The organism is Vibrio sinus (assembly GCF_023634645.1).
Lineage (GTDB): Bacteria > Pseudomonadota > Gammaproteobacteria > Enterobacterales > Vibrionaceae > Vibrio > Vibrio sinus.
Window position 1 is genome coordinate 1 of record NZ_JAMKMR010000015.1, and the last position, 57,671, is coordinate 57,671.

The 57,671-nt window shown below is 44.1% G+C and carries 56 protein-coding genes and 3 tRNA genes (1 of these 59 running past the window's edge); 20 read left to right on the top strand and 39 right to left on the bottom strand.

Features of this window, described 5'->3' with window-relative positions:
- Positions 1-32 precede the first annotated feature (32 nt).
- Entirely contained in the window at positions 33-728 is a 696-nt protein-coding gene (locus M9194_RS15120) for a tellurite resistance TerB family protein (protein WP_250613523.1), read from the bottom strand.
- 119 nt (positions 729-847) lie between these two features.
- Between M9194_RS15120 and M9194_RS15125 the strand changes: the two genes are divergently transcribed.
- Positions 848-1,249, top strand: coding sequence for a putative signal transducing protein (locus M9194_RS15125; protein WP_250613524.1), 402 nt, complete (start codon positions 848-850; stop codon positions 1,247-1,249).
- Between the two features lie 48 nt (positions 1,250-1,297).
- On the opposite strand, the gene M9194_RS15130 is transcribed toward M9194_RS15125, so the two are convergent.
- The 4 genes from M9194_RS15130 to M9194_RS15145 all read right to left on the bottom strand — a co-directional run bounded on the left by M9194_RS15130 (position 1,298) and on the right by M9194_RS15145 (position 4,550).
- Positions 1,298-3,019, bottom strand: a complete 1,722-nt coding sequence (locus M9194_RS15130) for a proline--tRNA ligase (RefSeq protein ID WP_250613525.1) — start codon at positions 3,017-3,019, stop codon at positions 1,298-1,300.
- Positions 3,020-3,106: 87 nt separating this feature from the next.
- On the bottom strand, positions 3,107-3,802 hold the full coding sequence (gene tsaA, locus M9194_RS15135) for a tRNA (N6-threonylcarbamoyladenosine(37)-N6)-methyltransferase TrmO (RefSeq protein ID WP_250613526.1): 696 nt from the start codon (positions 3,800-3,802) through the stop codon (positions 3,107-3,109).
- A 3-nt stretch (positions 3,803-3,805) separates the two neighbouring features.
- Complete coding sequence (locus tag M9194_RS15140) at positions 3,806-4,249, bottom strand: YaiI/YqxD family protein (RefSeq protein ID WP_250613605.1); 444 nt, start codon at positions 4,247-4,249, stop codon at positions 3,806-3,808.
- A 4-nt stretch (positions 4,250-4,253) separates the two neighbouring features.
- Positions 4,254-4,550, bottom strand: coding sequence for a hypothetical protein (locus tag M9194_RS15145; protein WP_250613527.1), 297 nt, complete (start codon positions 4,548-4,550; stop codon positions 4,254-4,256).
- Positions 4,551-5,155: 605 nt separating this feature from the next.
- Between M9194_RS15145 and M9194_RS15150 the strand changes: the two genes are divergently transcribed.
- Positions 5,156-5,662: a GNAT family N-acetyltransferase gene (locus tag M9194_RS15150; protein ID WP_250613528.1), complete on the top strand. Its 507-nt coding sequence runs from the start codon at positions 5,156-5,158 to the stop codon at positions 5,660-5,662.
- Here M9194_RS15150 and M9194_RS15155 read toward each other — a convergent pair.
- Positions 5,622-5,921, bottom strand: a complete 300-nt coding sequence (locus tag M9194_RS15155; RefSeq protein ID WP_250613529.1) for a DUF3301 domain-containing protein — start codon at positions 5,919-5,921, stop codon at positions 5,622-5,624. The genes M9194_RS15150 and M9194_RS15155 overlap by 41 nt on opposite strands.
- 9 nt (positions 5,922-5,930) lie before the next feature.
- Entirely contained in the window at positions 5,931-6,971 is a 1,041-nt protein-coding gene (locus tag M9194_RS15160) for a DUF3549 family protein (protein ID WP_250613530.1), read from the bottom strand.
- A gap of 76 nt (positions 6,972-7,047) precedes the next feature.
- Here M9194_RS15160 and M9194_RS15165 point away from each other — a divergent pair, with 76 nt between their 5' ends.
- On the top strand, positions 7,048-7,368 hold the full coding sequence (locus tag M9194_RS15165; protein ID WP_250613531.1) for a YqcC family protein: 321 nt from the start codon (positions 7,048-7,050) through the stop codon (positions 7,366-7,368).
- Positions 7,362-8,081 (top strand): tRNA pseudouridine(65) synthase TruC, encoded by a 720-nt coding sequence (gene truC / locus M9194_RS15170; protein ID WP_250613532.1) that lies wholly within the window; start codon positions 7,362-7,364, stop codon positions 8,079-8,081. Before M9194_RS15165 ends, truC begins: the two co-directional genes overlap by 7 nt.
- Before the next feature lie 45 nt (positions 8,082-8,126).
- Here the strand turns inward: truC and dxs are convergent, their stop codons facing one another.
- The 3 genes from dxs to xseB are packed head-to-tail and all read right to left on the bottom strand — an operon-like array spanning position 8,127 to position 11,178.
- Complete coding sequence (gene dxs / locus M9194_RS15175; RefSeq protein ID WP_250613533.1) at positions 8,127-10,010, bottom strand: 1-deoxy-D-xylulose-5-phosphate synthase; 1,884 nt, start codon at positions 10,008-10,010, stop codon at positions 8,127-8,129.
- A gap of 22 nt (positions 10,011-10,032) precedes the next feature.
- Positions 10,033-10,917: a (2E,6E)-farnesyl diphosphate synthase gene (gene ispA, locus M9194_RS15180; protein WP_250613534.1), complete on the bottom strand. Its 885-nt coding sequence runs from the start codon at positions 10,915-10,917 to the stop codon at positions 10,033-10,035.
- A 24-nt stretch (positions 10,918-10,941) separates the two neighbouring features.
- A complete protein-coding gene (gene xseB, locus M9194_RS15185) occupies positions 10,942-11,178 on the bottom strand; it encodes an exodeoxyribonuclease VII small subunit (RefSeq protein WP_250613535.1) in 237 nt (78 codons plus the stop codon).
- Positions 11,179-11,561: 383 nt separating this feature from the next.
- Between xseB and pomA the strand changes: the two genes are divergently transcribed.
- The 7 genes from pomA to rlmM all read left to right on the top strand — a co-directional run bounded on the left by pomA (position 11,562) and on the right by rlmM (position 18,260).
- Positions 11,562-12,326 carry a flagellar motor protein PomA gene (pomA, locus tag M9194_RS15190; protein ID WP_250613536.1) on the top strand — a complete coding sequence of 255 codons (765 nt, stop codon included), beginning with the start codon at positions 11,562-11,564 and terminating at the stop codon, positions 12,324-12,326.
- Between the two features lie 8 nt (positions 12,327-12,334).
- A complete protein-coding gene (locus tag M9194_RS15195) occupies positions 12,335-13,294 on the top strand; it encodes a flagellar motor protein MotB (RefSeq protein ID WP_250613537.1) in 960 nt (319 codons plus the stop codon).
- Between the two features lie 139 nt (positions 13,295-13,433).
- The gene (gene thiI / locus M9194_RS15200) at positions 13,434-14,882 is read left to right on the top strand and encodes a tRNA uracil 4-sulfurtransferase ThiI (RefSeq protein ID WP_250613538.1); all 1,449 of its coding nucleotides are present in this window, start codon (positions 13,434-13,436) and stop codon (positions 14,880-14,882) included.
- A gap of 377 nt (positions 14,883-15,259) precedes the next feature.
- The gene (locus M9194_RS15205) at positions 15,260-16,168 is read left to right on the top strand and encodes a transcriptional regulator GcvA (protein ID WP_250613539.1); all 909 of its coding nucleotides are present in this window, start codon (positions 15,260-15,262) and stop codon (positions 16,166-16,168) included.
- The gene (locus M9194_RS15210; RefSeq protein WP_250613540.1) at positions 16,161-16,784 is read left to right on the top strand and encodes an alpha/beta family hydrolase; all 624 of its coding nucleotides are present in this window, start codon (positions 16,161-16,163) and stop codon (positions 16,782-16,784) included. The genes M9194_RS15205 and M9194_RS15210 overlap by 8 nt, the downstream gene beginning before the upstream one ends.
- Positions 16,774-17,172 (top strand): DUF423 domain-containing protein, encoded by a 399-nt coding sequence (locus tag M9194_RS15215; RefSeq protein ID WP_250613541.1) that lies wholly within the window; start codon positions 16,774-16,776, stop codon positions 17,170-17,172. The genes M9194_RS15210 and M9194_RS15215 overlap by 11 nt, the downstream gene beginning before the upstream one ends.
- On the top strand, positions 17,169-18,260 hold the full coding sequence (rlmM, locus tag M9194_RS15220; protein ID WP_250613542.1) for a 23S rRNA (cytidine(2498)-2'-O)-methyltransferase RlmM: 1,092 nt from the start codon (positions 17,169-17,171) through the stop codon (positions 18,258-18,260). Before M9194_RS15215 ends, rlmM begins: the two co-directional genes overlap by 4 nt.
- 56 nt (positions 18,261-18,316) lie before the next feature.
- Here the strand turns inward: rlmM and xni are convergent, their stop codons facing one another.
- The 5 genes from xni to queF all read right to left on the bottom strand — a co-directional run bounded on the left by xni (position 18,317) and on the right by queF (position 25,344).
- Positions 18,317-19,087: a flap endonuclease Xni gene (xni, locus tag M9194_RS15225; RefSeq protein WP_250613543.1), complete on the bottom strand. Its 771-nt coding sequence runs from the start codon at positions 19,085-19,087 to the stop codon at positions 18,317-18,319.
- Positions 19,088-19,144: 57 nt separating this feature from the next.
- On the bottom strand, positions 19,145-20,521 hold the full coding sequence (ppnN, locus tag M9194_RS15230) for a nucleotide 5'-monophosphate nucleosidase PpnN (protein ID WP_250613544.1): 1,377 nt from the start codon (positions 20,519-20,521) through the stop codon (positions 19,145-19,147).
- A gap of 192 nt (positions 20,522-20,713) precedes the next feature.
- Positions 20,714-22,012 carry a GGDEF domain-containing protein gene (locus M9194_RS15235; protein WP_348772057.1) on the bottom strand — a complete coding sequence of 433 codons (1,299 nt, stop codon included), beginning with the start codon at positions 22,010-22,012 and terminating at the stop codon, positions 20,714-20,716.
- 193 nt (positions 22,013-22,205) lie between these two features.
- Complete coding sequence (locus M9194_RS15240; protein WP_250613546.1) at positions 22,206-24,485, bottom strand: tetratricopeptide repeat protein; 2,280 nt, start codon at positions 24,483-24,485, stop codon at positions 22,206-22,208.
- A gap of 13 nt (positions 24,486-24,498) precedes the next feature.
- Positions 24,499-25,344 (bottom strand): NADPH-dependent 7-cyano-7-deazaguanine reductase QueF, encoded by an 846-nt coding sequence (queF, locus tag M9194_RS15245; RefSeq protein ID WP_250613547.1) that lies wholly within the window; start codon positions 25,342-25,344, stop codon positions 24,499-24,501.
- Positions 25,345-25,472: 128 nt separating this feature from the next.
- Between queF and syd the strand changes: the two genes are divergently transcribed.
- Both syd and M9194_RS15255 read left to right on the top strand, forming a co-directional pair.
- Positions 25,473-26,018, top strand: coding sequence for a SecY-interacting protein (gene syd / locus M9194_RS15250; protein ID WP_250613548.1), 546 nt, complete (start codon positions 25,473-25,475; stop codon positions 26,016-26,018).
- Positions 26,019-26,020: 2 nt separating this feature from the next.
- Positions 26,021-26,797 carry a Zn-ribbon-containing protein gene (locus M9194_RS15255; RefSeq protein ID WP_250613549.1) on the top strand — a complete coding sequence of 259 codons (777 nt, stop codon included), beginning with the start codon at positions 26,021-26,023 and terminating at the stop codon, positions 26,795-26,797.
- An 84-nt stretch (positions 26,798-26,881) separates the two neighbouring features.
- On the opposite strand, the gene metQ is transcribed toward M9194_RS15255, so the two are convergent.
- The 9 genes from metQ to M9194_RS15300 form a co-directional block, all read right to left on the bottom strand.
- Positions 26,882-27,688 (bottom strand): methionine ABC transporter substrate-binding lipoprotein MetQ, encoded by an 807-nt coding sequence (metQ, locus tag M9194_RS15260; RefSeq protein WP_250613550.1) that lies wholly within the window; start codon positions 27,686-27,688, stop codon positions 26,882-26,884.
- A gap of 35 nt (positions 27,689-27,723) precedes the next feature.
- On the bottom strand, positions 27,724-28,401 hold the full coding sequence (locus M9194_RS15265) for a methionine ABC transporter permease (RefSeq protein ID WP_250613551.1): 678 nt from the start codon (positions 28,399-28,401) through the stop codon (positions 27,724-27,726).
- The gene (metN, locus tag M9194_RS15270) at positions 28,391-29,425 is read right to left on the bottom strand and encodes a methionine ABC transporter ATP-binding protein MetN (protein WP_250613552.1); all 1,035 of its coding nucleotides are present in this window, start codon (positions 29,423-29,425) and stop codon (positions 28,391-28,393) included. Before metN ends, M9194_RS15265 begins: the two co-directional genes overlap by 11 nt.
- A gap of 139 nt (positions 29,426-29,564) precedes the next feature.
- Positions 29,565-30,062, bottom strand: a complete 498-nt coding sequence (locus tag M9194_RS15275; RefSeq protein WP_250613606.1) for a GNAT family N-acetyltransferase — start codon at positions 30,060-30,062, stop codon at positions 29,565-29,567.
- A 96-nt stretch (positions 30,063-30,158) separates the two neighbouring features.
- Positions 30,159-30,650 (bottom strand): lipopolysaccharide transport periplasmic protein LptA, encoded by a 492-nt coding sequence (gene lptA, locus M9194_RS15280; RefSeq protein ID WP_250613553.1) that lies wholly within the window; start codon positions 30,648-30,650, stop codon positions 30,159-30,161.
- 91 nt (positions 30,651-30,741) lie between these two features.
- The gene (locus tag M9194_RS15285; protein ID WP_250613554.1) at positions 30,742-32,163 is read right to left on the bottom strand and encodes a TolC family protein; all 1,422 of its coding nucleotides are present in this window, start codon (positions 32,161-32,163) and stop codon (positions 30,742-30,744) included.
- A gap of 3 nt (positions 32,164-32,166) precedes the next feature.
- Positions 32,167-34,122, bottom strand: a complete 1,956-nt coding sequence (locus M9194_RS15290) for a MacB family efflux pump subunit (protein ID WP_250613555.1) — start codon at positions 34,120-34,122, stop codon at positions 32,167-32,169.
- 9 nt (positions 34,123-34,131) lie between these two features.
- Complete coding sequence (locus M9194_RS15295; RefSeq protein ID WP_250613556.1) at positions 34,132-35,322, bottom strand: efflux RND transporter periplasmic adaptor subunit; 1,191 nt, start codon at positions 35,320-35,322, stop codon at positions 34,132-34,134.
- 355 nt (positions 35,323-35,677) lie between these two features.
- Positions 35,678-36,415: a substrate-binding periplasmic protein gene (locus tag M9194_RS15300; RefSeq protein WP_250613557.1), complete on the bottom strand. Its 738-nt coding sequence runs from the start codon at positions 36,413-36,415 to the stop codon at positions 35,678-35,680.
- A gap of 239 nt (positions 36,416-36,654) precedes the next feature.
- Between M9194_RS15300 and gmhB the strand changes: the two genes are divergently transcribed.
- The 4 genes from gmhB to treC all read left to right on the top strand — a co-directional run bounded on the left by gmhB (position 36,655) and on the right by treC (position 41,516).
- Positions 36,655-37,212 carry a D-glycero-beta-D-manno-heptose 1,7-bisphosphate 7-phosphatase gene (gene gmhB / locus M9194_RS15305; protein ID WP_250613558.1) on the top strand — a complete coding sequence of 186 codons (558 nt, stop codon included), beginning with the start codon at positions 36,655-36,657 and terminating at the stop codon, positions 37,210-37,212.
- 36 nt (positions 37,213-37,248) lie between these two features.
- A complete protein-coding gene (gene treR, locus M9194_RS15310; RefSeq protein WP_250613559.1) occupies positions 37,249-38,214 on the top strand; it encodes a trehalose operon repressor TreR in 966 nt (321 codons plus the stop codon).
- A gap of 181 nt (positions 38,215-38,395) precedes the next feature.
- Positions 38,396-39,820 carry a PTS trehalose transporter subunit IIBC gene (treB, locus tag M9194_RS15315; RefSeq protein WP_250613560.1) on the top strand — a complete coding sequence of 475 codons (1,425 nt, stop codon included), beginning with the start codon at positions 38,396-38,398 and terminating at the stop codon, positions 39,818-39,820.
- A gap of 13 nt (positions 39,821-39,833) precedes the next feature.
- Positions 39,834-41,516 carry an alpha,alpha-phosphotrehalase gene (treC, locus tag M9194_RS15320; protein WP_250613561.1) on the top strand — a complete coding sequence of 561 codons (1,683 nt, stop codon included), beginning with the start codon at positions 39,834-39,836 and terminating at the stop codon, positions 41,514-41,516.
- A 65-nt stretch (positions 41,517-41,581) separates the two neighbouring features.
- Here the strand turns inward: treC and M9194_RS15325 are convergent.
- The 3 genes from M9194_RS15325 to M9194_RS15335 form a co-directional block, all read right to left on the bottom strand.
- Positions 41,582-41,666: transfer RNA gene (locus tag M9194_RS15325), tRNA-Tyr, on the bottom strand.
- 92 nt (positions 41,667-41,758) lie between these two features.
- Positions 41,759-41,843, bottom strand: a tRNA-Tyr gene (locus tag M9194_RS15330).
- Between the two features lie 93 nt (positions 41,844-41,936).
- Positions 41,937-42,021, bottom strand: a tRNA-Tyr gene (locus tag M9194_RS15335).
- 311 nt (positions 42,022-42,332) lie between these two features.
- Between M9194_RS15335 and M9194_RS15340 the strand changes: the two genes are divergently transcribed.
- Positions 42,333-43,385 carry an efflux RND transporter periplasmic adaptor subunit gene (locus M9194_RS15340; protein WP_250613562.1) on the top strand — a complete coding sequence of 351 codons (1,053 nt, stop codon included), beginning with the start codon at positions 42,333-42,335 and terminating at the stop codon, positions 43,383-43,385.
- A 2-nt stretch (positions 43,386-43,387) separates the two neighbouring features.
- Entirely contained in the window at positions 43,388-46,498 is a 3,111-nt protein-coding gene (vexH, locus tag M9194_RS15345) for a vibriobactin export RND transporter permease subunit VexH (protein ID WP_250613563.1), read from the top strand.
- A gap of 51 nt (positions 46,499-46,549) precedes the next feature.
- Here the strand turns inward: vexH and M9194_RS15350 are convergent, their stop codons facing one another.
- Positions 46,550-47,185, bottom strand: a complete 636-nt coding sequence (locus M9194_RS15350; RefSeq protein WP_250613564.1) for a YitT family protein — start codon at positions 47,183-47,185, stop codon at positions 46,550-46,552.
- 321 nt (positions 47,186-47,506) lie between these two features.
- Between M9194_RS15350 and glyA the strand changes: the two genes are divergently transcribed.
- Positions 47,507-48,757 (top strand): serine hydroxymethyltransferase, encoded by a 1,251-nt coding sequence (gene glyA, locus M9194_RS15355; RefSeq protein WP_250613565.1) that lies wholly within the window; start codon positions 47,507-47,509, stop codon positions 48,755-48,757.
- A gap of 74 nt (positions 48,758-48,831) precedes the next feature.
- On the opposite strand, the gene M9194_RS15360 is transcribed toward glyA, so the two are convergent.
- From M9194_RS15360 to mrdA, 11 genes are all read right to left on the bottom strand, one after another.
- Positions 48,832-50,244, bottom strand: a complete 1,413-nt coding sequence (locus M9194_RS15360) for an APC family permease (RefSeq protein WP_250613566.1) — start codon at positions 50,242-50,244, stop codon at positions 48,832-48,834.
- Between the two features lie 120 nt (positions 50,245-50,364).
- Positions 50,365-50,667 (bottom strand): YerC/YecD family TrpR-related protein, encoded by a 303-nt coding sequence (locus M9194_RS15365; RefSeq protein ID WP_250613567.1) that lies wholly within the window; start codon positions 50,665-50,667, stop codon positions 50,365-50,367.
- A gap of 268 nt (positions 50,668-50,935) precedes the next feature.
- Positions 50,936-51,262, bottom strand: coding sequence for a hypothetical protein (locus tag M9194_RS15370; protein ID WP_250613568.1), 327 nt, complete (start codon positions 51,260-51,262; stop codon positions 50,936-50,938).
- Positions 51,263-51,436: 174 nt separating this feature from the next.
- Entirely contained in the window at positions 51,437-52,402 is a 966-nt protein-coding gene (lipA, locus tag M9194_RS15375; protein WP_250613569.1) for a lipoyl synthase, read from the bottom strand.
- Positions 52,395-53,048: a lipoyl(octanoyl) transferase LipB gene (lipB, locus tag M9194_RS15380; protein WP_250613570.1), complete on the bottom strand. Its 654-nt coding sequence runs from the start codon at positions 53,046-53,048 to the stop codon at positions 52,395-52,397. The genes lipA and lipB overlap by 8 nt, the downstream gene beginning before the upstream one ends.
- Positions 53,049-53,151: 103 nt before the next feature.
- Complete coding sequence (locus tag M9194_RS15385) at positions 53,152-53,721, bottom strand: hypothetical protein (protein ID WP_250613571.1); 570 nt, start codon at positions 53,719-53,721, stop codon at positions 53,152-53,154.
- A gap of 252 nt (positions 53,722-53,973) precedes the next feature.
- Complete coding sequence (gene ybeD / locus M9194_RS15390; protein ID WP_250613572.1) at positions 53,974-54,252, bottom strand: DUF493 family protein YbeD; 279 nt, start codon at positions 54,250-54,252, stop codon at positions 53,974-53,976.
- 83 nt (positions 54,253-54,335) lie between these two features.
- Complete coding sequence (locus M9194_RS15395; protein WP_250613573.1) at positions 54,336-55,517, bottom strand: serine hydrolase; 1,182 nt, start codon at positions 55,515-55,517, stop codon at positions 54,336-54,338.
- Positions 55,518-55,598: 81 nt separating this feature from the next.
- Positions 55,599-56,381, bottom strand: coding sequence for a septal ring lytic transglycosylase RlpA family protein (locus M9194_RS15400; RefSeq protein ID WP_284676609.1), 783 nt, complete (start codon positions 56,379-56,381; stop codon positions 55,599-55,601).
- Positions 56,382-56,384: 3 nt separating this feature from the next.
- Positions 56,385-57,506 (bottom strand): rod shape-determining protein RodA, encoded by a 1,122-nt coding sequence (gene rodA, locus M9194_RS15405; RefSeq protein WP_250613574.1) that lies wholly within the window; start codon positions 57,504-57,506, stop codon positions 56,385-56,387.
- On the bottom strand, positions 57,506-57,671 hold the end of the coding sequence (gene mrdA, locus M9194_RS15410; protein WP_250613575.1) for a penicillin-binding protein 2. Its footprint extends 1,727 nt past the window's final position; the window shows 166 of its 1,893 coding nt (coding positions 1,728-1,893); its start codon lies beyond the right edge, outside the window; the stop codon is at positions 57,506-57,508. The genes rodA and mrdA overlap by 1 nt, the downstream gene beginning before the upstream one ends.

Genomic DNA, 57,671 nt, shown 5'->3' on the forward strand with positions numbered 1-57,671 from the left:
ACTAATTCATAGTGGCCCTAGGGATTACGAGGTTAGTGAGACTGCTCTTTCAATTGAAGCTCTAATTGTTCGATCACTTCGGGAGCCAAGTTTAATTGGTTGGCGAGCTCTTTAAGATACGCTTTCTCCATAAAGTTTTGTTCATCGACCACAATTAACGAGGCAAGGTAGATCTCGGAGGCTTGTTCAGGAGAAGCCGCTAGCTTTGCGATTTCTGCTGGGTCTAATGGCTTATTGAGCTCATCCTTTACCAAGGCTCTGACATGTTCGTCAGCGCCGATGCCTTGTAATGTCTCTTCAATGCTTGCCATTTCTTGATCGTCTACATGGCCGTCGGCTTTGGCCGCCGCGATCATGGATTTGATGATCAGGACGTTATGAATGTCGTCATTGGCATCGAAATGCTCGGGAGCGGCGAGTTGCTCTGAAGGAGATTGGCTTGCGGTTGAATCAGAAGGCTGTTTGTTTTGATAGTCACGATAGACCTTATACGCTAGTGCGCCTAGGGCCGCGGCTCCACCAACTTTCAATGCACTTTTGCCCATTTTTTGGGTTTTCTTGGAGCCCATCAGCAGGCCAATGATACCGCCACCGAGTGCGCCAGCCCCTAAGGTTTTCAGGGTGTCTGGGTTATTTTTCAAATTGGCGGATTGGGTTTTTATTTGCTCTTGACCCTGACGAACGATATCGGAGTTTAAAGCTTGATTAAGAAGACTCTTTAGATTCATAAACTACCTCCTGTTATGTTAAAGGCAGTGTAGCAAAGGCGAAATGAACGGAAAATTAACACTTGGTATAAATTGATAGAGTATAAAAGTGGTTATAAAAAGGACAATTGGGTGTTTTAATGATCACGGTTGCAAGTTTTTCTTTTCCTCATGAAGCGTATATTGCTAAAGCAAGTCTAGAGGCAGCAGGGATCGACAGTTTTATTGCTGATGAGCATACTATTAACATGCAATGGCTGTATTCAAATGCTATGGGTGGAGTGCGGTTACTCGTTAGAGAAAGCGATGTAGATAGTGCTCTTACACTGCTTAATACGGATTTTTCTGACAGTGTGGTTTATCAAGAGGATGAATTAGGAATTGATCACTGTCCGAACTGCGGCAGCGAAAAGCTTGAGCCGTTTACTCAGGGCAAAAAACCAGCGTTTATCGTTTTTATACTGTTAGGTTTTCCACTTTTCTTTTATAGACATGGGTATCTTTGCAAGCGGTGCGGCGAGTTTACTGAAAAGGTGAAATGAAAAAGCTGCCCACTTAGGGGCAGCTTTTAGAGTGTTGCACGGATTCGATTACGCTAGCTTTAGCTGGGTCTTGACATATTCGACAACATCGGTCATTGCAATGGCTGATTTTTCGCCGCTGCGACGGTTTTTATACTCAAAGTTACCTTCTTTCATACTGCGGTCACCGATAACAATAGTATGAGGCACGCCGATAAGTTCCATATCTGAGAACATAACACCTGGGCGCTCTTTACGATCGTCAAATAAGACTTCGATACCCAGCTCAGAAAGTTCGTTATACAGCTTTTCTGCCGCTTGCTTCACTTCCTCTGACTTGTGCATGTTCATTGGTACGATAGCCACTTGGAAAGGTGCAATCGCATCTGGCCAGATGATGCCGTACTTATCGTGGTTTTGTTCGATTGCTGATGCAACAACACGAGTGATACCAATGCCGTAGCAGCCCATTTCTAGAGTGACATTCTTACCATCAGGGCCAAGTACGCCACAGTTCATCTTTTCTGAGTAGATGGTACCTAATTGGAAAATATGGCCCACTTCGATACCGCGTTTTAGCAAGATGGTACCTTGACCACAAGGGCTCGGGTCGCCCTCGACTACGCTACGCAGATCTTCAACTTGGCCTAGCTCGACATCACGGCCCCAGTTGATGCCAAAGTAGTGCTTGTCATCCACGTTAGCACCTGCGCCAAAGTCGCTCATCACAGCGACGCTGCGATCAACGATAAATGGCATTTTAAGATCGACCGGTCCTAGTGAACCTGGTCCAGCTCCAATGATTGAGCGTATTTCTTCTTCTGTCGCCATTTCTAAAGGCGCAGCGACTTCTTTTAGATTTTCGGCTTTGACTTCATTGAGCTCGTGGTCGCCACGAACGATGAGCCCGATAAGCGGCGCGTCCACCTCTTCTGAAGCTTTGACAAACAGCGTTTTTACCGTTTTCTCAATAGGCAGGCCAAATTGTTCAACAAGCTCGGCAATGGTTTTTGCATTTGGCGTGTCGACCAACGTCATGTCTTGCGTTGGTGCTGGTTTTTCAGCCGCTGGCGCTAATGCTTCTGCTTTTTCGATGTTGGCGGCGTAGTCAGATTCTGAAGAGAAAGCAATAAGGTCTTCGCCACTTTCAGCCAGTACATGGAACTCTTTAGATCCACTGCCACCAATCGCACCTGAATCTGCTAACACTGGGCGATAATCAAGGCCCATGCGGTCAAAGGCTCTACAATAGGCATCGTGCATGTCATCAAAAGATTGCTGCAAGCCTTGTTTATCGATATCAAAGCTATACGCATCCATCATTGAGAACTCACGGGAGCGCATGACACCAAAACGCGGACGAACTTCATCGCGGAATTTGGTTTGGATTTGGTATAGGTTCAACGGAAGCTGTTTGTAAGAGTTCACTTCGTTTCGTACAAGGCTGGTGATCACTTCTTCAGCGGTTGGGCTCAGAACAAACGGATTGGTATGGCGATCAGTAAAGCGAAGTAGCTCAGCGCCCATCTTTTCAGATCGACCTGTCTCTTCCCATAGTTCAAACGGTTGAACAACGGGCATCAAGGTCTCAACTGCACCAGCATTGTCGATTTCTTGACGAACGATGTTTTCGATTTTACGCAGTACACGCAGACCAGTAGGTAGCCAAGTATATAAACCTGAAGCCAGCTTACGGATCATACCTGCACGTAGCATGAGTTGATGGCTAACAACTACGGCGTCGTTTGGAGTCTCCTTCAAAGTAGAAAGAAGGTATTTACTGGTACGCATTTAGGGTATCCGTTCATTTAGGAGTTAAAGGACATTCCCATCATGGGAATAGAGTAAGCGAACAATAATATCAGCCATTCGTCTTTGTCAAAAGGGGTCAATCGCGTTAACGGTAATCAAATTTCCATCAACGCTAAATCTGACGTTTAAATCGAACAAATAAACTGCATATTCTTTGCTGTCGACTTTGCCTTTTTTATAGGCTGGTCGAGGATCTTGTGCCAAGACTTGTTCAATAACGTGTTTCTCGTGTTGCCCATTGGGGCGAAGGTCAAGCAGGGCGGTGGCAGATATAGAAAAGTGGACCAAGAGTAGAGTAGGCTTGTCTTGGGCGTATCCGCCTTTGGCATCTGGTATCGCGTCAGAATAGGGCAGGTACGGCTTGATGTCGATAATAGGTGTACCGTCAACTAAATCCACGCTGCCAAGCTCTAGGTAATGCTGGCTACCGGAGTGTGATGTGCCGTTAAGCTCAACCGCGGACATGCCAATACCGTTTGGGCGAAATGTTGCACGTGAAGCCAATACACCGATTCTTTCGTTACCGCCTAATCGTGGTGGGCGAACGGTTGGCTTCCATCCTGCATCTAAATTTTTATCGAACAAAAATAGCAGCCATAGATGGCTAAATTGTTCTATGCCACGAATGGACTCTGGGCAGTTTGCTTCCCCTGTTAGCTTGATACGAGCGCGTGCGCTGGTCACCAATCGAGGCTGTCTTGGAACGGAGAATTTTTCTTTGTACGGGCTTTCAATAAAACCAATAGGAGAGATGGTGTGCATGCGCTATCGTTTTGCCAAAATGCGGTCGAGATGATTGGCAAACTCACGGCGCTCGGTTTGAGATAACGCGCCTGGCCCACCAGTTTGAATGCCACTAGAGCGCATGGTGTCCATAAAATCGCGAATATTGAGTCGAGCTTTAATGGTTTCTTTAGTATACAGCTCACCGCGTGGGCTTAACGCTGTAGCACCTTTGCTGATCACTTCATCGGCCAATGGGATATCGGATGTGATAATTAAGTCGCCAGCTTGAGTACGTTTAACAATTTCATTGTCTGCAATATCGAAACCACTTGGCACTTGGATAGAGTGGATATTGGCACGTTTGGGTACAGGGACGTTATGGTTGGCGATAAAGGTACATTCAATGCCAGTGCGCTCTGCAGCGCGAACGATGGTTTCACGAATCACCTTGGGGCATGCATCAGCATCTACCCATAATTTCATCATACTATTTCTCTTTATTGATAAGCGTTTCTAGTTGGGCTTCCAACTCAGCGATTCGCTGTGTCAATGACAGGACTTGCTGTTCGAGCATGGACATTTTATCGAGCGTTTCGTTTGCTGCAACTTCTACTTTTGGTACGCGCTGGCTACTTTGCCAAGTTTTGATGGTGGCGATAATCGCTGGCATGGGAATCGGGGTAGTCAGTCGAGTTTTTACTAGTGCCACAGTGGGTTTCTTTCCTTGGTTTACCAAAGATTCAATGATGGACTCTAGTTCATTTGAGACATCTTTTGTAAGCATGGTGCGATCCTTTGACAGGTTGAGGCGAGGCCCAAGTCGTCATCATTATTTCATGATTGGATTGTAAGAGATAACGGATGGCGTGTGTAGGAGTTATCGTGTTATTCGCTATGCGAAAAGCCGACGGTATTTGTTAAGCTACTGATATAAGGAAGCTTGAATGAAAATTTATTGTAAACATCAAATAAAGTGTGATTTTGTGCGATTGCTTGCGCGTAAAAATTAGGTACATTTTAACGGTTGATTCTAGATGGAGTTGGGATAACGAATCGAACAAGCTATGGGACACCGCTTAGGATCGGCGATGAGGGTCAGCAGGAGTCGCTGATCATAAGGAGCAAAGGACACCGCTAGGATGGCGAGACGCATTTGGTTAAGGGATTCAATGTTACTGAATGATAAGGACGTGACTTTGGTAACAGGTGACATCATTAATGCGATTGCCCCAGCGTAAAGGCTGGGGCTTTCTGTTTAATTACTGATAGGTTTAACTATATACATGGTTTGCAGTATGCATTTGATATTAAGCCAAAAAATTTCTTTTCTGATGAACTATTTACGCTAGCTAGTGGTCTGAATATAGAGCAAATATTGAGGGAGACAATATGGCTATAGTGACGAACAGGACGTTGATCATACCCTACAGCGAATCTCTGCAATCTGAATTTTTACTTCTCAACTGTTGCTCGACCAATCGAGCAGAAATGAACGGTCCGCATACCCTTGCATCGGCCAAAGCACTGTTTCGAGAAATGCTGCACAACACCAATATATACAGTATGGCAGTACTTGATAATAGGTCTCGCGAGTATATGGGGCACATCTTCGTCAGCAACTTAGACGCTCGCCCTGAACTTGGCTTTATATTTGATAGTGCTTACTGGGGGAAAGGTATTGCAACGGAGTCATTGAGTGCGTTCTTTCCTCGAGTTTGTGAAGAAAAACAATTATCTAATGTCGTTGCAACAGCAAATGTCGACCACTACGCGTCGATAGCGGTGCTGAACAATTTAGGCTTTAAGCGCACGGGACAGCGCTTTGATAAATATGGGCCGTACTATGAATACGAATTTACACGCGATGTGGTGGTAGATGAAATTTCAATGGCCTAAAGCCTTTCATGACTAGCTGACCTTGGTAGCAGTCATCGCCAAGGGAAGAAAATTCAAATTGATAGATAGTGCGCCAACGCCATAGCCCTTGTTCGTCTTTTAGGCTATGGCGGCCCAACGCGACACTGACCAGTTGTAACTCCAATTGCTTACACTTGTTGGAAATAGCCAATTTGGCTATTTCTGCTTGTTTGCGCTGCTGCCAAAACAAAAAGCAAATCAAGAATAAGATGAAAAAAACGATCAGATTATCGAGCATATATCGAGCCTAGTGATTCTTAGTTGCTTGCTGCATTTTGGTTAACGCATTGGCGAGTTCTTCTGTTGGCGACGAATGCAGTAGAGGCAGCAAAATGACCCTCAGTTCGGGAAGCATGACGAGATCAGCAAATAGCTGGTTAAACAAGGCTTGGTTGTTGGTCTCGGCGAGTCTAATGAGAAACTGCTCTGCTAAATTTGAGTCTGCAAGGTTGCGCCAGCAACGGCCTGCGATGGCGATCAATACCTCTTGATGACTTAGCATAGGGCTTGCCAGTATCGTTTGTAAAATAGGTGATGAAAACTGGTTATCCGCTCCGGCTAGCGCCCGTGTTAAGGCTGATAATAAAAACAAATCCACATCTTTACTGTCTATTTGCTCACGCGCCATATCCGACAGAGGTTCAGCCAACCGGTCAGGAAGATCGCAATGTTCCAAAACGCCTAGCAACGCATAGAGTGGCTCATTGGGCAGTTGTTTTAATGCTCTTACAAGATTCGCGCTATTTTGTTGATGGGGCAGCCTAGTACAGATGTCTGTGATCCCTTGCAATCCCACTGTTTGCCAGTTTTGCCACCCAAGCTCGCCGGAGAAGTATTGCTGAGCATGGTCATAGTAGTGACTATGCGCGAGTTCTAAGCTTGCACGTATTTTACTATGATAAACCGCCATTTTGTCTTCAACAGGCTTGAAGGTATAGGGATTGTTGGCCAGTTTTTCTTGCTGCTCGTCCGACATATCTTGACTCAAATGGGTGCCCATCGCCTCGACCACATATTTGATAAAATTGCCTATATCAGAGAGCTTGAGCAGGCCTCTTTCGTCAAGCTCAAATTTTAAAAACCAAATCCACGGCTGACGAGTTTCATTCCAGTAAGCGATAGCAAGTTGTGCGGTACGCATTACTGGGTAGGGGTAAGCCTGTTGACCAAGCTCAATACGGTTAAAATCGCTATGACTAATGGGCTGAACTCGACGTCCAAGGTCATAAATTAAATATTGGCAACCGCTATTTTTGAGAAGATCTGTAAGAGTGTGGATGTTGTTCATTCGTAAACGTAGTTTAAGATTCTTGGAAACATAGATGGTATCATTTGGCCTAATTTCAAGGAAACAATTAATTCAGATGACACAACATGAAAAGCTCAGCGAGTTGCTGACGAGGCTGGAACTTGAGCTCAACGCCGCTCAGCTATGGCAGGAGCGCGCTCCCACGATGGATAAGCTGGCCAGCCAGCAACCTTTTGCCATCGATACGTTAGACGCTCATGAGTGGCTGCAATGGATATTTATCCCCAAAATGCGCGAGTTGCTGAAAAATGAACAGACATTACCCAGTGGCATGGCCATCTCACCCTACTTTGAACAAGTTTGGCTAGATAAACCGCATCTAAATCTGGTCATCAGTATATTGCAAGATATCGATAGAGGCAGTGCATCATGTTAGAGATTATCTACCAAGATGAGTATCTGGTTGCGGTGAACAAGCCAGCGGGCATGCTGGTACACCGAAGCTGGTTAGATAAACATGAAACGGTGTTTGTCATGCAAACCCTGCGCGATCAAATTGGCCAACATGTTTTTCCTCTGCACCGGTTAGATAGGCCAACCTCGGGCGTATTGGTATTTGCTTTGTCTTCAGAAGTCGCAGCGCAAGTGATGCCCATGTTTGCCGAGCATGATATGGAGAAAACTTATCACGCTATCGTAAGAGGTTGGATAGAAACTGAAGACGTGCTGGATTATCCGCTGAAAGTAGAATTAGACAAGATTGCCGACAAGTTCGCCAAAGAGGACAAAGAAGCTCAATCTGCCATCACGGCGTATAAGCCGTTGGCTAGCGTTGAACTTCCTTATTCAACAGGCAAGTTTGACACGAGTCGCTATTGCTTGATGGAACTCAAACCGAAAACGGGACGCAAGCATCAGTTACGCCGACATATGCACCACTTGAGCCACCCGATTATTGGTGACACGACCCATGGCGATGGTAAGCATAATCGACTGTTTCGCGACAAGTTCAATGCACATCGCTTAATGTTGCATGCCTCACGCCTTGAATTTATTCATCCAATCACGCAAGAAAAGCTGGTGTTACAAGCTGGTTTTGATGATGTCTGGCAGCGTTTGGCTGGTGAGTTTGCTTGGAAGCTAGGATGAAAAACTAGCCCTATACTTGCACAGCGAGTGTAGGGCTAGATGTTTTTATTTAGAAAGGTAGGCGTGAATGGCGGCTTCAATACCTGAAGCATCCAAGCCAAGTTCCTCGTGTAGCTCTGGTTGTGTCCCTTGATGGATGAAGCTATCTGGCAAGCCTAAGTTAAGTACAGGCTTAAGCAGTTTTTCACTCATCAGGTATTCATTTACCGCAGCGCCTGCACCGCCTGCAATGGCATTTTCTTCTATGGTGACGATGACATCGTGAGAAGAGGCTAGCTCTTTGATAAGTTCGGCATCGAGAGGTTTTACAAAGCGCATGTCAGCAACCGTTGCATCAAGGGCTTCGGCAGCTTCAAGAGCATTGGCCAGGAAAGTACCAAAACTTAATATGGCGACTTTTTTACCTTCTGCTGCTTGTTTGCTTTGACGGACGATACGTCCTTTGCCGATCTCGAGGCGAGTAAAGGCTTGTTCAACCTCTGCTCCCGTACCGCTGCCACGAGGATAGCGAACTGCACATGGGCCATCGTGCTGGTGGCCGGTGTAGAGCATTTGTCGGCACTCATTTTCATCACTTGGTGCCATGATGACCATATTTGGGATGCAGCGTAAAAAGCTAAGATCAAATGCACCTTGGTGCGTTTGACCATCCGCACCAACAAGGCCTGCTCTGTCGATGGCAAACATGACAGGTAAATCCATGATGGCCACATCATGAATCAATTGATCGTACCCGCGCTGTAAGAAGGTCGAATAAATGGCGACAATCGGCTTGTTACCCGCAATAGCCATACCTGTCGCCAGTGTTACAGCGTGTTGTTCGGCAATGGCTACATCAAAGTACTGCTCTGGGAACTCTTTTGAGAAGCGTACCATACCTGAGCCTTCACGCATGGCCGGAGTAATGGCCATAAGCTTAGGATCTTGCGCAGCCATATCACACAGGAAATCGCCAAATATGTTGGAGAAGGTCGGGCTAGCGCCTTTGCTTTTTGGTAGTTTCGAATCACTAGGGTCGAACTTAGGTACCGCATGGTAGCCAATTGGGTCTTTTTCTGCAGGCTCATGACCTTTACCTTTTTTGGTCATGATGTGCAAAAATTGAGGACCTTTTAGTTCACGCATATTTTTTAACGTTTTGCTTAGCTCGATAACGTCATGTCCATCGACCGGGCCAATATAATTGAACCCAAGCTCTTCAAATAAGGTACCTGGAACCACCATGCCTTTTAAATGCTCTTCGGTGCGACGCACTAGCTCTTTAACGGATGGCATATTAGACAGCACTTTTTTGCCGCCTTCTCGTATCGAGGTATAAAAACTGCCAGATAACGCTTGAGCGAGGTGGTTATTTAAAGCGCCAACATTTTCCGAAATAGACATTTCGTTGTCATTTAAAATGACCAGCATATCCGGGTGAACATCACCGGCGTGGTTCATGGCCTCGAATGCCATGCCTGCGGTGATAGCACCGTCACCGATGACGCTGACCACTTTACGATTTTTGCCTTCTTTAATCGCACTGATGGCCATGCCTAGCGCGGCACTGATTGATGTGGATGAGTGACCAACGGACAAGGTATCGTATTCACTTTCTTCACGCCAAGGAAAGGGGTGCAGGCCATCTTTCTTACGTATGGTCGGCATCTGGTCGCGCCGACCCGTTAGAATTTTGTGTGGGTACGCTTGGTGGCCTACATCCCAGATAAGTTGATCAAAGGGCGTGTTGTAGACGTAGTGCAAGGCGACCGTGAGCTCGACGGTACCGAGCCCTGATGCTAGGTGGCCACTAGATTGGCTCACCGAATTTAATAAATATGTCCGTAGCTCTTCACATAGCTTTGGTAGCGTTTCCTTGGGTAGGCTACGTAACTCTTCAGGTATGCTTGCAAGAGCAAGTGTAGGATACTTTGATATATCAAGTGTCATATTCTATTGCGCGTTTTTTATGTTAGTGCTTGCGCTCGATGACATATCGGGCAAACTGTTCCAGCAATTCAGTATTGTATGGTATTGCTTCCAATGCTTGAAGCGCCTCGTTCAGCAAAGACTGAGCTTTTGCTATCGCGCCCTCTAAACCTAGTAAAGCAGGGTAGGTGCTTTTACAAAGCTCTTCATCTGAACCCTGAGGCTTGCCTAGAGTTTCAGTATCACTCGTGATGTCTAGGATATCATCTTGTACTTGGAACGCTAGGCCAACCGCTTCAGCGTATGTTTCAAGTTGAGGCAGCACCTCGATTCCTTTCTGCCCTGAGGCATAAGCACCAAATTGTATCGCGCATTTGATTAATGCGCCCGTTTTGTTTCTGTGTATGTTTTCTAGTTCGCGTAAACTTATGTTTTTGTTTTCGTAGGCGAGATCTAACGTCTGTCCAATACACATGCCTTGTGCGCCAGAGGCTTTGGCGAGGCTCTGAACCATGTTGATTCGTTGGGCTTCGGCATATTCTGCGAGTTTACCTTCTGACAAAATAGTGAAGGCCAATGTTTGCAGAGCGTCGCCCGTTAAAATGGCGGTAGCTTCGTCAAACTTTTTGTGACAAGTTGGGTTGCCGCGGCGTAAGTCGTCATTATCCATGGCCGGAAGATCGTCATGGATTAACGAATAAGCATGAATACATTCAATCGCGGATGCTGGTGTATCAAGGTGCTCGACACTGACCCCTAGCATCTGCCCTGTGACGTAAACCAAAAAAGGGCGTACTCGCTTGCCACCGAGTAGCAAACCGTAGCGCATGGCTTCAATCAGGCGTTGTTCTTGAAACGGTAGGCCGTTAAGCCAGTGGTTTAACTGATCGTTGTTTCTTTGTTGGAAAGAGGAGAGAGCCTCATACATAGGAATGCTTCTTTATTTTAGTTTTTACTCAGGGGTAAATTCACTGAGAGGGGTGTTGTCGTCGTTTTCTAGCAAGATGCTGACTCGCTGCTCAGCGGCAGATAGCTTCTTCTGGCTAGCGCGAGCAAGAGCGATACCCCTTTCGAACTTTTTCAGAGCGTCGTCAAGTCCGAGATCGCCATTTTCTAGCTGATTGACCAAAGTGTCCAATTCTTCGATGGACTCTTCAAACGACATATTTTCAGGTTTCTTACTCGCCATAATATATAGAGATTGTTGAAGGTGATGGAAACTTACCTTAGCCAGTTAGGTTGGTCAAATTTAACGAGGAAATTTCTCGAAAAATAACGGCTAGCTGCCCTTAAGCAAATTTTATTGCTGGTATGTTACTGCTTAGGGGGACGCGCGTATATACAGTGCATGATGAGAGCACTTGGGTATATATAGGTACAGAATATGCATTTTAACGAGAGCCCCAGCACAATAGTGTGAAGGGAGTATCAAATAAAATCGTTAAAGATCTTATTATCTTGCCGATAATTAAACTATCTCCGTTAACGCTGTTCTTTTGAAATTGTATATAAGCGAGATGGGTTAGATAGTGATGGCAGGGATCGTGTAAGCCTTAGCAAAAGGAGTGCTTTGTGGATTTAGCAACACTGGTAGGATTGATTGGGGGCCTTGCCTTCGTTGTGATGGCCATGGTTCTTGGTGGCAGCATCATGATGTTTGTTGACGTCACTTCTATTCTCATCGTTGTGGGTGGTACAACGTTTGTTGTATTGATGAAATTTACAATTGGACAGTTTTTTGCCGCATTCAAGATTGCAGGCAAGGCGTTCATGTTTAAAGCTGAAGAGCCTGAAGATCTTATTGCAAAAGTCGTAGAAATGGCGGATGCAGCACGTAAAGGTGGTTTTCTTGCCCTCGAAGAAATGGAAATCACCAATAGCTTTATGCAAAAGGGCATTGATTTGCTCGTTGACGGCCACGATGCCGATGTGGTGCGCGCGGCACTGCAAAAAGATATCGCCTTAACAGACGAACGACATGAGTTTGGTACTTCGGTGTTCCGCGGCTTTGGCGATGTGGCTCCTGCAATGGGGATGATCGGAACGCTAGTTGGCTTGGTGGCGATGTTGTCAAACATGGATGACCCTAAATCCATCGGTCCCGCGATGGCGGTTGCACTTCTTACAACCCTGTATGGTGCTATTCTTTCTAATATGATCTTCTTTCCGATAGCCGACAAATTATCATTGCGTCGTGAGCAGGAAACATTAAACCGCCGTCTAATTATGGATGGTGTGTTAGCTATTCAAGATGGACAAAACCCACGTGTGATCGATAGCTATCTGAAAAATTACCTCAATGAAGGTAAACGTGGTATTGATGTGGACAATGAGTAGGGCAGACTATGGCGGATGAAGAGAAACCCTGTAAATGCCCCCCTCCCGGGCTCCCCGCATGGATGGGAACCTTTGCCGATCTAATGGCACTGCTCATGTGCTTTTTCGTTCTACTGTTATCATTTTCTGAAATGGACGTTTTGAAGTTTAAGCAGATAGCGGGCTCGATGAAATTTGCTTTCGGTGTGCAAAACCGTCTGGAGGTTAAAGATATCCCCAAAGGCACCAGTATTATCGCGCAAGAGTTTCGACCTGGCCGCCCCGAGCCTACGCCCATTGATGTCATCATGCAGCAAACCATAGACATCACTCAACAAACTCTTGAATTTCAAGAGGGTGAGTCAGATAGGGCAGGTGGTGCTCAGCGAGATCAGGCTAAGCTTCAAGGTGGTAAGTCGTCTGAGTCATCTACCAGTAACAATAAAAACACTGAAACCGACCAGAAGCAAAAACAAGCTGAAGCGATAGCGCAAGAGCAAGAAACGCTGATGGAAAATATCAAGAAAGCGTTGGCGAAAGAGATAGAACAAGGTGCCATAGAGGTGGAGCATCTGGGGCAACAACTGGTGATTCGTATCCGCGAGAAAGGGGCGTTTCCAGAAGGTTCCGCGTTTTTGCAACCCAAGTTCCGCCCCTTGGTTCGACAGATTGCAGACCTTGTCAAAGACATTCCGGGGATAATCAGTATCTCTGGCCATACTGACAATGTGGTGGTGGACTCTGAACTATATCGTTCCAATTGGGATCTATCTTCCCAACGTGCGGTGTCTGTCGCGCAGGAAATGGAAAAAGTGCGTGGCTTCCCGCACGATAGAATGGAAGTGATAGGCTTGGCTGATACCAAACCGCTTGGCCCTAACGATACCGATGCAGAAAGGGCGAGAAACCGCCGAGTAGAAATCAATATCATGCAGGGTAAACCCACCTATAGTAACGAAGTGCCCTCTCTACCTCAGAACAACCAATAACTATATCGCTCGTCTTGTGACTTGGGTAACAAGCCTGACTTGTGTATAATTTCGCGCCTTAAGTATCTTTGACGTTGCTTTGTGCCTCAAGCTGTGTGGTTTGGGGACATTCATTGCGAACCAACTTGCGAATAAAACTATGAAATTTATTGTAAAACCCCACCCAGAGATTTTTGTAAAAAGTGAATCGGTCCGTAAACGCTTCACAAGAATTTTGGAATGTAATATTCGTAATGTGATTCAGCAGCGAACTGAGTCAGTGGCGGTATTTAATCGTCGTGACCATATTGAAGTGACCGCTCAAAGTGATGAGTATTACCAAGAAACGCTACAAGTGTTAACCCAGACACCTGGCATTCATCATTCATTAGAAGTACAACAGTCTGAATTTGAAGATATGCACGATATCTACGAGCAGGTGTTGGAATTAAACCGCAGCAAAATTGAAGGGAAAACCTTCGTGGTTCGGGCCAAACGTCGCGGTAAGCATGATTTTACTTCTATCGAGCTAGAGCGATACGTGGGTGGTGGTTTAAACCAAGCGGTTGACAGTGCTAGGGTTAAACTGCAATACCCAGACGTGACCGTCAACATTGAGATAGCGAGTGACAAGCTAAACCAAATCATCGCGAGACACAAAGGCTTGGGCGGTTTCCCACTTGGTACTCAAGAAGATGTGCTGAGCTTAATTTCTGGTGGGTTTGATTCTGGCGTTTCAAGTTATTTGCACATTAAGCGCGGCTCTAAAGTGCATTACTGTTTCTTTAATCTCGGTGGTCCTGCGCATGAGATTGGCGTAAAGCAAGTCGCTCACTATCTATGGAAAAAGTACGGCTCGTCTGCAAAAGTAAAATTCATCTCGGTGGATTTTGAGCCAGTGGTGGCGGAAATTCTCGAGAAAGTCGACGACGGCCAAATGGGCGTGATTCTTAAGCGTATGTTTATGCGCGCCGCAGGCATGCTTGCAGAAAAACATGGCATTCAGGCGCTGGTGACGGGTGAGGCACTTGGTCAGGTTTCAAGTCAGACGCTTACCAATCTTCGCCATATAGATGGCGTCACAGATACATTGATTTTACGCCCTCTTATCAACTGGGATAAAGAAGACATTATCGATCTTGCGCGTGAGATCGGAACGGAAGATTTCGCGAAAACCATGCCAGAATATTGCGGTGTGATTTCGAAAAGCCCTACGGTAAAAGCGGTAAAAGAGAAATTAGAAGCCGAAGAAGCGAAGTTTGATTTCTCTATTTTAGAAAAAGTGGTGTATGACTCACGTAAAATGGATATTCGCGATATTGAAAAAGAAAGCCAGCAAGCCGCACCAGAAGTGGAGTTGGTCGAAGCGGTTGAAGAGCATGCAGTTGTGTTGGATATTCGAAGCCCTGATGAAGAGGATGAAAATCCGCTCGTCATCGACGGTGTGGATGTACAGCATATTCCGTTCTACAAACTGGCCACTAAGTTTGGCGATCTTGATCAGTCTAAGAGCTATCTTCTGTACTGCGATCGTGGCGTGATGAGCCGTTTGCAAGCGCTGTATTTGCAAGAGCAAGGCTTTAGCAATGTTAAGGTGTATCGACCTTAGTGATTCGTACTGAAATAATTTGAGTATAAAATTAGCGGAGCTTTATAGCTTCGCTTTTTTATGTTTGTATGGCAGATAAAAAAACACCGCCTAGAAGGCGGTGCGAAAAAATTTGACAGACTGGTCAAAAATAAATACAGGAAGTATGTGTTTTATTTCTGAGGATGACAGAAACAAAACGATGGTAGAAAACTACCTAACTCGAAATATCGAGTTGCAAACACAACATCGCAACCACTAGCTAATTGATTCCGGGAAGAACCAAGCCGTTCAAGCCAGCGTTGCGGGGTGAAATATAGAATTTCTCTGGCCGCTAGGCAATGGACAATTTATAATGTTTCGGATAAAAAAAACTAATGACTAAATAGAGTGCTTAAATGTCCAGACGATTACCCCCTCTAAATTCGCTTAAAGCCTTCGAGGCAGCGGCGAGACATCTCAGTTTTACACGGGCAGCTGACGAGTTATTTGTTACCCAAGCTGCTGTTAGTCATCAAATAAAAGCCTTAGAAGAATTTCTCGGTTTGAAGCTTTTTCGGCGACGAAATCGCGCGCTTCTACTGACCGAAGAAGGACAAAGCTATTTTTTGGATATAAAAGATATTTTCACGATGATGGCCGAAGCTACCGACAAAGTTCTCGAAAGAAGCGAAAAAGGAGCATTGACCATCGCTTTGCCACCGAGTTTCGCCATTCAATGGCTCGTGCCTAGGTTGGCAGATTTCAATGAGCAAGAACCAGATATTGACGTTCGTATCAAAGCGGTCGATTCTCCTGACTCTTCACTGACAGATGATGTTGATGTGGCGATATATTACGGTCGTGGAAATTGGCCGGGATTGAGGGAAGACAAATTGTATCAAGAGTACCTGATCCCTTTGTGCGCGCCTTCCCTGTTATTAGGCAGTAAACCATTAGAAACTCTAAATGATTTAAAACACCACACTTTATTGCATGACACATCGCGTAAGGAGTGGAAGCAGTTTGCGAAACATAATGAACTGGTTGGGGTGAATGTGAACCATGGGCCAATATTTAGTCACTCTACTATGGTGTTACAAGCTGCCGCTCATGGACAAGGTGTTGCTCTAGGAAACAACGTGTTAGCTCAACCAGAGCTTGATGCAGGGCGATTAATTGCACCATTTGATGAAGTATTAATCAGTAAGAATGCGTTTTATGTGGTTTGTCATGAAAAGCAAGCCGACACGGGACGCATTGCTACCTTTAGAGATTGGATGCTAGCCAAAGCCCAAAGCGAACAAGAGGAGTTATTGGATGACTGACGTGATCATCAACGGTAAGCATTCCGATCCGGTATTTATTTTTGCCCATGGCGCTGGGGCGGGAATGGAACACCCTTTTATGTCTGCAGTCGCTAGTGGCCTTGAGCAAAAGGGCATTCAAGTGATTCGCTTTGAATTCCCGTATATGCAAAAGCGTCGCGAAGATGGCAAGAAGCGGCCACCAGATAGAGCGCCTAAATTGTTAGAGCACTTCCAGTCCGTCATTGAACAACATGCTTCGTCTTCGGTTGTGATTGGGGGGAAATCCATGGGTGGTAGAATGGCAAGTTTGCTTGCAGAGCACCACCAAGTTGCCGCTGCCGCGTGTTTGGGCTTTCCCTTTCATCCTCCGGGCAAACCTGAGAACTTTAAAGGTGCGCATCTGGCCAGTATTGAAAAACCTTGCTTAATACTTCAAGGCGAGAGGGATACGTTCGGTAAAAAAGAAGAAGTGGCCGAGTTTTCTTTATCAAAATCAGTAAAAGTCCACTATATACCCGATGGCGATCACAGCTTCAAGCCAAGTAAATCATCAGGCTTCACCGAAGAGCAGAATATCGCTCAAGCTGTGGAGGTGTTGAGTCAGTTTATTTTTGAGGTAGCGAATGCGAGCTAGATGGACATTGGCCATAGCGGGAGTCTATGGTTTGTTAGGTGTAGCACTGGGTGCATTTGCCGCTCATGGCTTAAAAGGTACGTTAACCCCTATGATGCTCGATGTATTCAAAACCGGAGTGCTGTACCAATTTATTCATACCATGGCGATAATTGCTTGCGGCATTTTATTGCAGCTAAATTTGCCTGCTCGGGCGCAAAAACATTTTTTTAATGCGGCCGTTTGTTTTATCATCGGCGTCCTTTGTTTTAGTGGCAGCCTGTATGCGTTGGCCTTAACTGGTATTCACTGGTTTGGACCTATCACGCCTATTGGTGGGCTGTTCTTTATGATTGGCTGGGTATTGTTTATCGTGGCAGCATCAAATATAAAAGAGGGTGAATCTTGAAACACGTCATGCTTTATTGCCGTTCTGGCTTTGAAAAGGAATGTGCAGGGGAAATACAAGATAAGGCTAACCACCTAGAAGTGTATGGATTTCCTCGAGCGAAAAATAACACCGGCTATGTGTTGTTTGAGTGTTATCAGGAGGGGGATGCTGACAGGTTAGTTAAAGACATTGATTTCAGCTCACTGATCTTCGCCCGACAAATGTTTGCCGTTGCTCATGAAGGTCGAGACTTGCCAACTGACGATAGAATCTCGCCTATTTTGCAAGCGTTGTCTGATGTGGAAGAATTACCGCGTTGTGGCGATCTTCGTATCGAAACCCCTGACACTAATGAAGCTAAAGAACTGCTCAAATTTTGTCGTAAGTTTACGGTGCCCATGCGCCAAGCAATGAGAGGAAAAGGGCTCTTATATAAGAACGATAATCCTAGCAAACCTGTTTTGCACATTTGTTTTGTTGCGCCGGGGCATTGCTACGTTGGCTATTCTTACCCAAAGAACAACTCGCCTTTCTTTATGGGCATCCCACGATTAAAGTTCCCAGCCGATGCGCCAAGCCGTTCCACATTAAAATTAGAAGAAGCGTTTCACGTATTTATTCCGAAAGAAGAGTGGGATGTGCGCCTGGCATCGGGCATGTGGGGAGTCGATTTAGGTGCTTGCCCAGGTGGCTGGACATATCAATTAGTGAAGCGCTCCATGTTCGTCCATGCCGTCGATAATGGCATGATGGCCGATGGCTTAATGGAGACGGGGCAAGTGAAACACCATCAAGAAGATGGGTTTAAGTTTGAACCGGCGAAGAAAAATGTCACCTGGCTGATTTGTGATATGGTTGAAAAGCCATCTAGGGTCGCTCAGCTTATGGGAGAATGGCTGATTAAGGGATGGGCAAAAGAAGCGCTGTTCAACCTTAAGTTGCCAATGAAAGGGCGTTATGACGAGGTATTGGAAGATATTGAAAATCTGCGCTATTTTCTCATTGAGCACGGTGTAAAGTTTAAGCTTCAAGCCAAACATCTGTATCATGACCGCGAAGAAGTTACGGTCCATGTTCAGTGCTTATCGAATATATCCCCTAGGTAAGCGTAAGCATCTTATCTTGCCCTTATTCAGCATTGATAAGATGCTACTGCATTGCTTTAGGGTGCTTGAAACCTGAGATCTTGTAAGTTAAATCCCAGTTCAATATCCGTTTTTAACATCGAGATCTGTTTGCAAGTTCTGGCAAGTTCAATGTGCTCGTGCAACTTTTTGCGATACTTACTTGCCAGCGCTTCCGCTTCAAACGCAGATTCAATTGAACCGAATTGGTTTAAAATCTCTTTGGCGGATTTTGGTCCAATTCCGGGCACGCCAGGTACTTGGCTAGAACTAATGCCAGCTAGCCCCCAAAAATCAGCCAACTGGCTTGGCATCACCCCAAATTCTTTTTGTATGAAAGGTTCATCTAGCCAGCGATGTTGGAAATAATCGCGAATTTGCAATGTCGGTGATAGCAATTGGCAGTAACCTTTGTCCGTTGAAATAATAGTGACTTTCTCGTTGTGACTCGCGACTTTGACCGCCAAGGTTGCCACTAAATCGTCCGCTTCGTCGCCTTCAGATAGCAGAGAATCGATGCCAATTTCCCACCAAGCTTGCTGGATATCGTCTAAACCTTTGCGTAACTCTTCTGGCATAGGTTTACGATTCATTTTGTATTCGGGATGCAGCTCGCCTCGCCATCCTCTTTCCCGGTTTTCATGGTCGAACACAGCAATGATATGCGAAGGGTTGGACTCTTGAATGATTTTAGATAGCGTACGAGTCGTCGTCGTCGCGGTCCTGGCAATATCACTGGGATCCGGTTGAGCGGAATGAACTCGGCGAACAAGGTTTAGAGCGTCGATGATAACGAGATGGATGGGCATATTGACATAAAAATAAGGGCCTTAGCCCTTATTGTATAACTAAGTGGCCTCAAGATACTATTTATTAATACTTTCTTCTGTTGCCACTTTGTAGCAAGGGACGTAAGCCGTGCCTCCTGGGAGTTTCATACGATCTTGTACAACAAAATCTTTCAGCAGCCGGTCCATTTTCTTCATCAGCTCGCTGTCTCCATTAATAGTAAAAGGCCCGTTACGTTCAATTTCTTGAATGCCCTCCGCTTTTACGTTACCTGCGACGATTCCGGAAAAGGCTTGGCGCAGCTTAGCAGCCAAGTTTTCAGGGCGCTGATTGAGGTGTAAATCCAAGTCAGCCATACTTTCGTGTGTGGGTTCGAAGGGAAGCTGAAACTCAGGCGCTATTTTTAATGACCAGTTAAAGCAATAAGCATCGCCAGTTTCTTTACGATATTGCCTAACGTCTGGCATTGCCTCACTCATGATTTGCGCAGCTCTAGCTGGATCATCAATGACGATTTGATAGTGTTTCTGTGCTTCTTCGCCTAACGTTTCACCAATAAAGCGATCTATCGATTGGAAATACTCTTTGCTCTCTTTTGGTCCAGTGAGCACGATGGGCAGTGGCATGCCTTGATTTTCAGGGTGCATCATAATGCCAAGAATATATAACAGTTCCTCGGCAGTACCCGCACCTCCGGGGAAGATAATAATACCATGGGCCATTCTGACAAACGCTTCGAGACGTTTTTCAATGTCAGGCATGATGACCAATTCGTTCACTATTGGGTTAGGTGGCTCAGCGGCGATAATGGATGGCTCGGTCAAGCCAAAATAACGTTGATCTGTGTACCTTTGTTGCGCATGACCGATGGCTGCGCCTTTCATAGGGCCTTCCATTGCTCCAGGGCCACATCCGGTACAGATGTTTAACTCGCGCAGTCCTAACTCATGGCCCACTTCGCGGGTGTATTGGTATTCGATATCGTTGATTGAATGTCCGCCCCAGCAAACGACAAGGTTCGGCTCTATGCCGGGAATGAGTGCGCCAGCGTTTCGTAGTATGCCAAAAACGAGGTTGGTGATGTGTGTCGCGTTGGTTAAGTTGAGCCTTTGATTGTCGGCTAAGTGCATATTGACGTAGACAATGTCTCTTAACACCGAGAACAGGTGCTCCTGAATACCCTTTATGATTTGACCGTCTACGAAGGCATGATCCGGCGGGTTACTAAGTTCTAATTTGATACCACGTTCACGACGTACGACATTGACATCAAACGAGCGATGTTTATCGAGCAGTTCCTTAGAGTTGTCTGTATGGCTGCCCGAGTTGAGCACGGCGAGCGTACAGTTTCGGTAGAGTTGATAAAGTTCACTAGATGCGGTTTTTTTAAGGCGCTCAACTTCAAGTTGAGAAAGCAGATCCATACTGCCAGCTGGGCTAATATGAGTGATCATATAGGCCTCCTTTTATTAGAATACTGAATACCCTTTAATCATTATGTAGACATATGTTTTAAGGGGGCATCAGTTAGCTTAGCAAACTCTATATTGTTAGGCATAGCTTGAAACCGTATTTCAAGGTTCAACATGAGAGCCAATCCCCAAACCGCTTTATTCAGGTACTCATAAAGGATGAAATTTTAGCTTTTATAACCATATCAGTTGATTACCACTGCCGACTTTGAGCTGCTTGATACCAAGCTCTAGCCTGCCGAGGACATCATCTGGGGTATCGGAGTCTTTAAAACAGTCACTGAGAGCCGATAGGGTGATACGTATATTTTGATCGCGAAACTTGAAGGGAAGCAAGCTCACTTTCTTTTGTATCTTGGCGATCAGCTTTTTATTGTGTTCATTGTCTTGATGGAGGAACATCAAGATAAATTGGTCGCCAGAAAAGCGAGCTAAGGTCGCCTGCTGATCCGTTTCTTTGGCGATAGTTTTTGCAACAATCCTGAGTGCTTTATCGCCAGCAGAGTTGCCAAACTTTTCATTAATTGCACCGAAGTTATCCGGATCTAAAATCGCTATTCTTAAATGATCTTGGGCTTTTATCCATCGGCTAAAAGCGACCTCTAATTTGTCTGTAAATGCGTTGCGGTTATACAGTTGGGTAAGCGGGTCCAGTAACGCCTTATGTTGTTGGTCTTCATACCGTTTTCGATAATCTTGCGTGGACTCTAACAATGATCCCATCTGGCTATTGTTTAACTTCATCTCTTCTAACATGGCAGCTTCGCGTGTGGTCGCTTCTTCTAACTGTTTGGATAAGTCAGAAATTTGCGCAAGCAAAGGTTCGACGTTTTTTTGCAACTGAGATAGGCTTTTGGCATTAGAAATTTCTGACTGCGTAGAAGAGACTAACCCATTGAGCTCTTTATTAATGCCTTGGCGTTGATGTAGTTCATCCTCAGCTTGATTTGAGGTTTGCTGACTGGTGCTCAGTGCAGTGGTTAAGGCCGTGTTAACTTGTTCTAAAAATTGGAACGATGACTTTCTTTCTGCAACGGTTCCATCAATCACTAACTGTAGGGTTTCTAAAGTGTGCTGAATAACGAGCTCGGAGTCACTATCAAGTTCAATCTTCGCTCTAATGTCAGACAGCCTGTCGCCAATATCGCCACTAAAATCTAGCTTATCAATAACTTGTTGTAATTCACCCGATAGTATCTGATGGAGCTTGGCATGTTCACTTTGATGGGTAGGGCTAGTATGTAAGCTAGGGTTGGTGGTAAGAATTTTGACGGCTTTATCATATAAGGTAACCAGATTGATTGATTGCTCTATATTACGAGCCCCGTCTTTGGCCGCGTAATTGAGAATATCTTGCAGGTCTCGTTTAAGTTTGGGTGGCAGCGAATTCATTCGAAGCAGGGTTTCACCGCACTGAGTTATTTTTTCGTCGAGAAGCGTTGACTTAATATCCATTTGTCGCCTTTGGTACATCCTATCCAAGTTAGCTGTTGGGCTTTAATATAGCGGTTAGCTCATTGTTAGTATAGTCAATAGCAATTCAAGTGGTTACCACAAGTGTTTTTCTAACCGTTTGAATTTCTAAGCCCTAGATTAAAAGAATAGTTTGAACTTGCTCTCAACATCTCTCAATTTTCAATCAGATATTGGATGCTGTGCCCAATTTTTAGCTGTCTTTTAAGAGTTTTTTGATGCTCTCCTCGTTCTCAAATGAAGAGTGCACTTTTATCAGGCCTTGGCCTATGGAATGTTTGCAGGCTTTACGAATATCCCCAGTCGCTAAACTTGCTGCGGGGGCATTATCTATGGCTTTCAAATATATCCATTGACTGGCGTGTTCTTTCATACTTAAGGTACGCGCAGCGCTGGTCGACATCAGCAAAATATCAAGCAACTCTTGGTCGTTAATCGCGGTATACGCTCTAGGTAAAAAAGGATAATCAGCCATACCAACACGAATAATGCGGTTTAGTGCTATCTGTGGCTCAAATTCATCGATCCAGCCTTGTACCTTGTTAAAGATCTCTTCTGGCGTAGCGGGTTTGTCCGCGTTCTTCTCAATGTAAAGTAGGTTTGCATCTGAAAAGTGATAGATTCGAGCAGGTGCTTCAATCTTACCGCGTAGAAATTCACCAAACTTGCGCTCTAGCTTTAACCCTTCGCTGTAACCATGTTGAAGATACATGCTACGTAAAAAGGGAATATCTATCATGACAAACCGCAGTCGATCACTTAAGGGTTCATGAATGAGCTCGCCGATATGCCATTTTTCAAAGGTCATACTACTTTGTTCCATCGACTCTGGAAGTTTCGCGTTTAGCATGCGTAGGTTTCTTAAACCAGAGCGAGAGTGGGCGAAAAGATCATCCTTAAGACGATTAATTTTTAGGCGCTGCTGGCGAACGATATCTCCGCGCCAAAAAATAAACACGGATAGGATTATGGCGATGACGGCTAAAACCAGCGCGATTTTCTTAAACTTTTGATACTCATCGTAGGTGTTTTCCAGCACCTTTTTTTGACTGACAAGATGCAGAGTCTGTTCAATAAATTGCTTTTGCTGACGGAAATCATTTTCACTGACTGAGCTGAGATTTTTAAATCGAAGCTCTTCTAATTGGTTGTATTTTTTAAAATTATTTAGCGCGCTTTCATATTGTTTAGCTTGCTCATAGCCTCGATAAAGCAGGTAATAGGCTCTTTCCTCAAGTTTTATTCTTTGCCCAGGCTCGGCAAACTTCGCGTTGCTAAGTGCTAGCTTAGCTTGTTTAACCACCGTCGAAGAATGGTTATCTTCCAAGGCAAGCGCAGCTTTTAACAGTGCTGCGCGCGAGTTGAGATACGGGAAATTCGCATACTTGATAAGGCTTTCAGCGTGGGCTAAGTAGCGTTTGGCTAAAGACTTATCGTGTAACTTCAGGTAGGTGGCCGCTAAGGACAATCTCACACTAGTAATTTGTTCGACACTGTCTTGCATGTTTTCATGGTCAATGACATTGAAGTAATGCACTAAGGCCAAATTGTATCTACCTTCTGAAAAGTAAATGTCCCCTAGCTGTTTTAATAGAGCAGGTAGTAAAGGAGTGTCTTCATAGTTATCGTAAAAATCAGCGGCTTGAGAAAGGTGATCAACGGCTTTGTCGAGTACTCCACGTTGATAAAATAGCTCACCTAGTAGTTGATTTATTGTTGCGAGTTGTACGCTGGCGTTGTTTTCTATCGCTATCCAGTAACCACTTAATAAATCTGACAATGCTTCATTGTAAAGCCGATGAGACAAAAGAAATCTACCTGATGAAATATGGTAGTCGATAATCATATCTTCAGACTTGCTCTCGTTTGCGAGCATTTTTAGCTTGCTATAAAGAGACTTAGCCAGCTCTACATTGCTGTCATAAGACGCAATTTCTGCGGAGAGTTTCAACAATTGATATTGAATTTTGTTTGCTAATGGGTCTTTTGGGTTTAAGCCACTAAACGTTTTTTGGATGTTTTGAATGCTGTCTTGAGCCACTTTTGAGTTGTGGTTTCTTAACCAATATAAGTGCGTATCTTGTATTTTGATCAGTAAACCCGAATAGGGTAGATCGTATTGCTTAGCCAAGTTTTCGGCTTTGACTAGCTGCTGGAAAGCGACGTTATAGTTACGCATGTTAAACTCGGCTTGCGCAATGATTTGTAACGCATCAATGGTTCCAACAGGGGTGCGAATACTGGTGTCAGCTTTATTGTGGGTAATCGGCGAAAAAGTTCGATTGGATATATTGGCTAGAGTTCGCTGGGTGAGATAATTATGAGCCAGCTTTTTCGATTGTTTTGGCAAAAAACCGAGCAGCTTATAGGCTTCTTCAAGTATTGGTGAAGCCGATGTTGTCGCTGCCAATACCGATCCAGATACGGGCAGAGCGAAGAGACAACATAAAATTACCCAGCGAATTCTTAGCATGTGTATTCAATCCCTATTGACGAGCCATGCGAGTGTTTTGTTGTGGTTCTGCTTGTTCAGATGAGCGAAACGGGTTGATATCCAATCCACCACGGCGAGTATATCGAGCATATACAGAAAGTTTAGACGGACTACAGTATTTCATGATGTCGGTATAAATACGTTCTACACATTGCTCATGAAATTCGTTGTGGTTGCGAAATGACACGAGATATCTAAGCAAAGATTCTTGGTTAATTTTGTTGCCTTCGTAACAAATCTCCACACTTCCCCAGTCAGGCTGGTTGGTGATCAAGCAATTAGACTTTAACAAATGGCTATGGAGGGACTCTTCAACCCACTCGTCACTGGTGGCGTCTTTGAGTATGGCAGCGTCAAATTCAAAGTCGTCAATCGTTATATTCTGCTCATCAATACACTCACCGGACATAGTCACAATGGGTTGGTTAGTGTAATGCGTGACTGGGTAGACGGAGACACTGACGTCACCTTGAGCACAGTTAGATAGGTCGTCTTTTAAGCGGCTTTGTACTTCATCCCAGCTGGAAAACTTGGTCTGATTATAACTGTTTAGGTACAGCTTAAATGATTTGGACTCAATGATGTTCACACTGGTTGCTGGGACGGAGACTTCCCCAATCGCCACTTGTGGAAGGCCATTGGCGTTGAGCCAAGATAGTTCATATAGCGTCCAGAGATCGCAGCCTTGAAATGGGATATCGTCGGTGAGATTGAGATCCGCTCGATTTAACTGGCGTGGTACAGGTTGGAGCAAGCTTGGGTCGTATTGATTTGCGTATTCGGTTTTTTGCCCAAGTGTTAGGTTAGCCAATTCTTTTGCGTTAGAGTATTTGCTCATAAAATATTAAAGGTCAACAGACCTAAAGATTTGTTTTAGAATACGACAGATATTACGAAATCTAGTCCAGTATGTCATTAGGGACAGCTATCAGACCCTAGTGTCACCTCACCATTTTGGAGAACAACATGGCCAGTAGCGCTGCCCAAGCTCTATTTGACTTAAGTCATCGATATATACAGAGATATAAAATTACTCACGATTCACTACCAAGCAATGAAGAGCTGGCAGATATGGAATCGGAATGTGTACAAGAAACACGAGAGTCGCATGTGCTTTGGCAACCAGTTCAAAGAGAGCATTGGGCAAGCTTCGACAATGTAGAAAAAGGCATTGAAATTGACATTCATGATGACATTAAAGCCTTTTATTCTTGCCAATATAGCGCCGACATCCCCGTTGTGTGGCGGGGTGAATCTGCCACATTACTGCAAGTTTGGAGTGATGATGATTTCGTTCGTTTGCAAGAGAATATTCTAGGCCATTTGGTAACGCAGCGCCGGCTTAAACTTAAGCCAACCGTGTTTATTGCTACCACAGATAAAGATATGGAAGTCATCTCTATTTGCAACTTAACGGGCAACGTGTTGTGGGAAACACTAGGCTCGAAAAAACGGCAAGTACTGGCGGTGAGCCTAGAGGAATTCTTAAATGACTTGGAGCCAGAAATTTAACCATGTATGTCGTTGAAATAGAGTTTGACTGTTTTGATAACACCACAGTCAGTGCGGTAGAAAGTGCCATCAACTCGCTAATGGAAGCGCTACGTTATAACGGACAGGTACTGGGCCGAGAGTTTCCAATTGTAATGGGAGAGGGAGTGTTTACTGTTCGAGCGGTATGCCCTGAGGACGACAGTCTTCATCCTAACTATCACTCCGACTTTGTTAAAAAATGCATAGAAAACTTATCACACGCTTGCCTGTTAGCGCCCAAAGTCCGTTTGCTTGGTAGAGATCTGAATTCAGAACAGGCGGCAAGTGAAGGTGATCCAAACTGGCAAATTTTGTATACCACGTATGTGCATACCTGTTCTCCACTTCGAAGTGGGGAGACCTTATTACCCATTCCTTTATACCGGAATCCTGCGACACTCAATGGTGACCATAAAGCGCTCATCAAGTGGCAAACAGAGTGGCAAGCGTGTGATGAAATTCAGATGGCTGGTGGATGTCGTGCCGAGCATGCTGTTTTGCATGAAATCTGCGATGTCGACAGTGTGCTGTTTAAGAGAGGAATGGGACTTAGAGGTCGTATTGAATACTTAACTAAAATCCCGACTTATTACTATCAATACCGTGTCGGAGGTACTAGCTTTGCTGATGAGCAAGCAAGGCGCTGCCCAAGTTGTGGTGGTGAGTGGCTACAAGCCTCTCCAATACTGGACATTTTTCACTTTAAATGCGATGAATGCCGTATCGTATCTAATATGTCGTGGGATCATATCTCCTAGTTTTCTTCTTAGTACAAAAAAGCCAGCGATTTGCGTCGCTGGCTTAGTGAAAACCGTTACCCTATTTTAGGACGAGGCAATGTTTTACCAACCTTTCACGACCCCGCCGTGGAAGATTTTCATTGCAGCATCGTATACCGTATTGGTTTGGTATGCCTTAACAAACTCTTGCACCTTTTTAGAGTCTACGTTGTCTTGACGTGCAACAATCAAGTTTACATATGGTGAGTCTTTGTCTTCGACAAAAATACCGTCTTTTTGTGGCGTTAGATTGATAGAGCTGGCAAAGGTTGTATTGATCACTGCGATGGTGACATCATCAAGTGCACGCGGTAACTGAGCCGCATCGAGAGCGATGATTTTCAGGTGCTTTGGATTGCTGACAATGTCTTGAATCGTTGCGTTTAGTCCAGAGCCAGTGCGTAGCTTGATCAGACCTTGCTGCTGAAGCAGCAATAAAGAACGACCTAGGTTCGTTGGGTCGTTAGGTATCGCAATCTGATCGCCATCTTTTAGTTGATCAAGTGACTTAATCTTCTTCGAGTATCCAGCAATTGGGTAAACAAATGTTTTACCTGCAATGGCAAGTTTGTAGCCGCGGGTTTTCATTTGTTGATCGAGATACGGCTTGTGCTGGAAAGCGTTCGCATCAATTGAGCCATCAGCTAGCGCAGCGTTCGGAGTCACATAATCGGTAAAGGTCACCAATTTAACGTCTAGGCCGTATTTCTCTTTAGCTACTTTTGCTGCTACTTCAGCGACTTGTGCTTCAGCTCCAGCCATGACGCCTACTTTCAATACATTATCGTTTTTCTTGTCGCCGCAGCCAGTAAGGATCAAAGCTGAGGCTACTGTGGCAACGGCCAGTAAGCGTTTAAGGTTAAATTTCATAGTGGTCTCCTTGACTAACCTTGTAAATTCTTCAGTTATCTGTGATCGACTTTGCGAACGATGGCGTCGCCAACAGATTGAACGATTTGAACAATAATAATGAGTAAGACTATCGTTACAGTCATGACCGCAATGTCATAACGATAGAAGCCATATCGGATCGCAACATCACCTAATCCTCCGCCACCTACGGTGCCAGCCATCGCTGAGTAACTCACCAAGGTAACCAGCGTAATGGTTATTGAATTGATGATGGTTGGCAACGCTTCAGGTAACAGGACTTTAGTAATAATTTGCATGGGCGTTGCTCCCATTGACTGGGCGGCTTCCACAAGTCCTGTTGGGACTTCGATCAATGCACCTTCAATCAATCGAGCGATAAAAGGGATGGCACCAATGGTTAGCGGGACAATTGCAGCAGAGGTGCCGATAAAGGTGCCGACTAGCAACTTAGTGACTGGGATAATGGCTACCATCAGCACAATAAATGGCACCGAGCGGCCAATATTTACAATCGCGCCCAATACTTTGTTGAGTTTCACGTTTTCTAGTAAACCGCCTTTTTTCGTGGTATGTAGCACAACGCCCAATGGCGTTCCAACGATAAAGCCCACCACACCAGATACGACAACCATATAAAGTGTTTCCAAGGTAGCGTTGCCTACCAGGCTGCCATTTTGGCTTAGCCAATTTAGAAGGGAATCAAAGTACATAGCCCAATACCTCTACGCTTACGTAGTGATCTTTTAAATATTGAATGGCGGCCTCACCATCTTTTTCATCGCCGAACATTTCAGCCAGCATCATGCCGAACTTCACGCCACCTGCATAATCGATGTCGGAGCTTAATACACTGATATCAATGTTGAACTTACGTGCAATCTGAGAAATGAGCGGGGCTTTTACCGTCGAGCCAGTGAACTCTAATCTTAGTAGTGGATAGCTGCCTTCTTCTCGATGAGTTAGCAAGCGTTGTTGAAAGTCGTCAGGGATGGTGAGATCAAGGGTCGAACGAATAAATTGATGGGCGAGCTCTGTTTTAGGGTGAGCAAAGATTTCCCCAACAGTACCTTTCTCCACTAAACGACCATCGCCAATAATCGCGACTTCATGGCATATGCTTTTTACTACGTCCATCTCATGAGTAATCAGTAAGATGGTGAGGTTGAGCTCGCGATTGATTTTTTTTAGTAGCTCTAAAATTGATTGAGTGGTTGCAGGATCGAGCGCGCTGGTCGCTTCGTCACAAAGCAGTACTTTTGGCTCAGAGGCTAGGGCGCGAGCAATCGCGACTCGCTGTTTTTGACCACCACTCAGGTTAGACGGGTAGGAGTCACGTTTATCGGCAAGGCCAACAAGCTCTAACAGCTCAACGACCTTCTTTTCAATGTCGCCTTTGCTTACTTTTGCAAGCTCTAACGGCAGAGCCACGTTGCCAAATACGGTTCTCGACGACAGCAAGTTAAAGTGCTGGAATATCATACCGATATTACGGCGGGTTTGACCAAGTTGAGTTTGGCTTAGCGTTGTAAGGTCTACGCCATCAACGATGATTGAACCTGACGTTGGCGCTTCAAGCATATTGACACAACGTATCAGTGTACTTTTCCCCGCACCAGAAGAACCAATGACACCAAATATGGTGCCTTGGGCTATATGGAGGTTTATGTCTCTCAAGGCAGGGATCTCTTTGCTGCCTTGGTAGAAAATCTTATTGACTTGATTTATTTCAATCATCGTGTCGCCTGTGTTACTCACTTGGTTATTTTTTGTCTCTTCTCAAGTAGACAGGGATGCTATGAGTTTCACCGATATAAGTCAATAGATATTTTTACGTCTAGACGTCTAAATGGTTATTTGATGATTAAATTGTCACTTAGGTTGGTTGGAGTGGTTTCAACAAGCGCTTAGACAGGGGGCTCCAAAGCCTCATTTGTTTTTTCAACAATGCTCCACTCATTTCGAATATATATCGTTGTTCAACCTCTTCGGTTATCACGAAGCCTAATCTCTTGTGTAATTTGACTGACGGCTTATTGTTTATATGAACTTTACTTGTTAATCGCTGCACATTTAATTTACGCACCTCTAGCGCAAAGTCTACCAATAAGCATTTGAGAACACGTCCACTGCGGTGGCTAGCATGTATTTGTAATGAAGGCACGTAAATATGGTTATCAACCGTATTAGTGTATTGAATATATCCTGCTAACTCATCGTTTTTATATTGATATATGAACTTTGAACCACTTTCTATTTCGCGCTGAATTGCGCCTTTACGCCTTGTCGGACAAAAGGCGCTACCTGATTCAGCAATAATTTCGCTCATATTGAGTCTATCTAGTTCAACGAGATCATTCACGAGGTCTTGCATCACACTTGTTCTTTCCTTTGTTAATAAGTTAATGAATTACTGAAGGCTTTACTCGTTCAGCAGTGATTATACTAAGGTGTGCAGGATATATAGTACCTATTGTGTCTTGGGGTGAATAGTAGTTTCTACTCTTTCTTTATGCCCACGATTAGCCACAAGAGTTTCAGTTTTAATATTATAGTGTATTCTAGGTGCTCTTATTTTATCTTTCTCTAATGAAAGAGTTGCCTTCTCGGTTAACTCTAATTCCATTTTATCTGATTTATATATAAACTTTTCAGCTGTCCCCCTAATGACTTTATTGTCGTCAGTTAACTGATAAAACTTTGCAGGTTTACCTGTTGCAATAATCATATCTATTTTATTGTTTTTAAGGTTTTTTATAATTATTGCTTTGTCGGAGGTTATCTTAATACTCCCTTGGGTAACAATAACATTACCGATTAGCGTTGTTGTCCTTTTTTTTAAGTCAAAGCGCTGGATCTTTGACGTCGCATGTATTTCTTGTTGATGATCAGAGGACAAGGCAGCAGCCTGAAAACAATAGAAATATAAAGCTATGACTAATGAAATATAGGTGGCTTTCATTACCTTTACTTTTGAATAGTTGTTGTCCGTCATGGAAACATGGTTCATATATTGATATTTAATCGATTGAAAGTATTATTTCTATACAGGCTCATGAAGACTGTTTCTCTGGTAATTTTTGGCTACTGTCAAATCCGCCACCAAGTGCTTGGTACAGAGTCATCATATTCTTCAACTGGTTATGTCGATTTTGTATGAGATTCAATTGGGCTTTACGTCGAACTTCTTGCTGCTTTAACCAGGAGGTTACGTCATCAGCTCCTGCTTGGTAGCGCAACTCTTTTAAGTGTTCAGCTTCATATGCTAATGAGAGTAACTCACTTAACTCTCTCTCTTTGATCATCAAGTGTGTTCTATCTGAGAGTTTATTTTCTACTTCAGATAGTGCTTTGTACAATGCCTTTTTAAATTCAATCACTTCTTGTTCGTAGGTGGCTTCAGAAATCTTTATTTTCAACTGTGTTTTTCGCCACTCAAACGGCAAGGTGAAGGTAGATGCGAAGGTTCCAATAGGGTTGCTCAATATATCCGTTAATCTCTCGCCTCCAGCTTTAATACTGCCACTTAGGCTAAAGTCGGGATAAAAGGCTGTACGGGCAATGTTTGTATTCGCGAAGGCGCTACGTAAGCGTAGTTCACGTGCTTGCATATCTGGCCTACGAGCTAATAATGTTGATGGTGTAGAATCCGGTATGGCCGTATGTACCGCTGGTAACGTTTGGGGATCAGAAACCACATTTTCTGGCGATTGATCGAACAAAATAGCCAAAGCATGTTGCTTTTTAACTTTGTTTTGTTGAGATTGACTCAAAGTAATACGCGCTTGCACCAATTCTTCCTTAATCTGTAGCATCTGCATTTTTGAGACTGCGCCACTAAGGTATTTGGCTTGAGCGATCTCAAAGGTTTTTTCCTGATAATCTAATGATGCTTGCTCAACAGCGATGGATTCATTTAATAAAGCGATATCCCAATAGAGGATTGCTGTCGTACCGATCAGTGATAGCGCTGTATAAGCTCTATCCTGTTCAGTTGCCATGGCTTCCCAGCGTGCTTTGTCCCTTTCACTCGAAAATTTCCCCCAAAGATCCAGCTTATAATCCAAACCAAAACTAGTGTCATAGGTATTCTTATTGTTAACGGTAACTTTTAAATCGTCGACAGATATCTGATTTCTGTCTTTAATACCCGCCTTAAGCCGGGCAACCCGAATTTTCAATGCTGCTTTCGCCATGTCATTGTTGCGTATTAATACTTGCTCAATTAAATGGTTCAATGTTTTATCTTGAAACGCTCGCCACCACTGATTTGATTCCAAGACCTGCTCACCACTGATTGGTGCATGAGACCAAGCACTGGGAAGCTCTATAGAAGGTTGCGAATATTCTTTCCGAGTCAAACTTTCGCACCCAGAAAGGGCTATGGAGCAAATCAATAATAAAGCTCGCTTTCGACCAGTTAATTCGATGAAGCTGTGCTGCTTAAAGAAAAGATTGATAGAGTTAATAGACATACCTTACTCCCGTGTTAGTGCTTCAACCGGAGTAAGCCGGGCTGCATTTCGCGCTGGAAAAAAGCCAAATACGATGCCAATCATTGAAGAGCAGGTGACAGCAGCATAAATACTAGCGATGGAAAATATTATTGGTAGAGATGGAATTAGTTGCGATAACAATATCCCTATTCCAAATGATATCGATATACCAATAACACCACCTATCAAACATACTAATACAGCCTCTATGAGAAATTGGAGCAGTATATCACTTTGCCTTGCACCGACTGCCATACGAATCCCAATTTCACGGGTTCTCTCTTTGACGGACATTAACATAATATTCATTACTCCTATGCCTGCGACAATTAACGAAATCGCCGCAATGGATGACTTTAGTAGTTCCAACGTTGCAGTGCTTTTTTCTTGTGCCTGAAGAAATGCATTGTTGTTTGCTGTAAAAAAATCTTTCCCTCCATGGCGCATAGTCAATATACGAGTTATATATTGCTCCGCTTCTACGCTGGATATCTCATCAGAAGGTCTTGCTATGATTGAATTGAGGTTTTTCTTGCCTGTTAGGCGAGTGGTTAGGGAGGTGTGTGGTATCCAAACCGATAAGCGTCCTAGATCCCAGGAATTAGTTTTATCAGATACACCAACTACCTGCCATGGTGATGCTCCGATTAAAATAGTTTGTCCAATGGGGCTTTCATCGTCGGCGAATAGCTTCTTACGGGTATTTAAGTCGATTACTACTACCTGGGCTTGAGTGTCAATATCTCTTTTTACTAACGGGCGACCTTCAGTCGTAGTGACTCTTTTCACTCGAAAGTATTGTTCACTCACTCCTTCGACGTCTACATTAGCGGAAATATTTCTATAACGTAGTAGTTGTTGATAACTAGTCATTATTGGAGCCACACTGTCAATGAAGTGCTGATTGTGTAGTGCTTTGGCATCCTCGGGCACTAGGGTATCAATGTCGGCTGAGTTTGCGTCGCCAAAACTGTGTCCGGGGTAAATCATAATTCCGTTTTCCCCGAATGAGCGATTGGCTTCGATTACTTGTTTTTTACTTCCTTCACCAACAGCAACAATAGTCACTACTGATGTGATTCCGACAGTGATACCAAGCATTGTCAAAAATGTTCTCATACGATGGCAGGTTATAGTGATCCAGGCCATGTAAAAGGCACTATTAAAGCGTCGTATCCAACCACCAAGTATACTTTTTTGCTTTGTATTTACTTCTGATATAGGAGAGTCGGTTAGCCTGGGTTCAGGCATTGTTCTCGGGCGATCATTGATAATTTTTCCATCATGAATTTCAATAATACGCTCAGCTATAGCTGCTATTTGTGGGTCATGTGTGACAATGATAATGGTGTGCCCTAACTTATGTAGTTCTTGCAGTACCTCCATCACTTCTTGCCCACTTTGTGTATCTAACGCTCCGGTAGGCTCATCTGCCAGGATCACCTCACCACCGTTCATTAAAGCTCTGGCAATACTCACTCTCTGTTGTTGGCCGCCAGATAATTGATTCGGTTTATGTTCACAGCGCTCGCCCAAACCTAGACGCGACAACAGCATATGTGCACGCTTGCGGCGAGACTCTTTTGTAGCGTCAGCGTATATCGCTGCTAGCTCTGTATTACCTACAGCATCTAGGTGAGGCAATAAGTGATAGCGTTGAAATATAAAGCCAAAGTGGTTGCGCCGTAGTTCAGAAAGCTCTTTATCATCGAGTTCACCGACCTCTTGACCACGTATTTTGTAACTACCTGTGCTTGGGCGGTCTAGACAACCAAGAATATTCATTAATGTGGACTTTCCCGAGCCAGATGCTCCTGTAATGGCGATCATATCACCAGAATAAATCTTTAAATCTATATCCTTGAGCACAGAGATATGCTGCTCTCCTGAAAGGAAATTCCTACTCAAAGCCTTCATTTCGATTAGTGGTGTAGTCATAAAAAGATATCAACCCGTAAAGATAGCGTTTGTTTGGAGTGCTGTTTTCTCCGATTGCTGGTTGTTGAGAATGATATTATCGCCATCATTTAAGCCAGACAGTACTTGCACATAAGAACCGTCACGAATGCCAGTACTTATCGTCTTTTCTACCGGCTGATCGTTGACTAGAATACGTACACTATGCTTTAGGCCACTAATATTTTGACCAGAGTTTAGAGCTGATAAGGGAATACTCAGTACTTGTGACTCTCGATTGGTAATGATGGAAACTTGTGCTGTCATGCCTACTTGTAAGGACTTGTCCAGGTTCGGTACTTCTATCAAACTACTGTAGTAAACCGCTTTGCTTGAGTTATCACTGGAGCTATTAGCTGAATCGCCATTGATTATGTTATCGGGTGCGAGTTTGATGGTCTTCAATACGCCTTCGTAGCGCTGATCATGATTTCCCAAAGTGGTAATGTTTGCAGCTAGGCCTGACTTAACTTTGAATATATCGGCCTCGGACACTTTGGCTTTCACCACCATCTTATCCAGTTGAGCAATGGTAAGTACGCTTGGGGCTTCGTTACGAGATACAAGAGTCTGACCTTCTTCATATTTTACAGCTATCACAGTGCCGTCTATTGGTGCTGTAATCCTTGTGAGTTCGAGTTCAGCTTTTGCGCTTTTCACTTGAATTTCTGCTTTGATGATGTCTGTTTTTGATGATTCGACTTTTGTCCGATACAATTCCAATTCAGTGCGTGAGTCTTCTAATTTTGCCACTGATGTAGCGTTTTCTAATTTCATCTTATATTGGCGTTTAAAAGTTTTTTCTTTATTACTCAAGTTGATTTCATTTTCACGAAGTGAGGCTTTAGCTTTCTTTAATTCAGCTATCATTTTCATCAATTCGTTATGTTTTATTTCAGGGTCAATCTCTATGAGTAACTGCCCTTTTTTCACCTTATCACCTACAGAGACGTGTATTGATTTTATTTGTCCATCAACCTGAGTTCCTAAGGTAACTTGTTTTGCACCTTCTAATACTCCAGTAGCTAATACGGTTTCTTCAATATCCCGTCGTTCTACAGGTGCTGTAATATAATGAATGCGATTAGGGTTGAAAAAAGAGGAAGCCTCAAGAAACCAAATTACTACCATAGAAAAAATTAGAAATACGACGATAAGAAGAGGGCGGTTTTTTATTTTCATAGGAATTTTATGATTATGGTTAAGTTACACTTTCTGACTTGTTTTATATTAAGTGAATGTCTTCTGGCTTGCTTGTATTGACTATCTTACTTTTATTTATTCTAATTAAATGATAAATCAATTAATGTATTGAGTTTGTATTGAAATGTGTTGTTTTGTCATGATTCTTAGATTTAAAGGAGACTGGTGTATATCTCTGAGTAGCCCATGTTTTTGCGCTCAATAAAAAGAGGGCTGTCAGAGCTCAGCCCTCTAAACATATGAGCGGTTATTCTTCCTCAATACCAACGGTTTGTGTGATGGCAGCGACAATGGGGAGCACAGTCATGAAATTACCGAACAGTTATTTAGAACATTACTTATTTCGCTCAGTCAATCCATACTTCATTTTTAACTCTTCCACCCAAGCTTGATTTTTTGTTAGAAACTCATTGAACTGCTCAATGACATCCGGGTGGTTTAAAGATGACAGTAGGTAGTCGCTATTGATGTGTGGAATGGAGGGGTCGTACACAAGCGTGTTGTCTGCTATTCCTAATGACTTCATGGCGTAGACGGCGACATCAATATTAAAGTAGGCGCCATCTAAGTCATTCCGGTGAGCCATATTTTTTAGCAGTCCATCAATGCTGTTAAACTCTTTTATTGTGATTCTACCTTTATTGATTTGATCCAGCAGTGCATATGGGGTAAAGCCTCTCACGATGCCTAATTTTTTCAATGTTGATTTGCCTAGATTTTTTTCCGGCACAAGCACGCCATCAGTGTATTTTAGGGCCGAGGTACTATAAAGAATGTTCCGGTCTCCTTTAATGTCAGCGCCCCAATATGGGTTATCGGGAAACTTCAAGTCGACCTTTTGGTTGACTAAATCATGAAAAAGGCGAACCACAGGTAAAGGGCGATAAGTGAACTTGTGGTTATAGTCTTTAGCAAAGCGATCTAAAAGCTCTCGAGCATAACCAGTATATTGGCCATTTTGAATGGAATATATAGGTGCATAGTTAATATTCTCCACACCTACAATCATCTGTTTTGCAAACACAAATTCTATATTGAGAATAAGGGTTAAGAAGATAAGCCACTTTTTCATTTCACTATTCCTTTGGTGCTCTATGCCAATATTGTAGGCAAACTTGTGTAGATCAAGTGCTTGTATTAGCCGTGCCAGTTAATTAATTGCTGTGTTTTCTTATGAATAAGACCATACCAGGATTCGAAAGGAGAAAACGGTCACTATAGCGTAGCTGGGGCGTTACTTGCGTTTGAGTCAGCGGCCTAAAGCATGCAATAATTACCGTTAATAGCAGTCTTTAACGAGAGTAGAGAATTTTGGCAAAAGCGGCAGTGTTTTTGGATCGGGATGGTGTGATTAATGTGGATCACGGATACGTACATGATGAGCATGAATTTGAGTTTATTGATGGCGTGTTTGAGGCGACTAAACAGCTTCAGCAAATGGGGTACTTATTGGTATTAGTGACCAACCAAGCAGGCATAGCTCGTGGCTACTACACTGAGGAACGATTCTTGTCTCTCACTCAATGGATGGATTGGAACTTTATCGACAACGGCGTTGAGTTCGATGGTTTTTATTACTGCCCGCACCATCCTGAACACGGCCTCGGTAAGTATAAACAACAGTGTGATTGCAGAAAGCCTGAGCCAGGAATGTTCAATTCTGCGAAAGAGTTTCTTAACATTGATATGAAAAACTCGATCATGGTCGGTGATAAAGCAGAAGATATGATGGCCGCAGAAGCCGCCGGTGTGGGCACAAAAATTTTAGTTCGTACTGGTAAGCCTGTCACGGATAAAGGACAATCTATTGCGACTACGGTGCTCGATAGTATTAAAGAGGTGCCAGATTACGTGAAAAATATGGCTTAGCTTCTGCTCAAGGACAATACCTTAATTACCGACAAGATGAAAAAAAAACTCACTATCGTTGATATCGCAAAACTATCCGGGGTTGGTAAATCCACGGTGTCTCGAGTGCTGACTAATGATCCCAATGTCAGAGTCGAGACTCGGGCGCGAGTGGAGAGAGTGATGGAAGAGCACGGCTATGTGCCTTCCAAGTCCGCGCAGTCAATGCGAGCGGGTGGCAAGCTCAAAGTGATTGGTATCATCATTTCTCGTCTGGATTCGGCTTCTGAGAACAAAGTGATCAGCAGTATGCTGCATGAAGTTTATGCTTTAGGCTACGATGCCGTGGTGATGGAAAGTCGTTTTGATAGGAAAAAAACCAACGAACACCTCGAAGTTCTGCAAAAGCGTAATGTCGATGGCGTGATTGTGTTCGGGTTTACAGGTATTGATATGCAGTCGCTGGGCTCATGGAAAGAGAAAGCGGTCATTATTGCTATGCACAGCGATAACATTTCATCGATCAATTACGACAACCAAGCCATTATCTTCGCCGCATTAAATCATTTGCAAAGCCAAGGCATTACGCATATATCCTATCTTGGCGTCGACCCTAGCGATATCACGACAGGTAAACTGCGGCTCGAGGCTTATAAGCTTTGGTGTGAGCGTAAAGCAATGAGTGCTATCTACCAAACGGGCGAGTTGAGCCATGAGAGTGCTTACCAGTTAGTTGGCGATATACTGAGTGACAATACACAAGCCATCGTTTGCGCCAGTGATTCCCTTGCGCTCGGAGCGATTAAACGTTTAAAAGAGCTTGGCAGAGAGGATATCGTTGTCACTGGTGTTGGTGGCAACGAATTACTGTCTTTTTTGTTTCCTAATACTTATAGCGTCGATCCGGGCTATCACTTCGTTGGAAAGAAAGCAGTTAACTTACTGATGTCTAGCATAAAAGAGCACTCTCATCCTATTCACCTGACCCAATCTCCTATATTAAAGCCTGATCTGACTGGCTAATATATTGTGATCTCTCTCAATTAATATTCATTTCCTATATTTTCATTTTGTTTGTTTTATGCCACTCTTTTTTTGTTTTTGGGACTGTTCCCATTAATGAGGTTTGCAGTTAGAGATATCGATGAATAGCTAAGTTGATTGGCTATACAGCACGGTTGTACTCAGAGTGGGGGCGGGAAAGGTGAGTAAAATATCGAAAAAACAAGTCGAGCAGATCATTAACTTTGTGGGCGGCAGTGGCAATATCGCCAGTGTCAGCCATTGCTTAACGCGGTTAAGGTTTGTGTTAAATGATACTAAACTGGCGAATAAAAGTGAGTTGGAAGCGCTTAGCTTAGTGAAAGGCTGTTTTACCAACGCAGGACAATTTCAAGTCGTTGTCGGTACAGAAGTCGATGAAGTTTACGCTATCTTGTTGTCACTAACCGGAAAGCAGTCGGCTTCAAAAGACGAATCAAAGCAAGCGGCCAGAAAAAATATGAATGTCCTTGAAAGAGGCATTTCTCATCTAGCGGAAATTTTTGTTCCTTTGCTGCCGGCTATTATCACAGGTGGTCTTATTCTTGGTTTTCGTAATTTAATTGGTGATATCAAGATGTTTGATGGTCACTCGTTAACTGAAATTAGCCAGTTTTGGGCAACCGCACACTCCTTTTTGTGGCTGATCGGCGAAGCGATATTTTTCTACCTCCCTGTCGGAGTTTGCTGGTCTACCGTGAAAAAGCTTGGCGGGACACCTATTTTAGGTATCACCTTGGGGATTACATTAGTCTCTCCTCAACTGATGAATGCTTACCTTATTGGCAAACAGGTACCACAGGTATGGGATTTTGGTTGGTTTACCATACAGCAGGTTGGTTACCAAGCTCAGGTCATTCCCGCAGTGTTAGCCGGAGTGGTGCTAGCCCTGATAGAAACCAATTTAAAGAAAATAGTCCCAGCTTATCTGTACTTGGTGGTGGTGCCATTTGTGTCTCTTGTTTTAGCTGTGCTGCTTGCCCACGCGATCATCGGTCCAATAGGCAGAGATATTGGTAATGCTGTAGGTGCAGTGGCCAAAGCAGCGATGACGGGGGACTTTAGAGTGGTAGGCTCGATGATCTTTGGCTTTCTTTATGCGCCATTGGTTATTACTGGGATTCATCACACCACCAATGCGGTGGATTTACAGCTGATGCAAGAGCTCGGTGGGACGCCCATCTGGCCATTGATCGCTTTATCGAATATTGCTCAAGCGTCGGCTGTGACTGGAATTATCATCATCAGTAAAAAACACGGTGAGCGAGACATCTCAGTGCCTGCGGCGATTTCTGCTTACCTTGGTGTTACCGAGCCCGCCATGTATGGCATTAATCTCAAATATAAATTTCCGATGCTAAGTGCGATGCTTGGCAGCGCCTTAGCTGCAGGCGTATGTGGTGTCGCGGGGGTAATGGCAAATGGTATCGGGGTTGGCGGCCTACCTGGCATTCTATCCATCCAACCGCAATTTTGGGGCGTTTATGCCCTGGCGATGTTAGTTGCCATTATCGCGCCCATCGTATTTACCATTATTTTTTATAAACGCGCAGAAGCGAAAGGTCAGTTGGAACAAGTGAGCGCATAGGCGATAAAACACGATGCAACAAAACAAACAAATAGACTGGTGGAAATCGGCCACCATTTATCAAATTTATCCGAAAAGTTTTTGCGACAGCGGAGCGAAAGGGGTAGGAGATATACAAGGCATTATTTCAAAGCTAGGTTACTTAAATCTCTTGGGTGTTGAAGCGATTTGGTTAACGCCTATCTACCCATCTCCCATGGTGGATAATGGTTACGATATCTCAGATTATTACGCTATTAATCCAGACTTTGGCACGATGGCCGATTTTGATGAATTACTGGAAAAGTCACACGCTCTGGGTATAAAAATTATCATGGACATTGTGGTTAACCACACATCGACTCAGCATGCTTGGTTTCAGTCAGCTATTAGTGATCCAGACAGCGTTTACCGAGACTATTACATATGGAAAGATCTAGTAAATGGTCAAGAGCCTAACAATTGGCAGTCAAAATTTGGCGGTAGCGCTTGGGAGCTCGAACCAAACTCAGGGCAATATTATTTGCACTTGTTTGCCAAACAACAGGCGGATCTTAATTGGGAAAATCCGCAAGTTCGTCAAGAAGTAAAAAACGTCATTCGTTACTGGGCGAAGAAAGGGGTGGATGGCTTTCGCTTGGATGTCATTAACCTGATTTCCAAGGATCAAACGTTTTCTGACGATGAACAAGGCGATGGCCGCCGCTTTTATACCGATGGGCCAAGAGTTCATGAATATCTACAAGACTTAAGTGCAGATGTATTTCAAAAATATGGCTGCGTAACCGTTGGAGAAATGTCGTCAACAACGCTAGAGCATTGTCAGCGGTATTCTTCGCTAGAAGGTAAAGAGCTGTCTATGGTATTCAACTTCCATCACTTAAAGGTGGACTACCCAGATGGCGAAAAATGGGCTTTGGCACCTTTTGACTTTATCGCACTAAAGCAAATTTTCGACAAATGGCAAAAAGGGCTACATCAAAAAGGATGGGGAGCGCTATTTTGGTGTAACCATGATCAGCCGCGCATTGTTAGCCGTTTAGGAGATGATGGACAATATCGAGTTAAATCCGCCAAAATGCTTGCCGCTGCATTACACATGATGCAGGGGACTCCTTATATTTATCAAGGGGAAGAGATTGGTATGACGAATCCGGGCTATAGCAGAATTGGTCAGTATCAAGACGTGGAAAGCCTCACTATGTATCAGTTACTGGTTGAGCAGGGCGTGGTGAGTAAAAAGGAAATGCTCGCTATTTTAGCGCAAAAATCTCGTGATAATTCTCGCACGCCCATGCAGTGGAGTAGCGAGAAAAATGCGGGCTTTACTCAAGGACGGCCGTGGTTAGATGTGGCGGAGAATTATACGCAGATCAATGCAAACCTTGCTGTTGATGATCCAGACTCGGTGTTTTATTTCTACCAAACTTTGATTCAGCTACGTAAGCAGTTCCCAGTGATCACTGATGGAGACTATACTGACCTCCTGCCAGATGACAAGGCGGTCTTTGCCTACCAGAGAAGACTTGGTGATCTACGCCTAATTTGTTTGAACAACTTCTATCAGCCAGAAACCAGCGTTCAACTAGAAGTGGATTGTGACTTAAGTCAGGCTACTTACCTGCTTGGTAATTATGCGGATATTGGTTCAAAACCCTTAAGTCACAACATCGTTTTGAGAGCTTATGAATCAAGAGTCATTCTTATAGAATCGTGAGAATCGGCAAGATACAAAAAATCCAGCGCTTAGGCTGGATTTTTTATGGCTTTAGAAGCCGAATATGGTGGAGGGGGACGGATTCGAACCATCGAAGGCGGAGCCGGCAGATTTACAGTCTGCTCCCTTTGGCCACTCGGGAACCCCTCCTGGGGTTTTCTTACTTTATCAGTAAGCTTGATTAAGGTTTTCCCAACGCACTTAACCAAGTGTTTTCGTATTGTGTTTAATACGAAAGAATATGGTGGAGGGGGACGGATTCGAACCATCGAAGGCGGAGCCGGCAGATTTACAGTCTGCTCCCTTTGGCCACTCGGGAACCCCTCCAGGGTGTTTTCTTACTTTATCAGTAAGCTTGATTAAGGTTTTCCCAACACACTTAATCAAGTGTTTTCGTATTGAATTCAATACGAAAGAATATGGTGGAGGGGGACGGATTCGAACCATCGAAGGCGGAGCCGGCAGATTTACAGTCTGCTCCCTTTGGCCACTCGGGAACCCCTCCAGGGTGTTTTCTTACTTTCTCAGAAAGTAAGCTTAAGTGATGTTTTCCCAACACATCTCTCAAGTGCGGAGCGCATCATAGCAAACTTGCTTTCGCTGTAAAGACTTTTCTTATGGTTTTGAATTAAATGCTGACTTTTTGGACAAAGTGAGTGGTTTTACATTGTTTTAGTCAAATAAAAGGCAAAAAATACTAAGAGAATAAAAACATGGATAGTTACGCTTTACGTCGTTTTCTTTACACACCTTTACGCTAAAGCATTTAGTGTACTGTTAGAATGTCATTGGCTAATTTACAGGGAAAGTATAACAATGATTCGATTAGCAAATGTATACCTTGCTGCACTTGTCTTTTTGATACCTATAGGCTCACAAGCCAAAGGGCCAAATCAGGCGCAAGTGATTTCCGTGGTGACTGAACAAGTGGCCACACATCAAGTTTCGCAAAATCTCACTTTGGTCGGCAAACTAGAAGCCGAGCAATCTGTAGACGTGTCTTCTGAAGTCGCTGGCAAAGTAGACAAAATAGCCGTCTCTGAAAATCAAAACGTCAAACAAGGTCAGTTGCTGGTACAGCTTGAAGACAATAAAGCGCTGGCAGCGGTTGCTGAAGCAAAAGCGTATTTGAAAGATGAGCAAAGGAAACTGAACGAATTTGAAAGGCTTTCTAAAAGAAATGCCATTACATTGACTGAGATAGATGCGCAAAAAGCCAGTGTGGAAATTGGCAAAGCCCGTTTGGATGCGGCCAATGCCAATTTAAGTGATATGTATATTCGAGCCCCGTTTAACGGCACGATTGGCTTTATTAGCTTTAGTCGCGGTCAATACGTGAGCTTGGGAAGCGAGCTTATGACGTTGGATGATTTATCCACCATGCGCCTTGATCTCTCTGTCCCAGAGCGCTATCTATCCAAGTTGCGCGAGGGCATGAAGGTGGTTGGTACGTCCAGTGCGTGGGCTAATGATGCATTCGATGGAAAAATTCGAGCCATTGATACCCGAATCAACCCAGAAACCCTCAATATGAAAGTTCGAATTCAATTCGATAATCGCTTACGTAAACTGAAACCCGGTATGTTGCTATCGGTTGATATCCAACTTCCTTCCATTACCGCACCCATCATTCCCGTACAAGCGTTGGAGTATTCAGGTACCAAACGTTATGTCTATGTCATCGACAAGGATAATAAGGCAACACGCACCGAAGTATGGTTGGGGGCTAGAGTCGGTAATCAGGTCGTTATTGAAAAAGGTCTATCCATTGGGGAAAAGGTGGTAGTACAAGGTATCGTTAACATGCGTGATGGGGTGACGGTCACTGAAGTCGATAAAAATGGCAAGCCAGTGAAGAAGGAAGCTTAATCATGTGGTTGTCAGATGTATCGGTTAAGCGGCCTGTTGCTGCCGTGGTGTTTAGCTTGTTGTTGTGTGTCTTTGGCCTAGTGTCTTTTTCTAAACTGGCGGTGCGCGAAATGCCGGATATTGAAAGCCCGGTTGTATCGATTAGCACGCGGTACGAAGGTGCGTCAGCCACGATAATAGAGAATCAAATTACTTCTGTGTTAGAAGATCAATTATCTGGCATCAGCGGCATTGATGAAATCTCTTCTACCACCAGAAATAGCATGTCTCGTATTACCATTACCTTTAAGTTGGGCTATGACTTAACCACAGGCGTGAGCGATGTGCGAGATGCGGTCTCTCGAGCATTGAATTCCTTACCCGATGAAGCTTCTGAGCCCATAGTGTACAAAAATAATGGTTCAGGAGAGGCATCCTTATACGTCAATTTAAGCTCTTCGACGATGGATCGAACGCAGCTCACTGATTACGTTAATCGCGTCTTGTTAGATAGATTTAGCCTCATTCCTGGGGTAAGCTCAATCAATGTCACTGGTGGCTTAGACAAAGTGATGTACGTTAAGCTAAAACCCGATCAAATGGCTGGCCGCGGTGTGACCACCAAAGACATTACCGATGCACTTAGTGATGAAAATATAGAACGTCCCGGAGGACAAATTCGCAATGACTCTACTGTTATGTCAGTGCGTACGGCGCGGGCGTATTTGACGCCAGAAGACTTCGACTATTTAGTCGTAAAACGTGCCAGTGACAACTCACCGATTTACTTAAAAGATGTGGCTGATGTGTACATTGGCGCTCAAAACGAGAGCTCCACATTCAAAAGTGATGGTGTAGTGAATGTCAGCATGGGTATCGTGCCCCAATCCGATGCAAACCCGTTGCAGGTCGCTGATGCGGTGCATCATCAGGTGAATAGCATTCAAAAGTTTTTGCCCGATGGCACTAGGCTTGCCATCGACTATGACTCTACGGTATTTATCGAGCGCTCCATCTCTGAAGTTTATAACACCTTATTCATCACTGGCGGTTTGGTGATTTTGGTGTTGTATATTTTTATTGGTCAGGTGAGGGCAACGTTAATTCCTGCCGTCACTGTACCCGTATCACTTATCTCGTCTTTTATTGCCGCGTATTATTTTGGTTTTTCCATTAACCTGATTACCTTAATGGCACTTATTCTGTCTATTGGTCTGGTGGTGGATGATGCCATCGTGGTGGTGGAAAATATATTTCACCACATAGAGCGAGGAGAAAAGCCGTTATTGGCGGCCTATAAAGGGACAAGAGAAGTTGGCTTTGCCGTGGTTGCTACAACGCTCGTCTTGGTGATGGTATTCCTGCCAATCTCGTTTATGGATGGGATGGTGGGACTACTCTTTACTGAATTTTCTGTGTTGCTGGCTATGGCCGTCATATTTTCCTCCTTGATAGCCTTGACCTTGACGCCAGTTCTTAGTAGCAAGTTATTGAAACTGAATGTCAAACCAAACCGATTTAATCGGTTTGTCGATAGCTCGTTTTCTAAATTAGAAGGTGTGTATCGGCGGGCGCTGAAAAAAGCCATTCAATGGAGTTGGTTTGCGCCGATCATCATTGTGCTCTGTATTGGAGGAAGTTACGGGCTACTGAATTTGGTGCCATCCCAGCTGACTCCCTCAGAAGATCGAGGCGTGATTTTTGCTTTTGTACGCGGCGCGGATGCAACCAGTTATAACCGCATGTCGGCCAATATGGACTTGGTGGAAGAAAGGTTGATGCCTTTACTCGGCAAAGGCTTTTTAAAATCTTTTAGCATCCAATCTCCCGCATTTGGGGGCAATGCAGGCGATCAAACGGGGTTCGTCATCATGATTTTGGAGGATTGGAACGACCGAAGTGTCACCGCGCAGCAAGCTTTAGGGCAAGTACGCAAAGCGCTGGCCGGAATACCGGATGTACGAGTCTTCCCCTTTATGCCTGGTTTTAGAGGTGGGTCCAGTGAACCTGTCCAGTTTGTATTGGGGGGCTCAAATTATGAAGAGCTAAAACAATGGGCGGAAAAACTCAAAGTTGCAGCAGAAAACTCCCCGATGATGGAAGGCGTTGAAATCAATTACTCAGAAAAAACACCGGAGCTTGTGGTTTCGATTGATAAACAAAGAGCGGCAGAGTTAGGTATTTCTGCTGCGGATATTTCTGATACCTTGGAAATCATGCTTGGTGGTAAAAGTGAAACCACGTTTGTTGATCGCGGAGAAGAGTACGATGTGTACTTGCGAGGTGATGAAAACAGCTTTAACAATTCAGCCGACCTGAGTCAGATCTATATGAGAACGGCTTCTGGGCAACTGATCACGTTAGATTCGTTGGCGAAAATTGAAGAGGTGGCATCCTCTATCAAGCTCTCTCATTACAACAAGCAAAAAGCGGTAACGGTGTCGGCCAATTTAGCCAATGGCTATACTTTAGGCCAAGCACTGGACTTTTTGGATGACAAAGCCATCGAGATGTTACCTGGGGATATTTCAGTTAGCTATTCCGGAGAGTCAAAGGATTTTAAAGAGAATCAGTCAAGTGTACTGGTGGTCTTTGCTCTAGCGTTACTGGTGGCATATCTGGTGTTGTGTGCCCAGTTTGAAAGCTTTATCAATCCACTCGTGGTGATGTTCACCGTGCCGATGGGGGTATTTGGCGGTTTCCTTGGTTTATTAATCATGCACCAGGGAATGAATATATACAGTCAAATAGGCATGATCATGTTAATTGGTATGGTGACCAAGAATGGTATTTTGATCGTTGAATTTGCCAATCAACTTCGCGACCGAGGCATAGAATTCCATCAAGCGATTGTGGATGCATCGGCAAGAAGGCTCAGGCCAATCTTGATGACGGCATTTACTACTCTGGCAGGCTCGATCCCATTAATTCTATCAACGGGAGCTGGGTATGAGAGCCGGGTCGCTGTGGGTACCGTGATATTCTTTGGTATGGCTTTTGCGACTATCGTGACTTTATTTGTCATTCCTGCTATGTACCGATTGCTGTCGAAATCAACACAAGCCCCCGGCCATGTGGAAGATGAGCTCAACCGAGAGCTCAGCCATGATGTTAAATCACGTTCATCACATTAGGGCGTGCTGACCTTTTGCGACTATTTTTGCAGCGCCTTGGCGTTATTTCGCTCAAGCTTGTTGGTTTGAGCGATTAACTTTAGCTCGCTTGTCATAGTTTACCTGATAGCGAGTGGGCTTATGGTTCATCGCGAGCACGATGTTGAGGATAAATGCACCTAGGACAGACAAAGCAATCAGTTTTGGAGAGGTAAAAAAGAAAGACGTCAGTAAGATACAGGCGTCGATAGCCAACTGAACTTTACCGACCGAGATCCCCATCTTATCTTGAATGTACAAACACAGGACATTAAATCCGCCTAAACTTGCATGATGACGAAACAGAATGAGCATGCCAAGGCCCATCAGCAAACCGCCTGAAATAGCACAGTAGGTTGGGTCGATATTATTAACCGAGATAAATCGAGTTAGGTTATCGGAAAAGATGGCAACGAGTCCGCCCGAAATGACACTGTTAATGGCAAAGCGAGCGCCAAAACGCCTCCAGGCCAGCAAATAGAAGGGACAGTTTAGTAAAAAATATAACGGGCCAAATTCCAGGCCACTAAGCTGCCCAACAAGTAGAGCAAGCCCCGCCGTACCACCAGTAAGAAGGTGGCCTGTTTGCAAAAAGAATACACCTTGTGCCACTAAAAATGTGCCCGTCACAATGGCTATCCAATCTTCTTTTTTGCTGTGCTTGTTCATACCGAATTCGTCTAAATAAAATGAGCCGGCATATTAGAGAAAAAGCGACCATTTCGGTAGCTTCAGCCAGGAAATTAGGGTAAACCTATGTAATTGGAGTTTTACACAGTGTAAAGTCTGAGTTTGACATAAGCGTCTTTGCCAGCGGTGTCATTGAGAGCGGCTTGGTATGATTTCTTGTGTAGAAGACAAAATAAATATCAAAATACCTCTTTATGAGGTAGTTCAAATTATGTAGAATGCGCGCCATTACAATGACGAAAACGTTTGCTTTCGATCTTTTTGTGCATATTCGAGTACATTTTTAGTCAGGAGATACAGATGCTAAAGCGTGATATGAATATCGCGAATTACGACGCGGAGCTATTTGCAGCTATCCAAGAAGAAACTCTTCGCCAAGAAGAGCATATTGAACTCATCGCCTCTGAAAACTACACAAGCCCTCGTGTAATGGAAGCTCAAGGTTCTCAATTAACCAACAAATACGCAGAAGGTTATCCTGGCAAGCGCTACTACGGTGGTTGTGAGTATGTAGACAAAGCGGAATCCTTGGCAATCGACCGTGCTTGTCAGCTGTTTGGTTGTGAATATGCGAATGTACAACCACATTCTGGCTCTCAAGCTAACAGCGCGGTGTACATGGCATTGTTGAACCCAGGTGATACAGTACTAGGAATGAGCTTGGCTCACGGCGGCCATCTTACTCATGGTTCACCAGTTAACTTTTCGGGCAAGCACTACAACGTTATCCCTTATGGCATCGATGAAGCGGGTCAGATTAACTATGACGAGATGGAGCAGCTAGCGCTTGAGCACAAACCGAAAATGATCATCGGTGGCTTCTCTGCTTACTCTCAAGTGGTGGATTGGGCGCGCATGCGTGAAATTGCCGATAAGGTGGATGCGTTCCTATTCGTGGACATGGCTCACGTCGCGGGTTTAATTGCCGCTGGTGTTTATCCAACGCCAGTGCCTCACGCGCATGTGGTAACCACAACGACACACAAAACACTGGCGGGTCCACGTGGTGGTTTAATCCTATCTAACGCCGGCGAAGACATGTATAAGAAGCTAAATTCTGCCGTCTTCCCAGGTGGACAGGGGGGCCCACTAATGCATGTTATCGCAGCAAAAGCGGTGGCATTTAAAGAGGCAATGGAGCCTGAATTCAAAGACTACCAAACGCGTGTTGTTGAAAATGCCAAAGCCATGGTGGCTCAGTTCCAAGATCGCGGTTATAAGATCGTATCAAACTCAACAGAAAACCACTTGTTCCTGGTCGATTTGATTGATAAAGGTATCACGGGCAAAGAAGCGGATGCTGCCCTTGGCTCAGCCAACATTACCGTGAACAAAAACTCGGTACCGAACGATCCACGCAGTCCATTTGTCACATCTGGTATTCGTGTAGGTACGCCTGCCATTACTCGTCGCGGTTTTTCAGTAAACGATGCCAAAGAGCTCGCGAACTGGATGTGCGATGTTTTAGATAATGCTAATGACGCAAAAGTGATTGAGGCAACAAAAGCAAAAGTCCTAGAAATTTGTAAACGTCTGCCTGTTTACGCGTAATATTCGCTTATATTGTGAAAGGCGAGCAATGGAGTTGCTCGCCTTTTCTTATTTGTGTTATCCGCATTGACTTCTTAGGCTTTCAATGCATTTTTCTTAGCTCTTGATTCTGCTGAAGGAAGCAAAACAGGGATAATGCAGACTAATACAGTACCGCCAATTAAAATGAGTTCGTAGGCTGTTTTACTCATGATAGTAATTTGCGAAGGTGGCAAGAATCCTAGTATCAGTACGAACAGACAAGTAATGATACCAATGCCGCCCACGATGCTTGCTCCAACAATGCCACCAGGAATAGAGTAGCCTCTTGGCACATCAGGTTTGGAGACTTTGAGCTTGATTAACGCGGCAAACAAAAACATATAGAATATGACCGAGAGCTGAGCTGTCATTGCAGACAGTAGCCAGTACGATGCGTTGAACCCAGGGAAGTAAAGGAACAACATAGCAAGGAGAGTAAAGATAACTCCCTGCACCATTAGAATAGCGATTGGTGCACCATTTTTCGTGCTTTTGGCCAAAAACTTTGGTGCGCTGCCATCTTCACTGGCTTGGCGAATACACTTGCCCGGGCCCAAAATCCAAGCAGAGACCCCAGAAAAGCCGCCAAGAATGATGCATCCCATAATGATGGGCATCATCCATGACATCTTGTAGCTGGCAAAGAAAATCGAAAACGAGGTGATTACTGCAGAAGATAAATTGATTTTATCTTGAGGAATCACAATAGCGACTGCTAGCGAGCCAAGGATTGAGCAAAATAGGATAAGAACCGTAGAGTACAGTAGAGCTTTTGGGTAATCTTTTTTTGGGTTTTCAACATCTTGAGCGTGAATGGCTGACATTTCCATACCCACTAGGCCAAACAGCATGCCAGAAAGAATGGCGAGATTATTAAGGCTACTCAGATCGGGGAGCGCATTGTGCCAACCAAGGTTAATCGCGATGGGTTTGCCTGCCACTACCCAACCAATGGCTAACACGATAATCAGTAGCATAGGCAAGATAGTGCCGAAAATAGAGCCAAGAGTGCTGATAAAACCAGATACTTTCATGCCGAAACAATTGGCCAGTGTTGCAAGCCAGAACATGATGGTTATCGCAATGAAAATCATGCTTTTATCTGTCGCAAGGCTTGGGTTAATAATGTAGAAAAGCGTTGATGCCAAGAAAGATAAGATGGTGGGGAACCAGATGATGTTATATAGCCAAAGTATCCATGCCACGATAAAGGCAGCTTTTTTGCCAAATGCTTCTCGAACCCACACATAAATACCACCATTTTTTGGCCAACCAGTCGACATGTCTGCGGCCGCTAATGCACTTGGAATCATGAAAAACAGTGCACCTGCAATATAGTAAAAAACCAGTGAGAGGCCGTACTCAGCGCTGATGGGGAGTGAGCGCAAACTATCAACTGCGATCACGTTGATCATGACAAGGGAAAAAACACTGAGCGCTTTTTTATTTTTACGATTTGTAATCATGTAATCACTACCACTAAGGTTTGGCCACTCTAGGCTAAAGTCGGCTTGCGCCATTCATTCCGTGATTTGCTTAATTAAAATATTGTTGATCTTGAAGATGTTGTGTCTGCTTAAAACTAACTAGGATTTTTGCTCTGTGTGCAGATGCTCGGTACGATTCAGTAGCAGTTCGTAGCCACCGTCACCATAGTTTAGCGCTCGGGCGACGCGCCCAACGGTTGTAACACTCACTCCAGTTTTGGCTGAAATTTCACGATAAGACATGTCTTGCTTGAGGTATATCGCAATGCGCCATCTTTCCGCCATGCCATGGATTTCTTGCGGAGTACAAAGGTCAGCGAAAAATAGTTTGGCTTCTTCTGCAGATTGTAATTGGGTGATAGCGGTGTACAGCTCATCTGCCAGTTTGTCGGTTTCTTTCACTATTTTAAATGCCGTCTGTTTTACTGTGTTAGTATGGTAATACAGCGCGGTGATATAGACAACAACTTTCTCCTTACCTAGACAGACCGACTAAAGACTAATGTTGAATGAATGGTCGGTAATTAGTTGTTTAAAAGGGAATTTGAGGGTAAATAAAGAGTGAGGCTGAATAGTAAATTATTTTCTCAGCAATATAGAAAGTAGAGAAAGATGCTAGCTGGTTAGCTATGAATGCTAACCAGAGTCATAGATTGAATCAGTGTGGGAATTATTTGTTTATGCTTAACAAAGTGCCTGATTTACAGCTAAAGGTGTAATATTTACGGCTTTCGTTAAACTTGCCTAACCCTTCACCGTCACAGTATTCAACGTTAATGTCTTTCATGACGACCAAGGTTTGTTCGCTTTTAAGGGCAAACTTAGAACCATCGGAACAAATTATTCTCACTCTGCCGTCTTCACTCACAGAATACACATCGACTTTGGTATTGCACAGCTCAAAAGAGGCTTCACGATAGTTGTCTTGTTGGGTGTTAGAGGCACACCCAGCGAGTAGCGCTGAGAAGATGACGGCGAAAAATCCAATTCGTTTCATCGCTAATCCTTAGCTTATGTTTTGTAGGTTATGTTTAGCTTAGCGTATAGAACAATATGAATATATTCAAGGCGCGAGGGTGGCAATTTAAACTTTTTTGAACTGAAGAAGCCACGAATGTGGCTTCTGTGAGGTGTCTGTTAACTGAGTTTACTTTACTAAAAGCAAGCTGGCTTACTTGATTTCAACACCTTTGGCTTGTAAATCAGCGTGGTATGAAGAGCGCACAAATGGGCCACACGCTGCGTGAGTAAAGCCAAGATCTAAGGCAATTTGCTTTAATTCTTCAAACTCAGCAGGTGGTACGTAGCGTTCAACGGGCAAGTGGTGTCGGCTTGGTGCAAGATATTGTCCGAGGGTCAGCATAGTGACACCGTGTTCACGCAAATCTTTTAGCACTTCGACGATTTCTTCTTTTGTTTCGCCCAGTCCCATCATTAACCCAGACTTAGTCGGTACATCTGGATGCTGTTCTTTAAACTTCTTCAACAGTTGCAGTGACCATTTGTAGTTGGCACCGGGTCTTGCTTTACGATACAAGCGTGGTGCCGTTTCCAAGTTGTGGTTAAAGACATCTGGTGGGTTGTCTTTTAACAGCTCAAGTGCCGTATCCATCCGACCACGAAAATCTGGGACTAAGGTTTCAATACGAATCTCAGGGTTTAGTTCACGAATGGCTTTATTACAGTCAGCAAAATGCTCAGCACCGCCATCCCTTAAATCGTCACGGTCCACAGAGGTGATAACGACATACTTAAGCTTCATATCTTTGATGGTTTGAGCCAGTTTTTGTGGCTCTCCCTGTTCTACAGGAAGTGGACGGCCATGAGCAACATCACAGAAAGGGCAGCGCCTTGTACAAATTGCACCCAAGATCATAAAGGTTGCCGTTCCGTGATTAAAACACTCGGCAAGGTTTGGGCAAGAAGCTTCTTCACATACAGAGTGAAGGTTATTTTTACGCATTGCAGATTTAATATCTTGAATACGTTGGCTATCTGCTGGAAGTTTAATTTTCATCCATTCCGGCTTACGAAGAATTTCTTTTTGCTCTACTGGCATATTCTTAGTTGGAATGAGAGCCATTTTATCGGCGTCGCGGTATTTAACGCCTTTTTCCATCTGGATTGGTTTACTCATGATTAACTGCTTCTGTAATAAATTCAATGTGCTCGTAGTTGAGCAATGATACGAGCTCTTGTATTAGCTGTTGCTCGACAGCTTCTAACGAATCTGGGCCATTAAGTTGGCTTACTTGAACCATTTCCATTCCTTCATAACCACAGGGGTTAATTCTTTGAAAAGGAGAAAGGTCCATGTTGACATTTAGAGCAAGACCATGAAATGAACAGCCTTTGCGGATGCGTAGCCCCAATGAACAAATTTTCTTATTGTCGACGTAAACACCAGGGGCGTCGGGTCGTGCACTAGAGGCGATATTATAAGACTTAAGCGTATTAATTACGATGTTTTCAATATGAGTCACTAAGTCTCTGACACCTAACTTCTTTCGTCTTAGGTTAATTAAAAAGTAAGCGACAAGTTGTCCAGGCCCATGGTAGGTTACCTGACCGCCACGATCACTTTGAACAACAGGAATATCACCTGGAGAAAGCAGATGCTCCGCTTTTCCCGCCTGGCCTTGAGTAAAGACTGGATTATGCTCAACTAACCATATTTCATCCAAACTATCTTCATTACGATTGTCGGTGAACTCGTGCATTGCTTGCCATACGGGAAGGTAGTCTTGCCTGCCGAGTTTTTTCACAATAAGTTGGTCTTGCATACTCTTACCAATAAGACAATAGAGATCGCATATTATACCCAAGTAACCTAAAGATGCGAGTTTCTACGTGGAGGATCAACCTAGACAACGTCTTACATACAGTTTATAAGATGGTGCATTGGCACTTGGGGCATTGGCTTCGACTGCGGGATCGAGAACCATCGCTCAGTCGCTGATATCCATTTCTTGAGGTTGTACTCGATTGGCTTGCTAGAATGGCCGCCGGGTTGTTAAAGCCAATTGTTGTCAGCGGATTAAACGAATAGACAATGTCATTTGTTCTCACCATCACAATGCTTTCATTTTGCTTTAAATCGAACGTTGCGAATGAACATTGTGGGTTAAATTCATTGATTAGCCTGGTAAGCCTTTCTGTATCTTTCATACAACGTCTGCTGTTTTTTGCTCCGTAATCCGTCGCTGGGTAAAATAGATAAGCGGCAAGAGGAATGGGTGACTCGGCTTGCTGATACCTTGATGATGATCTAAAGGTATTTCGAATATCCTTGACCACTGTTTGGCCAACGCTTCCGGTATTAATATGATAAGCAAATACGCCTGTGTCACAAGTTACGATAAATGCAGAGCATGACATGAGATCGGTCATATCAATGTTGGATGATATTAAGCGTTGATAAGTGAGAAAACCAAACTGACCAGCGTCTAAGTGCATGACTAATTAACCTATTGTTATTAAATGAATAATTCTATCATTTTGGATGTTTTAATTGTGTTAGTAGAATATTTTATTTTCTGATGCATAGGTGTTTATTTTTATATGGAAAGCGCTTATCCCTTAAAGGAAACGTGATATTTTGCTATGAAATAGAATGAATTTCGTGAATGAACAAAAAGTGGCAATAAAAAACCCACTGTAGAAAGTGGGTTTTTCGTAAACTGGAATGACAATACTAAGCGCTTAGCTTTAGAGTACCATACGGACAATATCAATCTCACCAAGCTCTTTGTACAAGGTTTCTACTTGCTCAATAGAGGTTGCCGTAATATTCACTGATACTGAGTGATAGTTGCCTTTAGCACTTGGCTTAAGCGTTGGGCTATAGCTGCCTGGTGCATGACGTTGGATAACTTCTAAGACCTTTTCTGTGAGATCAGGCTTTGCGTGCCCCATCACTTTGTAGGTAAACGAGCAAGGAAACTCGAGTAAGTCTTTTAATTTAGCGTCTGAATTAATGTTTAACATTATAGAGGCTCCAACAATATCAGTAATAGCAAGGGTGGCAATAGTACTGCTAAACGCCCTCAAGCTCAAGGGGGAGATAACGGCTAAAACAGCCCTTTAAGAAATAGTACGATGTGGTCCCACAGTCGACTAAAGAATCCGCCTTGTTGGACATTATCCAATGCCACCAATGGGTATTGGGCAATATCTTTGCCATTTAGCTGATAAAAGAGTTTGCCGACCACTTCACCTTTTTTCAAAGGGGCTTCCAGCGCCTTTTCTAGAACAAAACTGGCGGTGAGGTTTTTCGCATCTCCTCTTGGCAAGGTCACGAAGGTGTTTTCGTTGACACCAAGATCAACGGTGTCTTTATCTCCCATCCACACTTTATCCTTGATAAAGGTTTCTCCAGCTTTATGCGGCTCGACGGTTTCAAAAAAACGAAACCCGTAGGTTAGAAGCTTTTTACTTTCTGCAACACGAGCATTGGCACTTTTGGCCCCCATGACGACGCTGATTAAACGCATGCCGCCTTGGGTCGCGGATGTCACTAAATTGTATCCAGCATTATTCGTGTGGCCAGTTTTGATGCCGTCGACATTTAAGCTGGTGTCCCACAACAAACTGTTGCGGTTATATTGGGTGATCCCGTTGTAGGTGAACTTTTTCTGCGCGTAGATTTTATACTCATCTGGTACGTCACGAATCAGTGCCTGTGCCAACAGCGCCATATCGTAGGGAGTGGTATACAGATCTGGATTGTCTAAGCCATGAACGTTAGTGAAGTGTGAATCCTTCATGCCAATTTTTTGTGCCCAAGAGTTCATTAAATCAACGAACGCACCTTGAGATCCTGCAATATACTGAGCCATAGCCACACATGCATCGTTTCCTGAGTCTATGATGATGCCTTTATTGAGATCGGCGACGGACACTTTCGTTCCGACCTCAATGAACATTTTCGAAGAGTCAGGAAAGTTTTTCGCCCACGCGTCTTTGCTGATGGTCACTTGATCCGTTCGGTGAATATTACCGTGCTTGATTTCTTGTCCAATCACGTAGCTTGTTAACATCTTGGTTAAACTGGCTGGGTGCAACTTGAGGTTCATGTTGCTTTCGGCTAGTACTTTTCCAGAGTTGTAATCCATCAGTACATAGCCTTTTGCAGCGATGTCGGGTGCATCGGGAATGATGACAGGGGCTGCGTAGCTTGGAAAAATAGCAAAAGTCGCGACAAAAATGGCGACCAAAGAAGGTAATAGATGAGTGAGAGTATATTTTTTCATGTCAGTACAATTATTTTTCACATCCAAGTAATCGACAAAGTCGGTTGTCCTAGTTGTACAACTTCGAAAGATGAACTGGCCTTAACGAGTCATCGTTTGTTTTCTAATAAATGCGGTTGAGTAACCCAGTGTTTTTACTTTACTTAACGCCTTTTGTGTTGATGAGTAATCCTTGAATGGACCTAAATATATGCGATAAACGCCTTTATTGCTATTGATGTAGCTGCCAACAGACAGTTTATCGCTCAGGTTTTTCGCTAAACTTTTTGAGCGCCCTTCGTTACTAGAAGAAGCAACTTGGATTGCATAAGTGGGCAGCGACGCCGTTTTATGCTTTTCTGTTGGCCGAGCGACACTAATAAACTTGATTTCTACATTTGCCGTGCCCGTTTTTATCACACCCAGCTTGCTTGCGGCGGCATAGCTTAAGTCGATGATACGGCCTTGATGAAATGGCCCTCGGTCATTGACGCGAACAATTGCTGTTTTACCATTGTCTAGGTTTCTGACTTCAACATAACATGGAATCGGCAAGGTTTTGTGGGCTGCTGTCATAGAATACATATCATATACCTCACCATTGGAGGTCTTATGCCCATGAAACTTTTTCCCATACCAAGAAGCTTGGCCTTTTTGGGTAAAGCCTTGCGGATCTGTGATGATGTGGTATCGGTGACCTAATACGGTATAGTCCTTGTTACCAGACACGCTGTACGGTTCATATTGCGGAACCGCATTTTCAATATGTGATGTGGATATGGGTTGTTTAGGTGCGACATCATTTGACATACTGTAGCGACCGGATGAGGAACATCCGGACAAGATAGTGCCAACAGCGAGCAAAGCCATCCAATTTTTATTCATTCGTTAGTTCGCCTTCGAGAATGCTTTTCTGTGGGTATGAATGGACATGATCATGCCAAATCCAGCCATAATGGTGAGCATAGAAGTACCACCATAGCTAACTAAAGGAAGAGGTACGCCAACAACAGGTAAAATTCCACTTACCATTCCCATATTAACGAACACATAAATAAAGAAACTCAATGTCAGACTTCCTGCCATCATACGACCAAATGCGGTTTGCGAATTGCTCGCCAGATACAAACCGCGCCCGATGACAAAGAGGTAAGCCGCTAGCAGGGCAAGACTTCCTATTAACCCCCATTCTTCAGCAATCACAGCAAAAATAAAGTCAGTGTGCCTTTCTGGGACAAACTCTAGTTGCGACTGGGTACCATGTAGCCAGCCTTTACCCAGAAGGCCACCAGAGCCGATTGCGATTTTACTTTGAATGATGTGATAGCCCGCTCCAAGGGGATCGGACTCTGGATTAAACAGTGTCATTACCCTCAGCTTTTGATAAGGCTTCATTAAGAAAAACCAAAGGACAGGCAGAAAACCGGCCAGTGCAACGCAGGCAGCAGCGATGTATTTCCAACTAATGCCAGCAAGGAAGATAACAAAGATACCAGATGCGGCAATGAGAATGGACGTACCTAAATCTGGTTGCTTAGCGATCAGGACGGTAGGAATGAACACCATGACCAAAGAGATGATAATGGTGAGAAAATTAGGGGGTAACTGACGTTTACCGATGAAACGAGCCACCATAAGAGGCACAGCAATCTTCAGTAATTCCGAAGGCTGAAAGCGAATAAATCCGATATCAAGCCAGCGTTTTGCACCCAAAGAGGTTTCACCAAAGAACAAAACGCCGAATAACAGTAAGATGCCGACGGCATACAGTAGCGGCGCTAACATTTCATAGGTTCTAGGAGGAATTTGTGCAACGGCGATCATAATACCAAAAGAGAGCAGCATACGAACCGCTTGCCTTTCAGTAACTTGCATACTTTGACCACTTGCACTGTACATCACGATGAGTGCAAACCCCATAATTAAGAGCAAGCCAAGTACCAATGGCAGATCAATATGAAACCGCTCTAAAAAGGCTCGGTTTTGACCTGTTGAAGGATCTAGATCCATTACTTCTTTACCTCGTTTTTCTCGCCAACTAGGGCGTAATCAAGAACTTTTCGAACAAAGGAGCCCCCTTGGCTAGAGCCACCCCCGGCGTTTTCAAGCACAACGGTGACAATAAAGCGGGGGTTGTTATAAGGGGCAAAAGCGGTAAATAAAGCGTGATCTCTT

Bases quoted from the DNA above. Each gene is read 5' to 3' on its own strand.
- M9194_RS15160 (WP_250613530.1), bottom strand. From the start codon at position 6,971: ATGAACAACATCCACACTCTTACAGATCTTCTCAAAAATAGCGGTTGC.
- glyA (WP_250613565.1), top strand. From the start codon at position 47,507: ATGCTAAAGCGTGATATGAATATCGCGAATTACGACGCGGAGCTATTT.
- dxs (WP_250613533.1), bottom strand. From the start codon at position 10,010: ATGACACTTGATATATCAAAGTATCCTACACTTGCTCTTGCAAGCATA.
- M9194_RS15140 (WP_250613605.1), bottom strand. From the start codon at position 4,249: ATGAAATTATGGGTAGATGCTGATGCATGCCCCAAGGTGATTCGTGAA.
- ybeD (WP_250613572.1), bottom strand. From the start codon at position 54,252: ATGTTAAACATTAATTCAGACGCTAAATTAAAAGACTTACTCGAGTTT.
- M9194_RS15155 (WP_250613529.1), bottom strand. From the start codon at position 5,921: ATGCTCGATAATCTGATCGTTTTTTTCATCTTATTCTTGATTTGCTTT.
- treC (WP_250613561.1), top strand. From the start codon at position 39,834: ATGCAACAAAACAAACAAATAGACTGGTGGAAATCGGCCACCATTTAT.
- M9194_RS15395 (WP_250613573.1), bottom strand. From the start codon at position 55,517: ATGAAAAAATATACTCTCACTCATCTATTACCTTCTTTGGTCGCCATT.
- treR (WP_250613559.1), top strand. From the start codon at position 37,249: ATGAAAAAAAAACTCACTATCGTTGATATCGCAAAACTATCCGGGGTT.
- xni (WP_250613543.1), bottom strand. From the start codon at position 19,087: ATGCCCATCCATCTCGTTATCATCGACGCTCTAAACCTTGTTCGCCGA.
- syd (WP_250613548.1), top strand. From the start codon at position 25,473: ATGGCCAGTAGCGCTGCCCAAGCTCTATTTGACTTAAGTCATCGATAT.
- metN (WP_250613552.1), bottom strand. From the start codon at position 29,425: ATGATTGAAATAAATCAAGTCAATAAGATTTTCTACCAAGGCAGCAAA.
- M9194_RS15350 (WP_250613564.1), bottom strand. From the start codon at position 47,185: ATGAACAAGCACAGCAAAAAAGAAGATTGGATAGCCATTGTGACGGGC.
- M9194_RS15265 (WP_250613551.1), bottom strand. From the start codon at position 28,401: ATGTACTTTGATTCCCTTCTAAATTGGCTAAGCCAAAATGGCAGCCTG.
- M9194_RS15150 (WP_250613528.1), top strand. From the start codon at position 5,156: ATGGCTATAGTGACGAACAGGACGTTGATCATACCCTACAGCGAATCT.
- xseB (WP_250613535.1), bottom strand. From the start codon at position 11,178: ATGGCGAGTAAGAAACCTGAAAATATGTCGTTTGAAGAGTCCATCGAA.
- ppnN (WP_250613544.1), bottom strand. From the start codon at position 20,521: ATGATCACTCATATTAGCCCAGCTGGCAGTATGGATCTGCTTTCTCAA.
- metQ (WP_250613550.1), bottom strand. From the start codon at position 27,688: ATGAAATTTAACCTTAAACGCTTACTGGCCGTTGCCACAGTAGCCTCA.
- M9194_RS15120 (WP_250613523.1), bottom strand. From the start codon at position 728: ATGAATCTAAAGAGTCTTCTTAATCAAGCTTTAAACTCCGATATCGTT.
- M9194_RS15215 (WP_250613541.1), top strand. From the start codon at position 16,774: ATGCGAGCTAGATGGACATTGGCCATAGCGGGAGTCTATGGTTTGTTA.
- truC (WP_250613532.1), top strand. From the start codon at position 7,362: ATGTTAGAGATTATCTACCAAGATGAGTATCTGGTTGCGGTGAACAAG.
- M9194_RS15385 (WP_250613571.1), bottom strand. From the start codon at position 53,721: ATGCACTTAGACGCTGGTCAGTTTGGTTTTCTCACTTATCAACGCTTA.
- M9194_RS15130 (WP_250613525.1), bottom strand. From the start codon at position 3,019: ATGCGTACCAGTAAATACCTTCTTTCTACTTTGAAGGAGACTCCAAAC.
- M9194_RS15360 (WP_250613566.1), bottom strand. From the start codon at position 50,244: ATGATTACAAATCGTAAAAATAAAAAAGCGCTCAGTGTTTTTTCCCTT.
- M9194_RS15340 (WP_250613562.1), top strand. From the start codon at position 42,333: ATGATTCGATTAGCAAATGTATACCTTGCTGCACTTGTCTTTTTGATA.
- ispA (WP_250613534.1), bottom strand. From the start codon at position 10,917: ATGTATGAGGCTCTCTCCTCTTTCCAACAAAGAAACAACGATCAGTTA.
- rodA (WP_250613574.1), bottom strand. From the start codon at position 57,506: ATGGATCTAGATCCTTCAACAGGTCAAAACCGAGCCTTTTTAGAGCGG.
- lptA (WP_250613553.1), bottom strand. From the start codon at position 30,650: ATGAAAGCCACCTATATTTCATTAGTCATAGCTTTATATTTCTATTGT.
- M9194_RS15235 (WP_348772057.1), bottom strand. From the start codon at position 22,012: ATGTACCAAAGGCGACAAATGGATATTAAGTCAACGCTTCTCGACGAA.
- vexH (WP_250613563.1), top strand. From the start codon at position 43,388: ATGTGGTTGTCAGATGTATCGGTTAAGCGGCCTGTTGCTGCCGTGGTG.
- M9194_RS15205 (WP_250613539.1), top strand. From the start codon at position 15,260: ATGTCCAGACGATTACCCCCTCTAAATTCGCTTAAAGCCTTCGAGGCA.
- M9194_RS15400 (WP_284676609.1), bottom strand. From the start codon at position 56,381: ATGAATAAAAATTGGATGGCTTTGCTCGCTGTTGGCACTATCTTGTCC.
- M9194_RS15290 (WP_250613555.1), bottom strand. From the start codon at position 34,122: ATGACTACACCACTAATCGAAATGAAGGCTTTGAGTAGGAATTTCCTT.
- M9194_RS15240 (WP_250613546.1), bottom strand. From the start codon at position 24,485: ATGCTAAGAATTCGCTGGGTAATTTTATGTTGTCTCTTCGCTCTGCCC.
- M9194_RS15300 (WP_250613557.1), bottom strand. From the start codon at position 36,415: ATGAAAAAGTGGCTTATCTTCTTAACCCTTATTCTCAATATAGAATTT.
- thiI (WP_250613538.1), top strand. From the start codon at position 13,434: ATGAAATTTATTGTAAAACCCCACCCAGAGATTTTTGTAAAAAGTGAA.
- queF (WP_250613547.1), bottom strand. From the start codon at position 25,344: ATGAGCAAATACTCTAACGCAAAAGAATTGGCTAACCTAACACTTGGG.
- M9194_RS15370 (WP_250613568.1), bottom strand. From the start codon at position 51,262: ATGAAACGAATTGGATTTTTCGCCGTCATCTTCTCAGCGCTACTCGCT.
- M9194_RS15255 (WP_250613549.1), top strand. From the start codon at position 26,021: ATGTATGTCGTTGAAATAGAGTTTGACTGTTTTGATAACACCACAGTC.
- M9194_RS15210 (WP_250613540.1), top strand. From the start codon at position 16,161: ATGACTGACGTGATCATCAACGGTAAGCATTCCGATCCGGTATTTATT.
- M9194_RS15285 (WP_250613554.1), bottom strand. From the start codon at position 32,163: ATGTCTATTAACTCTATCAATCTTTTCTTTAAGCAGCACAGCTTCATC.
- M9194_RS15295 (WP_250613556.1), bottom strand. From the start codon at position 35,322: ATGAAAATAAAAAACCGCCCTCTTCTTATCGTCGTATTTCTAATTTTT.
- lipB (WP_250613570.1), bottom strand. From the start codon at position 53,048: ATGCAAGACCAACTTATTGTGAAAAAACTCGGCAGGCAAGACTACCTT.
- M9194_RS15125 (WP_250613524.1), top strand. From the start codon at position 848: ATGATCACGGTTGCAAGTTTTTCTTTTCCTCATGAAGCGTATATTGCT.
- lipA (WP_250613569.1), bottom strand. From the start codon at position 52,402: ATGAGTAAACCAATCCAGATGGAAAAAGGCGTTAAATACCGCGACGCC.
- M9194_RS15195 (WP_250613537.1), top strand. From the start codon at position 12,335: ATGGCGGATGAAGAGAAACCCTGTAAATGCCCCCCTCCCGGGCTCCCC.
- M9194_RS15145 (WP_250613527.1), bottom strand. From the start codon at position 4,550: ATGCTTACAAAAGATGTCTCAAATGAACTAGAGTCCATCATTGAATCT.
- tsaA (WP_250613526.1), bottom strand. From the start codon at position 3,802: ATGCACACCATCTCTCCTATTGGTTTTATTGAAAGCCCGTACAAAGAA.
- M9194_RS15275 (WP_250613606.1), bottom strand. From the start codon at position 30,062: ATGCAAGACCTCGTGAATGATCTCGTTGAACTAGATAGACTCAATATG.
- M9194_RS15165 (WP_250613531.1), top strand. From the start codon at position 7,048: ATGACACAACATGAAAAGCTCAGCGAGTTGCTGACGAGGCTGGAACTT.